Annotated in this window: 43 protein-coding genes (2 of these 43 cut by a window edge); 30 read left to right on the forward strand and 13 right to left on the reverse strand. The window is 69.0% G+C overall.

Features of this window, described 5'->3' with window-relative positions:
• On the reverse strand, positions 1-314 hold the 5' portion of the coding sequence (locus tag HDA44_RS29855) for an aldose epimerase family protein (RefSeq protein ID WP_184840077.1). Its footprint begins 916 nt before the window's first position; only the first 314 of its 1,230 coding nucleotides appear in the window; the start codon lies at positions 312-314; the stop codon falls past the left edge of the window.
• A gap of 259 nt (positions 315-573) precedes the next feature.
• Here HDA44_RS29855 and HDA44_RS29860 point away from each other — a divergent pair, with 259 nt between their 5' ends.
• The 5 genes from HDA44_RS29860 (at position 574) to HDA44_RS29880 (ending at position 8,959) form a co-directional block, all read left to right on the forward strand.
• Positions 574-1,173, forward strand: a complete 600-nt coding sequence (locus HDA44_RS29860) for an isochorismatase family protein (RefSeq protein WP_184840079.1) — start codon at positions 574-576, stop codon at positions 1,171-1,173.
• Between the two features lie 4 nt (positions 1,174-1,177).
• Positions 1,178-2,101 carry a GlxA family transcriptional regulator gene (locus tag HDA44_RS29865; protein ID WP_184840081.1) on the forward strand — a complete coding sequence of 308 codons (924 nt, stop codon included), beginning with the start codon at positions 1,178-1,180 and terminating at the stop codon, positions 2,099-2,101.
• A gap of 105 nt (positions 2,102-2,206) precedes the next feature.
• Positions 2,207-4,033: a S8 family serine peptidase gene (locus HDA44_RS29870; RefSeq protein WP_184840084.1), complete on the forward strand. Its 1,827-nt coding sequence runs from the start codon at positions 2,207-2,209 to the stop codon at positions 4,031-4,033.
• A gap of 106 nt (positions 4,034-4,139) precedes the next feature.
• A complete protein-coding gene (locus HDA44_RS29875; protein ID WP_184840086.1) occupies positions 4,140-5,102 on the forward strand; it encodes an LLM class F420-dependent oxidoreductase in 963 nt (320 codons plus the stop codon).
• A gap of 188 nt (positions 5,103-5,290) precedes the next feature.
• Positions 5,291-8,959: a S8 family serine peptidase gene (locus HDA44_RS29880; RefSeq protein ID WP_184840088.1), complete on the forward strand. Its 3,669-nt coding sequence runs from the start codon at positions 5,291-5,293 to the stop codon at positions 8,957-8,959.
• A gap of 131 nt (positions 8,960-9,090) precedes the next feature.
• Here the strand turns inward: HDA44_RS29880 and HDA44_RS29885 are convergent, their stop codons facing one another.
• Positions 9,091-10,458 (reverse strand): lytic murein transglycosylase, encoded by a 1,368-nt coding sequence (locus tag HDA44_RS29885; RefSeq protein WP_184840090.1) that lies wholly within the window; start codon positions 10,456-10,458, stop codon positions 9,091-9,093.
• Between the two features lie 266 nt (positions 10,459-10,724).
• Between HDA44_RS29885 and hemL the strand changes: the two genes are divergently transcribed.
• From hemL to HDA44_RS29975, 18 genes are all read left to right on the forward strand, one after another.
• Positions 10,725-12,038 (forward strand): glutamate-1-semialdehyde 2,1-aminomutase, encoded by a 1,314-nt coding sequence (hemL, locus tag HDA44_RS29890; RefSeq protein WP_184840093.1) that lies wholly within the window; start codon positions 10,725-10,727, stop codon positions 12,036-12,038.
• A gap of 37 nt (positions 12,039-12,075) precedes the next feature.
• Positions 12,076-12,699 (forward strand): histidine phosphatase family protein, encoded by a 624-nt coding sequence (locus tag HDA44_RS29895; RefSeq protein WP_202888617.1) that lies wholly within the window; start codon positions 12,076-12,078, stop codon positions 12,697-12,699.
• Complete coding sequence (locus HDA44_RS29900; protein WP_184840097.1) at positions 12,699-13,262, forward strand: TlpA family protein disulfide reductase; 564 nt, start codon at positions 12,699-12,701, stop codon at positions 13,260-13,262. The genes HDA44_RS29895 and HDA44_RS29900 overlap by 1 nt, the downstream gene beginning before the upstream one ends.
• Before the next feature lie 4 nt (positions 13,263-13,266).
• Positions 13,267-14,010, forward strand: a complete 744-nt coding sequence (locus HDA44_RS29905; RefSeq protein WP_184840099.1) for a cytochrome c biogenesis CcdA family protein — start codon at positions 13,267-13,269, stop codon at positions 14,008-14,010.
• Positions 14,011-14,020: 10 nt separating this feature from the next.
• Complete coding sequence (resB, locus tag HDA44_RS29910; protein WP_337906572.1) at positions 14,021-15,598, forward strand: cytochrome c biogenesis protein ResB; 1,578 nt, start codon at positions 14,021-14,023, stop codon at positions 15,596-15,598.
• On the forward strand, positions 15,595-16,617 hold the full coding sequence (gene ccsB / locus HDA44_RS29915) for a c-type cytochrome biogenesis protein CcsB (protein WP_184840103.1): 1,023 nt from the start codon (positions 15,595-15,597) through the stop codon (positions 16,615-16,617). Before resB ends, ccsB begins: the two co-directional genes overlap by 4 nt.
• A 1-nt stretch (position 16,618) precedes the next feature.
• Complete coding sequence (locus tag HDA44_RS29920; protein ID WP_184840106.1) at positions 16,619-16,870, forward strand: DUF4229 domain-containing protein; 252 nt, start codon at positions 16,619-16,621, stop codon at positions 16,868-16,870.
• A gap of 170 nt (positions 16,871-17,040) precedes the next feature.
• Positions 17,041-17,652 carry a TetR/AcrR family transcriptional regulator gene (locus HDA44_RS29925; RefSeq protein ID WP_184840108.1) on the forward strand — a complete coding sequence of 204 codons (612 nt, stop codon included), beginning with the start codon at positions 17,041-17,043 and terminating at the stop codon, positions 17,650-17,652.
• Positions 17,653-17,707: 55 nt separating this feature from the next.
• Positions 17,708-19,267 (forward strand): MFS transporter, encoded by a 1,560-nt coding sequence (locus HDA44_RS29930; RefSeq protein WP_184840110.1) that lies wholly within the window; start codon positions 17,708-17,710, stop codon positions 19,265-19,267.
• Between the two features lie 126 nt (positions 19,268-19,393).
• A complete protein-coding gene (locus tag HDA44_RS29935; protein WP_184840112.1) occupies positions 19,394-21,844 on the forward strand; it encodes a hypothetical protein in 2,451 nt (816 codons plus the stop codon).
• Positions 21,845-21,929: 85 nt separating this feature from the next.
• On the forward strand, positions 21,930-24,392 hold the full coding sequence (locus HDA44_RS29940; protein WP_184840114.1) for a hypothetical protein: 2,463 nt from the start codon (positions 21,930-21,932) through the stop codon (positions 24,390-24,392).
• A gap of 179 nt (positions 24,393-24,571) precedes the next feature.
• Positions 24,572-24,817: a hypothetical protein gene (locus tag HDA44_RS29945; protein ID WP_184840116.1), complete on the forward strand. Its 246-nt coding sequence runs from the start codon at positions 24,572-24,574 to the stop codon at positions 24,815-24,817.
• Positions 24,818-24,856: 39 nt separating this feature from the next.
• Positions 24,857-27,469, forward strand: coding sequence for a hypothetical protein (locus HDA44_RS29950; protein WP_184840118.1), 2,613 nt, complete (start codon positions 24,857-24,859; stop codon positions 27,467-27,469).
• Between the two features lie 92 nt (positions 27,470-27,561).
• A complete protein-coding gene (locus tag HDA44_RS29955; protein ID WP_184840120.1) occupies positions 27,562-30,141 on the forward strand; it encodes a hypothetical protein in 2,580 nt (859 codons plus the stop codon).
• 76 nt (positions 30,142-30,217) lie between these two features.
• The gene (locus HDA44_RS29960; protein ID WP_184840122.1) at positions 30,218-32,818 is read left to right on the forward strand and encodes a hypothetical protein; all 2,601 of its coding nucleotides are present in this window, start codon (positions 30,218-30,220) and stop codon (positions 32,816-32,818) included.
• A 58-nt stretch (positions 32,819-32,876) separates the two neighbouring features.
• Entirely contained in the window at positions 32,877-35,423 is a 2,547-nt protein-coding gene (locus HDA44_RS29965) for a hypothetical protein (RefSeq protein ID WP_184840123.1), read from the forward strand.
• Between the two features lie 152 nt (positions 35,424-35,575).
• The gene (locus HDA44_RS29970; protein ID WP_184840125.1) at positions 35,576-38,002 is read left to right on the forward strand and encodes a hypothetical protein; all 2,427 of its coding nucleotides are present in this window, start codon (positions 35,576-35,578) and stop codon (positions 38,000-38,002) included.
• A gap of 207 nt (positions 38,003-38,209) precedes the next feature.
• Positions 38,210-40,843 (forward strand): hypothetical protein, encoded by a 2,634-nt coding sequence (locus HDA44_RS29975; protein WP_184840127.1) that lies wholly within the window; start codon positions 38,210-38,212, stop codon positions 40,841-40,843.
• Between the two features lie 2 nt (positions 40,844-40,845).
• Here HDA44_RS29975 and HDA44_RS29980 read toward each other — a convergent pair whose 3' ends face one another.
• From HDA44_RS29980 to HDA44_RS29990, 3 genes are read right to left on the reverse strand one after another with little or no spacing between them, the layout of a single operon-like run.
• Positions 40,846-41,325, reverse strand: a complete 480-nt coding sequence (locus tag HDA44_RS29980) for a GNAT family N-acetyltransferase (RefSeq protein ID WP_184840129.1) — start codon at positions 41,323-41,325, stop codon at positions 40,846-40,848.
• Positions 41,326-41,361: 36 nt separating this feature from the next.
• Positions 41,362-42,381 carry a M48 family metallopeptidase gene (locus HDA44_RS29985; RefSeq protein WP_184840131.1) on the reverse strand — a complete coding sequence of 340 codons (1,020 nt, stop codon included), beginning with the start codon at positions 42,379-42,381 and terminating at the stop codon, positions 41,362-41,364.
• On the reverse strand, positions 42,378-42,728 hold the full coding sequence (locus HDA44_RS29990; RefSeq protein WP_184840133.1) for a hypothetical protein: 351 nt from the start codon (positions 42,726-42,728) through the stop codon (positions 42,378-42,380). The genes HDA44_RS29985 and HDA44_RS29990 overlap by 4 nt, the downstream gene beginning before the upstream one ends.
• An 81-nt stretch (positions 42,729-42,809) precedes the next feature.
• Between HDA44_RS29990 and cds1 the strand changes: the two genes are divergently transcribed.
• Positions 42,810-43,922, forward strand: coding sequence for an L-cysteine desulfhydrase Cds1 (gene cds1 / locus HDA44_RS29995; RefSeq protein ID WP_184840135.1), 1,113 nt, complete (start codon positions 42,810-42,812; stop codon positions 43,920-43,922).
• A gap of 7 nt (positions 43,923-43,929) precedes the next feature.
• Here cds1 and HDA44_RS30000 read toward each other — a convergent pair whose 3' ends face one another.
• Entirely contained in the window at positions 43,930-44,127 is a 198-nt protein-coding gene (locus HDA44_RS30000; protein WP_184840137.1) for a hypothetical protein, read from the reverse strand.
• A 101-nt stretch (positions 44,128-44,228) separates the two neighbouring features.
• Here HDA44_RS30000 and HDA44_RS30005 point away from each other — a divergent pair, with 101 nt between their 5' ends.
• Positions 44,229-44,759 (forward strand): AAA family ATPase, encoded by a 531-nt coding sequence (locus HDA44_RS30005; RefSeq protein ID WP_184840139.1) that lies wholly within the window; start codon positions 44,229-44,231, stop codon positions 44,757-44,759.
• Here the strand turns inward: HDA44_RS30005 and HDA44_RS30010 are convergent.
• From HDA44_RS30010 to HDA44_RS30020, 3 genes are read right to left on the reverse strand one after another with little or no spacing between them, the layout of a single operon-like run.
• Entirely contained in the window at positions 44,650-46,230 is a 1,581-nt protein-coding gene (locus tag HDA44_RS30010) for an amidase family protein (protein ID WP_184840141.1), read from the reverse strand. The genes HDA44_RS30005 and HDA44_RS30010 overlap by 110 nt on opposite strands.
• 7 nt (positions 46,231-46,237) lie before the next feature.
• Positions 46,238-47,794, reverse strand: a complete 1,557-nt coding sequence (locus HDA44_RS30015; RefSeq protein ID WP_184840143.1) for an amidase family protein — start codon at positions 47,792-47,794, stop codon at positions 46,238-46,240.
• Between the two features lie 7 nt (positions 47,795-47,801).
• Positions 47,802-48,674 carry a 1,4-dihydroxy-2-naphthoate polyprenyltransferase gene (locus HDA44_RS30020; protein ID WP_184840145.1) on the reverse strand — a complete coding sequence of 291 codons (873 nt, stop codon included), beginning with the start codon at positions 48,672-48,674 and terminating at the stop codon, positions 47,802-47,804.
• A 63-nt stretch (positions 48,675-48,737) separates the two neighbouring features.
• Here HDA44_RS30020 and HDA44_RS30025 point away from each other — a divergent pair, with 63 nt between their 5' ends.
• From HDA44_RS30025 to menD, 3 genes are read left to right on the forward strand one after another with little or no spacing between them, the layout of a single operon-like run.
• Positions 48,738-49,829, forward strand: a complete 1,092-nt coding sequence (locus HDA44_RS30025; RefSeq protein WP_184840147.1) for an AMP-binding protein — start codon at positions 48,738-48,740, stop codon at positions 49,827-49,829.
• Positions 49,826-50,752 carry an o-succinylbenzoate synthase gene (locus HDA44_RS30030; RefSeq protein WP_184840149.1) on the forward strand — a complete coding sequence of 309 codons (927 nt, stop codon included), beginning with the start codon at positions 49,826-49,828 and terminating at the stop codon, positions 50,750-50,752. Before HDA44_RS30025 ends, HDA44_RS30030 begins: the two co-directional genes overlap by 4 nt.
• Positions 50,749-52,389 carry a 2-succinyl-5-enolpyruvyl-6-hydroxy-3-cyclohexene-1-carboxylic-acid synthase gene (gene menD, locus HDA44_RS30035; protein ID WP_184840151.1) on the forward strand — a complete coding sequence of 547 codons (1,641 nt, stop codon included), beginning with the start codon at positions 50,749-50,751 and terminating at the stop codon, positions 52,387-52,389. Before HDA44_RS30030 ends, menD begins: the two co-directional genes overlap by 4 nt.
• Before the next feature lies 1 nt (position 52,390).
• Here menD and mptB read toward each other — a convergent pair whose 3' ends face one another.
• From mptB to HDA44_RS30055, 4 genes are all read right to left on the reverse strand, one after another.
• Positions 52,391-53,815, reverse strand: a complete 1,425-nt coding sequence (gene mptB / locus HDA44_RS30040) for a polyprenol phosphomannose-dependent alpha 1,6 mannosyltransferase MptB (RefSeq protein WP_184840153.1) — start codon at positions 53,813-53,815, stop codon at positions 52,391-52,393.
• A gap of 49 nt (positions 53,816-53,864) precedes the next feature.
• On the reverse strand, positions 53,865-54,629 hold the full coding sequence (locus HDA44_RS30045; protein ID WP_184840155.1) for an ABC transporter permease: 765 nt from the start codon (positions 54,627-54,629) through the stop codon (positions 53,865-53,867).
• Between the two features lie 76 nt (positions 54,630-54,705).
• Positions 54,706-55,695, reverse strand: coding sequence for an ABC transporter ATP-binding protein (locus HDA44_RS30050; protein ID WP_202887633.1), 990 nt, complete (start codon positions 55,693-55,695; stop codon positions 54,706-54,708).
• A gap of 185 nt (positions 55,696-55,880) precedes the next feature.
• Positions 55,881-56,510: a PadR family transcriptional regulator gene (locus tag HDA44_RS30055; RefSeq protein ID WP_184840157.1), complete on the reverse strand. Its 630-nt coding sequence runs from the start codon at positions 56,508-56,510 to the stop codon at positions 55,881-55,883.
• Positions 56,511-56,580: 70 nt separating this feature from the next.
• Between HDA44_RS30055 and HDA44_RS30060 the strand changes: the two genes are divergently transcribed.
• Together HDA44_RS30060 and HDA44_RS30065 are read left to right on the forward strand one after the other, a co-directional pair.
• Positions 56,581-57,372 carry an ABC transporter ATP-binding protein gene (locus HDA44_RS30060; RefSeq protein WP_184840159.1) on the forward strand — a complete coding sequence of 264 codons (792 nt, stop codon included), beginning with the start codon at positions 56,581-56,583 and terminating at the stop codon, positions 57,370-57,372.
• A protein-coding gene (locus tag HDA44_RS30065) for an ABC transporter permease (RefSeq protein WP_184840161.1) crosses the window boundary here: on the forward strand, positions 57,369-57,671 show its start. It continues 459 nt past the right edge of the window; 303 of the gene's 762 nt are visible here — the first part of the coding sequence; its start codon is at positions 57,369-57,371; the stop codon falls past the right edge of the window. Before HDA44_RS30060 ends, HDA44_RS30065 begins: the two co-directional genes overlap by 4 nt.

Genomic DNA, 57,671 nt, shown 5'->3' on the forward strand with positions numbered 1-57,671 from the left:
GTGTGGCCGCGGCGGTCCGGCGTCTCGATCCGCTGCAGGGTCGCGCCCCAGGTCAGCATCGAGACCGTCACCCGGCCGTTGGTGAACGTGTACACGTCCACCGCCTGGCCGTCCGGGGTGGTACCGAACGGGTCCTTGCGGATCTCGAGCTTGCCGTGGTGTTCGCCCATGCCGGTCAACCTAGCTGTCGGGTCAGTGGCCGAATCGGCCTCGATGGCTTCCGCTGTACTGCTGAGAGCGCCCGCGGCGGCGGCACCGAGGCCCAGTGCGCCGGCGGTCCGGAGGACCTGGCGGCGGGGCAGGTGGTCGGGCATCGCAATCCCCTCAATCGTTGTAGAAGCTGGACGAAGGCACGATAAGCGCGCCAGACCGGTGTTTGGAACAGTTCGGACCTGTGTCAATTTGAGAGGTGAACCCCCGGGGTTGCCCCTTCACCACCTGCAGGCGGGTGGTGAAGGGGCGAGCTGAGGGGTTCACCTCTCGAATGGGGTTGGAGCGGTGGTGACCGGATCGGTCCGGTACGGGCCGGGATCGGGCCTGTTGGCGGGCCGGCGGCGGGGTGACGATGGGGGTATGAGCCGAACCGCATTGATCGTGATCGACGTCCAGGAGTCCTTCCGGACCCGCCCGAACTGGCAGTTGGTGAACCACCCCGACATCGCCGAGCGGGTCGACCGGCTGGTCCAGGCCGCTCGCGTCAAGGACGACCTGGTGGTGTGGGTGCTGCACTCCGAGCCGGGCACCGGTGGCGCGTTCGATCCGGCGCTTGGCAACGTCCGGCTGCTCGACGGTCTCGAACCGTTGCCTACTGAACCGATCATCACCAAGACGTCGCACAACGCCTTCACCACAACGAATCTGCAGCAGTTGCTGACCCAGCACGGCGTCGGCGAGATAGTTGTCTGCGGCATCCGTACCGAACAGTGCTGCGAGACGACCGCGCGGGTCGGTTCCGATCTCGGGTACGAGGTCGTGTTCGTGACCGAGGCGACCGCGACGATGGCGCTGGCGCACTGGTCGATCCGCGAGCAGGCGAGTGTCGAGGAGATCCTGGCGGACCCACGGACGCTGACGGCCGAGCAGGTCACCGAGCGGACCGAGTACGCGCTGGCCGGCCGGTTCGCCACCATCCGGACCCTCGACGAGCTCACCGGCGTACCCGTGTCATCCTGACCGGATGCGTCCCGCTCGCGTGCTCTTCGTACTGGTGCCCAAGCTGCACCTGCTGGATCTGGCCGGGCCGGCGCAGGTGTTCTCGACCGCGAACGACCTCGGATACGGGTACGAGGTGAGCTACGTGGCCGAGTCCGACGAGGTGATGACCGCGCAGGGCGTGCCGCTGCGTACGCAGGTCGCCTGGCCGGAGCTGGAGCCCGGCGATCTGGTCCTGGTACCCGGCTGGCGGTCGCCGCGACTGTCGCCGGAGCCGCCGATCGGCCCGGCCATCCGGCAGCGGTTGCGCGATCATCACGCGAGCGGTGGGACCGTGGCGAGCGTGTGCTCGGGCGCCGACGCGCTCGGCTGGGCCGGGCTGCTCGACGGGCGGCGGTTCACCACCCACCACGACCTGACCGACGAGCTGGCCGACCGGTACCCGCGGGCGACCATCGTCCGGGACGTCCTGTACGTCGAGGACGACCGCGTCATCACCTCGGCCGGGATCGCGAGCGGTATCGACCTCGCGCTGCACCTGGTCGCGATCGACCATGGCGCACTCGCGGCGGCGCGGGTCGCCCGCGAGATGGTCGTGTACGCGCGCCGGAACGGGGACGAACTCCAGGAGTCCGCGATGCTTCGGCACCGTGGGCACCTCAACGACCTGGCGCACCGCGTCCAGGACGTGATCGACACCCAGTACGCCGACCGCCTGCCGCTCGCCGAGCTGGCCGGCCGGATCGGCGTCAGCGAACGTACCCTGACCCGCATCTTCACGACCGCGACCGGCCTCACCCCACTCCGGTACCAGCAACTCCTCCGGCTCGAACGCGCCGAACACCTGATCGGCCACGGCGCCACGATCGAGTCGGCCGCCCGCACCGTCGGCTTCGAGGACGCCCGCATGCTCCGCCGCCTCCGCTCCAGAACGCCGGTTCAGACCTGACCGCAGTGAGGTCTGGACAGCCGGCCGCCGGGTGGGTGAGGGTGATCGAGATCGCGCCGCGCAGTGGGGTCAACGCGTGGGGGACAAGTCGTGGGGGAGAACTCGATGAAGCTCCGGTACGTGCTGAGCAGTGTCCTGTTGGTCGTGCCAATGGCGGTGGTCGCGGTGGTAACACCCGCGGCGGCGGCCGGTCCGAGCGATGCGGCCGCGGAACCGTCGTCGTCGAAGGTGCCGTCGATGCTGCGGTCCGCGGCCGAGGCGGCCGCGACCAAGGGAAAGCAGGCGCGGGCGCTGACGACTGGGCAGGGCGGCCGGTTGGGCGTACAGGTGTACGCCGCCGCGCCGATCGACGCGCGGCAACAGGCCGGCCTGACGAACCTCGGCGTGACCGTGCTCAGCAACTCCGCCGACTTCAAGAGCGTGCCCGGTGCCGACCTTCCGAACACCGGCCTGGTTTCCGCGCAGGTCCCGTACGACAAGCTCGACGCGGTCGCCGCGCTCGACTGGGTGACTGCGCTCCGGCCGTCGCTGCGCCCGGCGGTCGACGCCGGACCGGTGACCGCGGAAGGTGTCCAGCTGCACCAGGCCGACAAAGCCCAGGCGCGCGGTCTGACCGGCCGTGGTCAGACGATCGGCGTGATCTCCGGCGACGCCGATCACGTCGCCCAAGCGATCGCCGCCGGTGAGCTGCCGGCGGACACCCGGGTACTGCAGTCGGCGGCGTACGACAATGACGAAGGCACCGCGATGATGGAGATCATCCACGACCTCGCGCCGGACGCGAAGCTTGCCTTCGCGAGCACGCTGAACTCGAACGCCGACTACTTCCAGGCCTTCCATGTGCTCGCGAACGCGGGCGTGACGATGATCGCCGAGGACATCGCCCTCGACGACGAACCCGCCTTCCAGCAGGGCCTCGGCGCCGCAACGGCCGAGGCACTCGCGAAGCACGGCATCTGGGTCAGCTCGTCGGCCGGCAACCTCGGCAACCGGCACGCGCCCCGCGTCCAGGCGATCGGTACGGGTGCCGGACCGGATGGGGTCACCGGCCCGTACACCGGGTGCCCGAAGAACCCCGACAACGTGGTGAAGCTGCGCGGCAACGACACCTCGTACGACCTGAACCTGCTCCCGGGCGCCTCGGTCCTGCCGACGTTGCAGTGGAGTGAACCGCGCGCGATCTACCCGACCGCCGGCCAAGGTGGTTTCACCGACCTGAACCTGTACCTGATGGACGCCACCGGTACGAAGTGCCTCGCGTCCAGCACCGCGGTCCAGGGGAACGGCGTCGGCGACACGATCGAGCAGTTCGAGTACGACAACACGACCGGCGCGCCGCAGGCGGTGAAACTCGTCGTCGATGTCGAGAGCACCAGTACGGCGCGCAAGGCTCCCGTACTGGATCTACGGTGGCGGGCACTGTCCGCCGGGGTGCAGACGATCGACCCGCCGGAGCGTGCCGGTTCGATGAACCCGGACTCGAACTACACCGTCTTCGCCACCAGCGCCGGTGCCGTGAACGCGAGCTTGTCCACCGACCCGGTGACTGCCCCGCTCGAGGCGTACAGCGCGGCCGGTCCGACCCAGCTGCTCACCACGACCCGCTGCCTAGCCGGCAAGCCCGGCCCGTGCCGCGGCATCCCGGGTCCGGGCGAGCGGAGCTTCCCGGCGCCGAACTGGCTGGCCGCCGACGGTGAATCGGTCAGCGGCGCCGGCGGCTTCGGCTCCGGCACCTGCCCGACCGAGACGCAGGGCGCCTGCCGCTTCTTCGGTACGTCGGCCTCCGCGCCGACCGCCGCGGGCGTGGCCGCGCTGACCCGGCAGGAGTTCGGCGGCCGGCTGGCCCCGGTCGCGCTGAACGCGCTGCTGGCCGGACGGGCCGTACACCGGAGCGGCCCCGGGGTGGGCGCGGGCGTACTCAGCGCCGATTGAGAAGCCGATCAAGAAGCCGATTAAGAAGCCGTAGTGCTCTGATTGAGAACGAATTCAGTACTCGTAGTCATGGACCGGGACACCCGTCGCCGGAAAGGATGACACCATGACTACACGTTTCGGGGTATTCGTTCCGCAGGGCTGGAAGATGGACCTGACCGCGATCGCCGACCCGATCGAGCAGTGGGAGGCGATGACGGCCGTCGCCAAGCGGGCCGACGAGCAGTCCTGGGACTCGATCTGGCTGTTCGACCACTTCCACACCACGCCGGAGCCGACCGACAACACCACCTTCGAGTGCTGGAGCGCGACCGCCGCGCTGGCCCGCGACACCAAGCGGGTGAACATCGGCCAGATGGTCGGCTGCAACGGGTACCGCAACCCGGCGCTGTACGCGAAGATCGCGTCCACCGTCGACGTCGCCAGCCACGGCCGCCTGTACGCGGGCATCGGTGCCGGCTGGTACGAGCACGAGTGGAAGGCGTACGGGTACGAGTGGACCGACATCCCGGAGCGGATGGCCGGGTTCCGGGAAGCGACCGAGATCATCTACAAGATGTGGACCGAGGACAAGCCGGTCTACAAGGGCAAGTACTACTCGATCGATGCCCCGATCAACGAGCCGAAGGGTGTCCGCAAGCCGCACCCGAGCTTCTGGATCGGTGGTGGCGGCCCGAAGGTGACGCTGAAGCTGGTCGCCCAGTACGCCGACGCCGCGAACATCGGCGCCGGGAGGCCGGAGCTGTTCAAGGAGAAGGCGGACATCCTCCGCGGTCACTGCGAGAAGCTCGGCCGGAACTACGACGACATCATCAAGTCGACGAACTTCAACATCTTCCCGATCGACAAGGGCGATGACCCGCAGCGGGCGACCGCGAAGGCGCTCGGCCCGATGAACCGGGAGAAGTTCGACAACGACAACCTGATCGCCACCGAGGACGAGATCGCCGCCAAGGTCGAGGCGGTGCTGGAAGCCGGCGCCAACTACGTCAACTTCTACATCCCCGGCGTCGCCTACGACCTGGACCTGCTCGAGCGCGCCGAACGCATCGCCAAGCGCTTCGCCTGACTTTGAGAACCCACCGCGCGTCTCCAGCGCCGGGAAATGCGCGGTGGGTTCTCAAAGTGACCAAATCCGGTCATGGCGGGGGTCGGTCAGGGGGAGTGGTGGATCTCGGGTGAGGGGCGGTGCGAGGGTTTCGGCGATGGCCTCGCGTGGGTCGGGGCATCGGAAGGTGTCCGCCTATGTTGCCCCGATTGTCCAAATCAGCGACGGCCCTGATCGCCGCGGTGGCCGCCGGTTCCCTGCTGCTGCCGGCCACCGCGGCCGCCGGTCCACCACCACCGCCGGCCGATCCCGGATCGACTGGTCAGCCGACGCCCGGTACGAGCAGTAAGCGGATCACCCTCCTGACAGGTGATGTGGCCGAGCTGACCACCAGCTCCAACGGTCAGCCATCGGCCCGCCTGCTCAACGACGAGCCGTACTACTTCGGCGCGTTCGACGGTGAACTCAGCCTGATCCCGGCGAAGGCGTACCCGCTGGTCACCTCCGGCCGGCTCGACAAGCGGCTGTTCAACCTGACCGAGCTCGCGGCGCAGGGGTACGACGACGCGAGTACCGATCAGTTGCCGCTCCTGCTCACCGCACCGGCGACGTTGCGCAGCGCGCCGAGTACGCCCGCGGCCGCCACCTTCCGCCGTACGCTCGCCAGCGTCGGGAGCACCGCGGTCAGCGTGAAGAAGTCCGACGCGAAGACGTTCTGGGACGGCGTGAGTGGCCCGGCCACGTTCAAGAGCAGCCAGGTCAACAAGATCTGGCTGGACGGTCGTACGCACGCCACCCTCGACCGTTCGACCAAGCAGATCGGCGCGCCGACGGCGTGGAAGCAGGGGTACGACGGGCGCGGCGTGAAGGTCGCCGTCCTCGACACCGGGTACGACGCCGGGCACCCGGATCTTTCCAAGCAGGTCGTCGCCGCGGAGAGCTTCGTCCAGGGTGAGGCGGTGCAGGACCTGCACGGTCACGGTACGCACACCGCGTCGATCGTCGCGGGCCTCGGTACGGCGTCGGCCGGCCGGCGGAAGGGTGTCGCGCCCGGCGCCGAGCTGTTGATCGGCAAAGTGCTCGACAACGGCGGCGGCGGGTACGACTCCGAGGCGATCGCCGGGATGGAGTGGGCCGTCAAGCAAGGCGCCAAGGTCGTCAGCATGAGCCTCGGCGGCCTGCCGTCGGACGGTACCGACCCGATGGCGCAGGCCGTCGACCGGCTGTCCGAATCAAGCGGCGCCCTGTTCGTGATCGCGGCCGGTAACGCCGGCGGCGAAGAGAGCGTCGGCTCGCCCGGTTCGGCGACCGACGCGCTGACCGTCGGCGCGGTCGACCGGGACGACAGCCTGGCGGGTTTCTCCAGCCGCGGCCCGCGCCTCGGCGACGGCGCGATGAAGCCCGAGATCACCGCGCCTGGCGTGGAGATCGCCGCCGCCCGCGCTGCCGGTACCGCCGAGGGTCTCATTCTCGGCCAGTACTACACCGCGATGAGCGGCACCTCGATGGCGACACCGCATGTCGCCGGCGCGGCCGCGATCCTGGCGCAGCGGCACCCTGACTGGACCGGCCCGCAGCTGAAGGCCGCCCTGGCCGCGACCGCGGTCCCGTCGGCCGGCGCCCGCGTCGACCAGCAGGGCCTGGGCCGGGTCGACCTCCCGAACGCGCTGAACCCGGCGGTTCTCCCGGACACCGCCAGCCTGCTGTTCGGCGACCTGTCCTGGACCGGCGCGACCGCTCCGGCGCCGGTCACCCGGACCGTTGCCTACCGCAACACTTCGCGCCGTCCGGTGACGCTGACCCTGGCCGTCGACGCGCAGTCCCCGGCGAAGGTGAAGGCAGCCGTCACGGTCAGCCCGTCCCGGCTGACGATCCCGGCCGGCGGTACGGCATCCACGAACGTGACGCTCAACCTGGCGAAGACGCAGCCGGCCAACTACGCCGGCGTACTGACCGCCAAGGCCGGCAACCAGTCGGTCCGCACCGGTCTCGGCTTCACTGCCGGCGGACGACTGAACCAGGTCACCGTGAAGGCAACCGGCCGCGACGGCAAGCCGGCGACCGCCAATACCGGCGCGAGCGGGGTTCAGCTGTGGAACCAGGACACCGGTGACGTCAAGGCGATCGCCTTCGACGACAACGGCAGCCGGACGCTCGACGTACCGACCGGGCGCTACAGCGTGATGGCGTTCGCGATGGGCGGCGACGAAGCGAACTGGACGAACTCGATCAGCTTGCTCGGCGAACCGGACGTGTGGATCGACGGTGACCGCACGTTCGCCTTCGACGCCCGCACCGCACACAAGGTCACGGTCAAGACCCCGCGGCGGGCCGACCCGAACGGCGTCAAGATCGCCTGGCACCGCAAGGTCGGCAGCCGGGACGCGGTGTCCGGCTGGTCACTCGACGGCCGGGTCGCCGACGGCGTGTACGCGCAGGGCTTCGGAAAGGTTGCCAACGGCACCTTCCAGGTCGTGCAGCGCTGGGACCTCGCCGAACCGAAACTGACCGTCGACGTGAGCGGTGCCGGCAGCAGCTTCCGGCTGCCGACTCCGCGCGAGGGCGACCAGCGGACCGTGTACGTAGGGACCGGGCAGCTGGAACTGGTCAACGGCGGCGACGGCACCGCGTCCGAGCTGACCGGAGCCAAGGGCAAGGTGGCACTGATCCGGTTCCGGGACCAGGACCTGACCGCCGAGCAGGTTCGGGCCGCGAAGGACGCCGGCGCCAAGGCGGTCCTGATGTACAACGACAAGCCCGGCTTCTGGTCGACCCTCGCCGAAGAGGGTCTGCCCTTCAACCTGCTGGAAGCGCCGCAGGGCAGGCAACTGCTCGACCTGCTCGCGAAGGGCCCGGTGACACTGAAGCTGAACGGTCTGCTGGACAGCAGGTACCGGTACGACCTGGTGATGGCGCCGTCCACGGTCCGTGGGCCGTTGACGTACGACGTCGCGAAGCTGCATCCGGCCGAAGTGACGACGACCTTCAACCGCAACGACGCGTGGTTCCTGCACCGTGAACAGCGGATCGCCCATGTGCCCGGAATCGCGAGCGGGCTGGGCGCCGGGCGTCAGGTGACCGGGCCGTTGACCCGGACCGACTACCTGGCCACCGATGTGAAGGGCGTGACCTGGGACGAGAGCCTGGTCGCCGGCGAATGGAACGAGAGCGGTTACGACGCGACGCTCGCCCGTTCGTACCGGCCGGGGGAGAAGGTCACTCGCGGCTGGTGGGAGTCGTTGACGCGACCGGCCGTGCCCGGTCTGTCGGCGGCGCCGGGTGATGTGGCGCAGGGCTGGCCGCCGGCGCGCTTCGAGAACGCGCTGCGGATCGCGATCCCGCAGTACGTGAACGGCGACCGGAGCGTGTACGGGTGGGCCGACCGTGGTGACGTGACCAGCATGAAGTTGAGCAGCAACGGCGTGGAGCTGGGGAGCAAGGACTGGTCGGTGGCGCAGTTCGCCGTACCGGCGAAGGCTGCCTGGTACGACCTGACGCTTGACCAGCAGCGTGGGCCGAAGAGCTGGGCGACGACGTCGACCGCGACGCACACCAAGTGGCACTTCGTGTCGGCGCCGAGCAAGGACCGGGCCGTACTGCCGCTCGTGCAGGTGGACTACAAGCACACCAACGGGCTGCTGGAGCTCACGCCGGGATATCAGCCGGGCGTCCGTGGGTTGGCGATCTTCCGCACTACTGCCGAGATCTCGTACGACGGGAAGACCTGGCAGAAGCTCGCACTGCGCGGGATCGGGAAGACGGTTCGGGCCCAGCTTCCGGCGGCTCCGAGTGGTTCGGCCGCCAGTGTCCGGGTGACCGCGACGGATCTGATCGGCAACAGCATCAGCCAGACCATCGAGAAGGCCTGGATCAACTGAGCTGATCGTTCAAAAAAGGGCGACGCCACGAAGCCGGGGGGAGGTGCTCCGTGGCGTCGCCGGGGCGCGCCAAAGGGAGGGGTGGGGGCTGGCGCGCCGGTCGGTGTAAATCAGGTGGCAGCTGTGGGGGATCAGCTCCCGAGGATGCCTCCGCCCAGGACGCCGAGCAGTCCGAGCAGGGACAGCAGGTTGCGGATCACCTGGTCGACCGCCTTCGCGCCACCGGTCTGGTAGGCGGTCACGCACTTCTGCAGCTGGTCCTGGGTCGGCTTGGTGATCGTCACCTTCGACATCTCGGACTGGCAGTACGTGGTCGCGGTCTGCAGTTCGTGCAGGGTGCTGCCGACCGTACCCACGATCAGCCCGGCGGCCGTCTTCAGCGTGACCAGACCCGGTGGGGTCGTCGTGGTCGGCGTCGTCGGCTTGGTGGTGGGCTTGCCGGGCGTGGTCGGCCTGCTCGGCGTCGGCTTGCCCGGGGTGGGCTTGTCGGACGGCTTGGCCGGCGTGGTCGGACGCTGGGTCGGAACCGTCGGCCGGCTGCCGTCGCGCTCGTCGGTCGCCGTCGGGATCGGCTTGCCCGGTGGGGTGGTGGGCAGGTCGATCGCCTTCGGCAGGTTCTTGTCCGCCGGCGCGTCGATCTTCGGGTCGCCGATCTGCTCGCCGGCCGTGTCCACGTCGTCCCCGGACGTACCGTTCCCGACCGCGATCCAGCTGCCACCCGCGTACGCCTTGGCGATGCTGATGACCAGATCCGCGTACGACTGCGAGTGGTTGTAGCGCAGCAGGGCAGCGTTCAGGTCGCTCGCCTTGGACAGGTCGGTGCTGCCGGAGCACAGGTACACGCCGGTCGACATCGCCGCGTCGTTGATGTCCTGCGGGTTCCGCACGCCGTCGCCGTCGCCGTCCACTCCCACGGCTCGCCAGGTGCCGGGGATGAACTGCATCGGGCCGACCGCGCGGTCGAACGCGCCGTCACCGTCGAAGGCGCCGGCATCGGTGTCGGCGATCTTGGCCGTACCACCGGAGCCGTCCAGGCGCGGCCCGAAGATGCCCGGCACCGCGACGCCCTTGGAGTTCAGCGAGTTGCCGCCGAACCGCCCGTGGTTGGACTCGACCCGGCCGATCGCGGCCACCAGTGTCCACGGCAGGTGACAGGACGGATCGGCCTGGGCCAGCACCTGCTGGGCCCGCGAGTACGCCTTCAGCGCGGCGTTCGGAATGCCGTTGCGGGACAGGCCCGAGACCACCTGGTTCGGCGGTTCGCCGGCGCCGACTCCCGGCCCGACCTGACCTGGGACCGGCACGTTCGCCGGCACCGCGATCGGCTGCTTCGGCACCACCACCGGGTTGCCGCCGCCGCCCTGTTCCAGCGACGCGGTGGCGATCGCCGGGTCGTCCGTGGCACTGACGGTGAACGCGCTCGCGAACAGCGCGACCGGAATCAGCGGCGCCACCTGACGCCACCCGCCACCGGTGGCGCGGCGCTTGCCCTTCGCCATCGAAGAAATCCCCTCCGTGACTCATCGACCGGCCCGGCCCCACGCTGCGGACAGTCTTTGCGTCGTTGTGGTTCTCGCTCGCTCTAGGTCTAACGTCCGCCCCGTTGCGTGGGTTACGCGTCGGACGCAGACCGTGTACGACCGGTCACCGGGTACCCATACTGGCGCGTAACAAAGCCTGTGTATACCCCTTGGTGACGATCCGCGCCGGGTTTTCCGGCTGCCCTGCCCATCGGCCCGCGCGGGCGGCAGGGGAGAATGGCTCGGTGCCCGATCACACAGTTCAATCCGCCGAGCTTTTCGCCAGGGCCACCGCCGTCACACCGGGCGGGGTCAATTCTCCGGTCCGCGCGTTCCGCGCCGTCGGCGGCGTGCCGCGCTTCATGGCATCCGGTGACGGATGTCACATGACCGACGTGGACGGCAACCGGTATGTCGACCTGGTCTCGTCCTGGGGTCCGCTGCTGCTCGGCCACGCCCACCCGGAGGTGATCGCCGCCGTCCAGGCCGCGGTCGGCCGTGGGACCTCGTTCGGTACGCCGGCCGAGACCGAGGTGCTGCTGGGTGAGGAGATCGTGGCCCGGACGCCGGTGGACAAGGTCCGGCTGGTGTCGTCCGGCACCGAGGCGACGATGTCCGCGCTCCGGCTGGCCCGCGGGTTCACCGGTCGCGCCAAGATCGTCAAGTTCGCGGGTTGCTACCACGGGCACGTGGACGCGCTCCTCGCCCAGGCCGGTTCCGGCGTACTCACGCTCGGCATTCCGGGTACGCCCGGAGTGACCGAGGCGACCACCGCCGACACGATCGTCCTTCCGTACAACGACCAGGCCGCCGTCACCGCCGCGTTCGCCGAGTACGGCGACCAGATCGCGGCCGTGATCACCGAGGCGTCGCCCGGCAACATGGGCGTGGTGCCGCCGCGGGACAACTTCAACGCGTTCCTGGCCCGGACGTGTACTGACAACGGCGCGCTGTTCATTTCCGACGAGGTGATGACCGGCTTCCGGATCACGCGCTCGGGCTGGTACGGCGTGGACGGCGTACGCCCGGACCTGATGACCTTCGGCAAGGTGATGGGCGGCGGCTTCCCGGCAGCCGCGTTCGGTGGCCGCGCCGACGTGATGGCACACCTGGCGCCGGAGGGCTCGGTCTACCAGGCCGGCACCCTGTCCGGGAACCCGATCGCCACCACCGCCGGCCTGACCACGCTCCGGCTCGCCACCGACGACGTGTACGCGAAGATCGACGAGACCTCGCTGACCATCCAGCGGCTGGTCTCGACCGCGCTGGACAAGGAAGGTGTGCCGCACGTCATCAGCGCGGCCGGGAACCTCTTCAGCGTGTTCTTCGTGAAATCTTCGGAGGAACCTGCCGAGATCCGGGACTTCGCCGGTGCGAACGCACAGGTGCTGCCCAGGTTCACGGCGTTCTTCCATGCCATGCTGGACGCCGGCGTCTACCTGCCGCCGAGCGCGTTCGAGGCCTGGTTCGTCAGCGCCGTTGTCGACGACGACGCGCTGGCCGAGCTGGAGTCCGCGCTGACACCGGCGGCCCGCGCGGCCGCCGCGGTAAAGGACTGAAGGGACAGTGGTGACCGAAACGACGGTCGTGCACCTGATGCGTCACGGCGAGGTGCACAACCCGACCGGAGTCCTGTACGGCCGGATCCCCGATTTCCACCTGTCCGAGCTCGGCCGGCAGATGGCCGACCGGGTCGCCGAGCACGTCAAGGGCCGCGACATCGTGCACCTGGTCAGCTCGCCGCTGGAGCGGGCCCAGGAGACGATGCGGCCGATCGCCGAGGTGTTCGGGATCACCCCGGACATCGACGAGCGGGTGATCGAGGCGGCGAACCTGTTCGAGGGCAAGAAGTTCGGCGTCGGCGACGGCGCGCTGCGGAACCCGAGTGCCTGGTGGCTGCTGCGGAACCCGCTGAAACCGTCCTGGGGTGAGCCGTACCAGCAACTCGTCCGCCGGATGCGGGACGCGATCGAGACCGCCCGCGAGAAGGCCGCCGGGCACGAGGCGCTGATCGTGTCGCACCAGCTGCCGATCTGGATTGTCCGGTCCGCGATCGAGGGCCGCCGGCTGCCGCACGACCCGCGCAAACGGCAGTGCAGCCTGGCCAGCCTCACCTCGTTCACCTTCCACGGCGACCAGATCGTGTCCGTCGGGTACTCGGAGCCGGCGAAGGACCTGTTGCCGGTCAAGAACCCGAAGAAGTTCGTCGGAGGAGCCTGATGCGTCGCGTCGTACTGCTGGTGGCGGGCCTGATGCTTGCCGTGACCGCCTGTTCGTCTGGTCAGCAGGCGGCGCAGAACCGCCAGGGCCAGGCCGGTTTCGTCAGCGGCAACGGGAACGTGTCGGTGTTCGCGGCGGCCGACCGCAAGCCGGCGCCGGAGCTGACCGGCACCACCTTCGACGGCAAGCCGTGGACACTGTCCGACCACCGCGGCAAGGTCGTCGTCCTGAACGTGTGGGGCTCGTGGTGCCCGCCGTGCCGCAAGGAAGCACCCGATCTCGTTGGTGCGGCCAAGGAACTCGGGTCCTCGGTGCAGTTCATCGGGCTGAACACCCGGGACCAGGACCAGGCGCAGGCGAAGAAGTTCGTCCAGGAGTTCGGCGTCCCGTACCCGAATCTCTACGACCCGAGCGGCAAGGCGCTGCTGCGGTTCCGCGGCCAGATCGCGCCGGCCGCGATCCCGACCACGCTGGTGATCGACAAGTCCGGCAAGGTCGCCGCGCGGGTGGTCGGCGAAGTGACGAAGCAGACGCTGGTCGGCATGGCCAAGGACGCCGGTTGAGCTGATGGGTGAGTGGTTCGCCCAGTCGATGACGGGCTCGATGCTGGTGGCATTGCCGATCGCGGTGCTGGCCGGTGCGATCTCGTTCTTCTCGCCGTGCGTCGTCCCGTTGCTGCCCGGCTACCTTTCGTACGTCACCGGCCTGTCCGCGGCCGAGCTCGGCTCGGAGAAGCGCGGCCGGATGCTGGCCGGGACCGCCTTGTTCGTGGCCGGTTTCTCGGCCGTGTTCATCCTCACCGGCGTGCTCTTCGGTACGGCCGGGAACCTGCTGCTCGATCATCAGACCGCGATCACCCGGGTACTCGGCGGGCTGACCGTCGTACTCGGCGTGGTCTTCCTCGGCGGCTTCGGGTTCATGCAGCGCGACCTGCGCGTACACCGCGTCCCGGCGGTCGGGATCGCGGCCGCGCCGTTGCTCGGCGTACTGTTCGGATTCGGCTGGACGCCGTGTATCGGCCCGACGCTCGGGACCGTGATGACGCTCGCCGCCACCCAGGGCAGTGTCGGGCGCGGCGCGGTGCTGGCGCTGGTGTTCAGCCTCGGGCTGGGGATCCCGTTCATCGTGGCGGCGCTGGCGTTCCGGCGGATGCTGGCCGCGGTGGCCTGGGTACGCAAGCACCAGCTGCTGGTGATCCGGATCGGCGGCGTACTGATGATCGTGGTGGGACTGCTGTTGCTGACGGGAGTGTGGGATGCGATGACCGCGGACCTGCGGCAGTGGGTCGCCAACTTCGGATCGGCGGTCTGAGGTGACGGAAGTGAGGGACCGGATCGCGGCCGCCTCGGGACCGGAGGAACCGTCCGGCCCGCCGGCGCTCGGCCTCGTCGGCTGGCTGCGCTGGACCTGGCGGCAGCTCACCTCGATGAAGACCGCGCTGGTGCTGCTGTTCCTGCTCGCGCTCGGCGCGGTGCCCGGATCGCTGGTACCGCAGACGCCGATCGACCCGATCAAGGTGTCCGACTTCCTCGCCGCGCACAAGACGCTCGGCCCGATCTACGACAAGCTCGGGCTGTTCGACGTCTACAAGTCCGCCTGGTTCTCGGCGATCTACCTGCTGCTGTTCATCTCGCTGATCGGCTGTGTCGTACCGCGGCTCTCGGTGTACTTCCGCGCGTTGCGGGCCCGCCCGCCGAAACCCCCGCGGAACCTGAACCGCCTGCCCGGCTACCAGCGCTTCGAAGTTGACGACGCCGGTGACGTACTCGCCGTCGCCACCCGTGAGCTCAAGCGGCGCCGGTTCCGGATCGAGGCGTACGAGGGCGCGGTCGCGGCCGAGCGTGGGTACCTGCGCGAGGCCGGCAACCTGCTCTTCCACTTCTCGCTGATCCTGGCTCTGGTCGGCGTCGCCTGGGGATCGCTGTTCGGCTACCGCGGCACCGTACTCGTTGTCGTAGGCAACGGATTCTCCAACTCGGTGGCGCAGTACGACGACTTCACCCCCGGCCGCGCGTTCAGCGGTGACGACGATCTGCCGCCGTTCTCGCTGACGGTGAAGGACTTCGAGGCGAAGTTCCAGCAGGACGGTCCGCAGAAGGGCGCGGCCCGTGAGTTCAAGGCCCAGCTGGCGTACCAGGAAACGCCGGACGCGCCGGAGAAGTCGTACGACCTGCTGGTGAACCATCCGCTGAAGCTGGACGGCAGCAGCGTGTACCTGCTCGGCCACGGGTACGCGCCGCGGGTCACGGTGAAGGACGGACAGGGCAACGTCGCGTTCTCCGGCCCGGCGCCGTTCCTGCCGCAGGACACGAACTTCTCCTCGTTCGGCGTGATCAAGGCCCCGGACGCGCGGCCGATGACGCTCGGGTTCGAGGGCTTCTTCCTGCCGACCGCGGTGATCGGCCAGAACGGTCCGGTGTCGGTGTTCCCCGACTCGCTGAACCCGGAGCTGGTGCTGACCGGGTACTACGGCCGGCCGCAGCCGGAGACCGGGAAGCCGGAGTCGGTGTACCAGCTGGACAAGTCGAAGCTGACTCAGTTCGAGCAGAACAAGGACAAGTGGCGCGTCCAGCTCGCGCCCGGGCAGAGCGTGCAGCTGCCGGACAAGGCCGGGTCGCTCACCTTCAACGGCTACAGCCGCTGGGTGAAGCTGCAGATCAGCCACACTCCGGGTACGGACCTCGCGCTGGCGGGCATCCTGCTGGCGATCCTCGGCCTGATGGGTTCGCTGTTCGTGCATCCACGGCGTACCTGGGTGCGGGTCCGCGAGCAGGACGGGCGTACCGTGGTCGAGGTCGCCGGCCTGGACCGCGGGCCCGAACGCGGGCTCGGTGACGAGATCCGGGCCATTACCGACCGATTGAAGCCTGCCGGCTCGAGCAACGAGGAGCAGTCATGAGCCCGGAGACCTACGCGCAAGTCTCCAACTTGCTGATCCCGACCGCCACGGTGATCTATGCCATCGCGATGGTTTCGCACGCGATGGAGTGGGCGCTCGGCCGGGCGGCAGTCGCGCAGAAGGCCGAAGCCAAGGTGGAGACACTGGTCGCCTCCGACGGGGCAGCTGTCTCCGGCGGGACCTCCGGCGGAGCGGACTCGGCCGGCGGACGCGCTGAAACCGGCGCGGCCGCAACCGCCGAGCCGGCGTCGACCGAGCGGATGGCGGCGGCCAGCCGGATCGGCCTGATGCTCACCTGGCTGGGCTTCGTGCTGCACCTCGGCGGCGTGCTCACCCGCGGCCTCGCGGCCGGCCGGGTGCCGTGGGGCAACATGTACGAGTTCTCGATCACGGCGTCGCTGGCGGTCGCGATCGTGTACCTGATCTTCGTGCAGCGCTACAAGCTGCAGTACCTCGGGCTCGGCGTCACCTTCGTGGTCGCCGCGGTGCTCGGGCTGGCATCCCTCGCGCTGTACACCCCGGCCGGACCGCTGGTCCCGGCCCTGGACTCGTACTGGCTGGTCATCCACGTGTCCGCGGCCGCCATCTCCGGCGGCGCGTTCACGGTCGGCGGCCTGATCTCGGTGCTGTACCTGATCAAGGCCCGGGCCGAGCGCCGGGTGCTCGCGGGCGGCACGATGGCTGCCTCGCTGCGCCGGCTGCCGAGCGCCGAGGCGATGGACGGCACCGCGTACAAGGTGCTGGCGTTCGCGTTCCCGCTCTGGACCTTCGGCGTCCTGGTGGCCGGCCCGATCTGGGCCGAGCACGCCTGGGGCCGGTACTGGGGCTGGGACCCCAAGGAGGTCTGGTCGCTGGTCACCTGGGTGGTGTACGCCGCCTACCTGCACGCGCGGGCGACGGCCGGCTGGCGTGGCCGCAAGGCCGCGAACATCGCGATCGCCGGCTGGTTCGTCTTCATCTTCAACTTCGTCGGCGTGAACCTGCTGGTGTCCGGCCTGCACTCCTACGCCGGGGTGTGAGATGAAGGAATTCGCCATCTACACCGGCCTGCGGGCCGCGCTGTTCGCGATCTGCTTCGGCGTGCTCTGGCTGGTACTGCACTCCTGGCTGTCGATCTTCCCGCTGCTCCTGATCGGCCTGATCATCTCGTCGATCCTGTCCATCTTCGTGCTCCGCGCCGCCCGGGACCGGCTGGCCGGCAAGATCGACACCCGGGCCGAGAAGATCGCCACCCGGCTCGAGCAGGCCCGCAGCGCCGAGGACGACGACTAGAGCACCCCGCTCCCTCCAGCCGTACCAGTGCTCCACTGGTACGGAGAGTGACCTATGCCACTCGTGAATTCTCCGCAAAACCCTTTGTGCATTCCTTCACATGAGTCGTACCGTGGTTGATGAAACGAAACCGTTTCGTTCCATCGGTGTTCTGACGGCTACCCAGGGTGATGAAGGTGGATGCAGCAGGCGTGCGGCAGCAGCGGCCGCGGGTCGAGGGCGGGCGCGAGGAGGAGATTCTCGACGCGACCGTCGCGGTGGTGGCCGAGCTTGGCTACGACCGGCTGACCATGGACGCGGTCGCGACCGCGGCGAAGGCCAGCAAGGCGACCCTGTACCGGCGCTGGACCAGCAAGGCCGAGCTGGTCGTGGACGCGATCAGCCGGGCCAAGGGCTGCCCGATGCCGGAGGACGTCGACACCGGCAGCCTGCGTGGTGACCTGATCTCGATCTCCTGCGGCGACGGCGGTTTCACCGACGAGCTGCCGATGTCGGTGGTGGCCGGTCTGCTGACCGCGCTGCACCGCGACCACGAGTTGCAGAAGGCGTTCCGGGAGCTGTTCCTGGCGCCCCGGCTCGAGATCACCGGCAAGGCGTACGAGCGGGCCGTCGTCCGTGGCGAGATCGCCCCGGACGTCGACGTCGACCTGCTGTCGGTGACGTTGCCGGCGGTGATCATCCAGCACGCGTACGTCCTCGGCATCCCGCCGACCGACGACCTGATCCTGCGCGTGATCGACAACGTGATTCTGCCTGCGGCGCGGGGGTCGCAGGCGAGCTGACCGGTTGAGGGGCCGGTCCGCGACCAAGACAGTTCTGCCAAGAGGGGAAATATTCATGTCCGAAGAAGTGATCAACGCCGATCCGCCCGAGCGGCGGCCGGCCGACGCGCCCGGGGGCGAGCACGGCCACCGGAATCTCGGCATCGCGCTCGCGCTGATCTGCATGGCGCAGCTGATGGTGGTGCTGGACGGCACCATCGTGAACATCGCGCTGCCGCACATCAAGGACGCGCTCGGCTTCACCGACGCGTCGCTGCCGTGGGTGGTGAACGCGTACGCGCTGGCGTTCGGCGGCCTGCTGCTGCTCGGCGGCCGGATCGGGGACATCCTCGGCCGCCGCAAGGTCTTCATCGTCGGCGTCGTGCTGTTCGGCCTGGCGTCGTTCGTCGGTGGTATTGCCCAGAGCGAGGGCGTGCTGCTGGCCAGCCGGATCCTGCAGGGTGTCGCGGCCGCGATGGCCTCGCCGAACGCGCTGGCCCTGATCACCACCACCTTCCCGGCCGGCAAGGAGCGGAACCGGGCGATGGGCGTGTACGCGGCGATGTCCGGCGCGGGCGCGGCCGTCGGCCTGATCCTGGGTGGCGCGCTGACCGAGGCGTCCTGGCGCTGGACGTTCTTCATCAACACGCCGATCGGCCTGATCGTGGCCGTGCTGGCCTTCCGGTTCCTGGGTGAGTCGGCCCGCCAGAAGGGCAAGTTCGACCTGCCCGGCGCGATCACCGGAACCGTCGGTCTGACCTCGCTGGTGTACGGCCTGACGCACGCCGCCACCGAAGGCTGGGGCGACAAGTGGACGCTGATCTTCATCTTCGGCGGCCTGGTGCTGATCGCGGCGTTCCTCGCCATCGAGGCCCGTTCGCGGCACGCGCTGATGCCGTTCCGGATCCTCGCGAACCGGACCCGGGGCGTCAGCTTCTTCGTGATGCTGGTGGTCGGCGCGGCGATGTTCTCGATGTTCTACTTCCTGGGCATCTTCGTGCAGAGCATCATGGGGTACAGCGCGCTGAAGACCGGTCTGTCGTTCCTGCCGTTCAGCGTCGGCATCGTGGTCGCGGCGCAGGTCGCCTCGGCGCTGGTGGCGCGGATGGACCCGCGCTGGATCTCCGGTGCCGGTGGGATTCTGGTCGGCGCCGGGATGTTCGGCTTCAGCCGGCTCCAGGTCGACTCGACGTACCTCACGCACCTGCTGCCGTACATCCTGGTGCTGTCGTTCGGGATGGGCCTGATCTTCGTACCGCTGACGCTGACCGCGGTCAGTGGGGTCGCGAAGGAGGACTCCGGTGTCGGGTCGGCGGTCCTGAACACGGTCCAGCAGATCGGTGGCGCGGTCGGCCTGGCGCTGCTGGGCACGATCTCCACCAGCGCGATCAAGGACAAGTTCGCCGAGCTGGCCCCCGGGCTGCAGAAGGCGGCCGAGTCCGGGCAGTCACCGGAGCAGCTCAAGCAGCTGCAGGGCCAGTTCACCGCGCTCGCCACCACGCACGGCTTCACCCGCGCGTTCCTGTGGTCGGCGTTCCTCGCGGTCGGCGCCGGCCTGGTCACGATCATCGGCCTGTCGATCAAGCACAAGGACCTCGCCAACGACAGCGAAAGCGGCCCGGTCCACATCGGCTGACCCCCGCCACACCGCAAAGCCGAAGGACCCGCTTCCCGGGAGGAGAGAAGCGGGTCCTTCGTTGTGTTCGGGACGTGACTTAAAGTATGCGCGAGAGCGGGCGGCAATTCGGAGCTGAGGTGGTGCATGGCCGGCGAGGATCCGGAGCTGGACGCGGTGGCCCGGCGGACGCTGGTGGACACGATCGCGGCCGGCGTCCGCGCGTTCGCGAGTACTCCGGGTACGTCGGTGCTGGTGATCGAGAAGTCGGCCGGGGACGAGTGGCGGCGCTGTGTCCAGCGGGTCGGGACGGCGTTCTCGAAGACCGAGACCATGCGCCGGGCGATGCCGGGATTGAATCCCGGTCCGGGCTGGTCGTCCCAGCGCGCGGCAGTGGACGCGCTCGCGCATCCACGCGCTGAGTACGCCGTGGTAGCCGAGACCGGCGAGGGCCCACTGACGGTCGTGAGCTTCGAATATCCGACGGCCAAACTCGTCGTGGTCGGTGGTGGAACGACCTTCCCGGTGCCCGGCGCGCTCGCGGACTCCTCGCTGCCCAGTGGCGAGCAGGCTGCGTGTGCCGTGCAGTATGTGCTGGCGACGGTCGCGGCGGAGCACAGCCTGGCGCTGGAGCATGAGGTTTCGCCAGACAACTGGTACGGGCGGCCGCTCGACGCCCGGCGTGAGATCGGTCCGGATGGGCAGTTCCTCAGTACCAGCCCGGCTGTGGCGTCCTGGTCGGCGGCCGATGCGCGGTACATCGCGCAGCGGGTTACCGTGCGCCAGCCCGGGGGACAGCATCCTTATCCGGAGGTCAGTGCTCGGCCGCTCGGTCCGGACGAGTACCGGCGCTGGGCCACTCAGCTCCGCGGCTGGGTTCAGCGCGGCGGGACCATCACGGTGTACCACCACGAAGATCCGGCGCAACGGGTCGAGGCCGAGCTCGTCACGATGCAGCTGGACCCTTGGATCGACCCTGGCGCGCCTGACCCGGATCCGATCCCGGCCCAGGCCGGTGTCCGCACGATCGTCGTCGGCACGGCCGACGGCCCACCGCTCGCCTCGGTCACCGTCGGCCGGGACGCCGCTGGTGACCTGCGGGTGCTGCGGTTCCTCCGGACCGACGAGGGCTCGCTGCGGGCGGCCGAGCTGATGATGTGCGAGGCTGCCGTCCGTGCTGGTGGTGGGGTGTCCTTCTCCGCGGCCGGTGCGATCGACTACGGCGGGCTGGGGGAGAACCCGGAGACCTTCGCGAATGCCTCGGTCCATGCCGAAGTTCTAAGGTTCCAACTGCAGTTGCTGGACCCTCAGTCGGCCACCCAGCTGTCCGGGGTGATCAAGTCCCTGGACGAGGTGCCCGGCGAGCCGGTTGTGGACCCGTCCGCGGTGGCCGCTGCTGTTCAGCGTTCCCGCGAGGCTGGTGGGGATGTGCTGGTGCTCGGCCGGTCGGATCCAGCTTTCGTGACGCTGCAGGAGCAGGCGGCTGATCAGATGGCGGCCGCGATGGGTCCGGACGGGACCGTTCCGCCGGACGTCGACGGTCTGTGGCAGGTGTTCAGTCCGCCGGTCGCCGAGCCGGGCCGGGCGGTTTCCGGCGAGCAGCAGGTGGCGGTTGCGGTCGTCGACGGTCGGCCGGTCGCTGCGGCAGCGGTCACGAACACCGGCTCCCGGTACGAGCTGGGAGCCGTCGGCGCGGTCAGCGGCGCCGACGACGCGCTGCTCGCGGCGATTGTCGACGGCGTGTACCCACGGGACGGTGACATCAAGCCGCTGACCATGTTCCGTGCCGAGGAGGAGACCAGGGGGCTCGCGGCGTTCGGTCTGGAGGTGACCGGAGTACGTCCGGTCGACGGCGACGGGGTCGAGGTTCGGCTGCCGGAATTCACCCGGCAAGCGGTTCTCGCCGCCGACAGGTGGTCGGGATGGATGAACGGCCGTGATCTGGACCGCAGCGCGAGAAAGCTCGGCGAATTCCAGCAGGACAACGGATCTGTAGTGCGGTTGGACCATGCGGTCGCATCCCAGCGGCAGCCGGCCGAGGAGGCGGTTCGGGCGCTGGCCGACCGCGCGCGACCTGCGTCCGAACCTCCTCCTCGGCCCGTACCGTCCTTGCCGCCAGTGAATGGGAACCGGTTCACGTTGCTCGCTCGGTCCGACCAGGACTTGGCGTATATCACCTTCGATGAGAGTGCCGATGGCGAGATCGAGGTCGTGGACGTGGCCGCCGCCTCGCGGCGTGACGGCGGAAGTCAGACGGCCGCGCGGTACGGGTTGTGTACGTACCTCGCCGAGCGCGGTAAGGATGCGATGCCGCACCATCGGATCAGCGCCGGAGTCGTCAGCGAGGGTGTCTGGGATGCGGCCGAGAGCCGCTACTTCGTCACCGGCATGCACAACCGCCGCGGCGACCAGACGGCGGAATTGTTGCGCCCGGCCCCCGAATCCGCCCCCGAAGCCGCCCAGTCCAGGGAAGCCGGACAGCCCGCCGAGACCGGGCAATCGACCGAACCCGGGCAGACCCGGGATGCCGGGAAGGGTGAGGCGCCGCGGCGGCAGGGTGAGTCGGACCACCGGCGAGGTGGCTCGATGGAGCGGTGAATGGGTCGAGTCGAGGCGGACATGCAACCTTTTGCCGGATTGGATCCGTCCGCGGACCCGGGCAACGATTTCGAATGGAGGGTCGGTGGCTGCAGCTGAGCAGGGTTCCGGCGGGCAGTACAACCGGATGGATGCCGCGAACTCGATCGCGGCCGGGCTGAAGGAGTTTGCCGCCCGGCCGGGCACGACGGTGCGGGTGGTTGCGAAGACGGCGCCGGAGTGGCGGGAGTATGTCCATCGAGTCTGGAACACGGTCCTCGATACCCAGCACCTGGTCGAGACGTTCCGCCAGGCCATGCCGGAGCACCAGCCTGCTGCTGAGGTGCTGTCGCAGCAGCGGGCGGCGGTGGATGCGTTGGCGCATGAGGAGGCCGAGTATGCGGTGGTGGCTGAGGATGGCGGTAACGGTCCACTGACTGTTGTCACGTTGACAGTTGCCGGCGACCGCCTTGTGGTGGTTGGTGGTGGTACGACCTTCCTGCCACAAGTTCCCGAAGGCGCCACGCTGCCGATTGGTGAGCAGGCCGGCTGTGCTGTGCGGTACGCACTGGCGACGCTCGCGGTGCAGCAGTCCCAGGCAGTGGAGAACAGGGTTCCGGCAGGCAGTTGGTACGGGCAGCAGGCCGGACCGTCTTGGTCGGTGGATGATGTGCAGTTCGTCGCGGAGATGGTCGTGTCGCTTCAGCCCGACGGTGCGGATCCCTATCCGGAGGTCAGTGCGCATCTGCTTGGTACGGATGAGTACCGGCGTTGGGCCACTCAGCTTGACTCTTGGGTGGAAAGCGGCGGCGGTGTCGAGGTGTACGACCATGCGGATGAAGAGCAGCATGAGGTCGTCGAGCAGCTGTTGCTGAGTCTCGATCCTTCGCCCGCGCGGATGGTGGAGCACCCGATCCCGCAGCGGCCCGGTGTCCGGACGATAGTGGTGACGATGAACAGCGAGCCGCAAGGTGCCGTGACCGTCGGGCACGATGCGGCCGGTGACCTGCACGTGCTGCAGCTTGTCCCGTCGGCGGATGCGGGCGCGAACCGGGCGGCCGAACTGATGATGTATGAGGCTGCGATCCGCGCTGGTGGTGGGGTGTCCTTCGCCCCGCAGAGTTCGGCGAGCCCCGGGCAGGAACTGCACACCGTCAGCGCTTTGGACAGCGCCGAGCACGCCGGCAAGCTGCGCGGCCACCTTGATCGAGTGAACCCAGCCGGGGGAATCCGGATGTGGAAGTTGATCAAGACTCTCGACGACGTCTCCGGCCGGCCGGCTGCCGCCCAGGCTGTGGATCCGGCTGTGCTGGCGGCGAGGGTGCAGGCATTTCGTGTGGCTGGTGGGGACGTGTTGGTTCTCGGTCGGTCGGATCCGGCGTTTGCGGAGTGGCAGGGGAAGGCGGCTGATCGGATGGCGGCTGCGATGGGTCCGGATGGGACTGTTCCGCCGGATGTCGACGGTTTGTGGCGGGTGTTCAATCCGCCGGCCGTCGAGTCCGGTGGAGTTGCCTTTGGCGAGCCGCGGGTGGCGATCGCGGTTGTGGATGGTGTGCCGGTCGCTGCGGCGGCGGTCAACGGCATCGGCTCGCGGCTCGAATTGGGAGCGCTTGGTGCGGTTTCCGGTGCTGATGACGGTCTGGTCGCGGCTGTTGTCGATGGGGTGTACCCGATGGCGCTCAAGAGCAGAGAGCCGTTGACCATGCTCCGTGGCGACGAGGAGGCGGCGCGGCTGGCGTCGTTCGGTCTGGAGGTGACCGGAGTACATCCGGTCGATGACCAGAGGCTCGTCCAGGTTCAGCTCTCGAAGGATGCTCAGCGGGCGATCAGCGTGGCCGTCGGTGAGACTGGGTGGGCGCGTGCCTCGCAGCTGAACTTCGAGGCACGGGCACTCGGTGCTTTCCAGGAACAGAAGCACGGTTCCGTGCGCCGGCTGGATCATGGAGTCGCAGCTGAACGGGCGGCTGCCGAGGAAGCCATCCGGACCGTGCAGGACAGACCCGATATGCCGCAGCCGGATTCGCCGGTACCGCCGGTGAACGGTGAGCGGTTCACGGTACTGGCCCAGTGCGACGAAAGCTCCGCGTACATCAGCTTCGACGAGACTCCCGACGGCCGGATCGAGGTCGTCGACGTCGCCGCCTCCAGTTTCGACGATGCGGCTCTGAGCGCCGCGCGGCACGCGTTCTGCAACCAGCTTGCCGAGCGAGGGCAGGACGCGGCGCTGCACTCCCGGATCACCGGCGGTGAACGGGACCGGAACATCTGGGACAAGCGGCAGGGCCAGTACTACGTGACTGGAGTGCGCAACCGCCTGGGCGCCGAACTCGCCGAATCGTTGCTCCCGGCCCCTGAACCGACCGCCACCCCGGAAGCCAGCCAGACCACCGAAACCGCCCAGACCACCGAAACCGCCCAGACCACCGAAACCGCCCAGACCACCGAAGCTGGGCAGGGCACCGAGGCCGGGCCGGCCGCCGAGGGCGGGCAGACGCTCGGCAGCGGACAGGGTGAGGTGCCGCGGCGGCGACCGGGCGGGCCGCACCACGGGCGCGGTCCGGAGCGGTGAACCGTGGCAGCAGCTGGGCAGGGTTTCGGTGAGCAGGATGACCGGCTGGGTGGGATGGCGAACTCGATCGCGGCCGGTGCGAAGGAGTTTGCGCGCCGGCCGGGTGCGAGAGTGCGGGTGGTTGCGAGGTCGTCTGCGGACGAGTGGCGGGTTGTGCGCAGCGGGCAGCGGTCGATGCGTTGGCGGATCGGGATGCCGAGTATGCGGTGGTGGCCGAGGCTGGTGATCACGGTCCGCTGACCGTCGTAACACTGAATGTGGCCGGTGCCCGTCTGGTGGTTGGTGGCGGTACGACCTTCCTGCCACGGGTACGCGAGGACGCCTTGTCGCCGACTGGTGGCGAGGCGCGGCGCCGTCCGGACGGTCCGGATGGTCGGGGTGGCCGGCGGGCCGGCCCGGCCCGGAGCGCTGAACTGCTGAAGTGAGATCCATTTGATCGCTGTGTAACCGATTGCTGACTTAGAGTGTCCGCAGCATCGGGCGACGAGTGGATCTGGGGTGAGGAAATGGCCGACGGTGATCCGTACCTGGACCGCGGGACTCGGACGGCGATCGCGGCGTCGATGGCGGCGGGTGTGAGCAACTTCGACCGCGGGCCGGGTACGAGGGTGCTGGTGATCGCGAGGTCGTCCGGAGACGAGTGGCAGCGGTACGTACGGCGGGTCGGGGCCGCGTTCGCCGATTTGGACCGGATGACCAGGGTTTTGGACCAGGGGTTGCCGGGGTCCGATCGCAGTCCTGGCTGGCGGTCCCAGCGTGCGGCGGTGGATGCGTTGGCGGATGCGAATGGTCAGTACGCGGTGGTGGCCGAGGTCGGCGACGACGGACCACTGACGGTCGTCAGCTTCGTGCCGGCCGACGGTGAGCTCAGGGTCGTCGGCGGCGGTACGACCTTCGCGCCGACACCACCGCCACCGCCAGCGCCGAAGGTGGTGGTGCGCGGTGTTCTCGAGGATGTCCCGCGGTTGGGCGCTGAGCTGGCCACGCACGCCGCACGGTTGAGGGGTGAGCGAACCGGTGACGTCTTCCTGCCAAGCGGTGAGCAAGCCGGGCATGCGGTCCAGTACGCGCTGGCGACGCTCGCCGGACGGCACAGCCTGCGGCTCGTCCACCAGGTTTCGCCGGACGGCTGGCACGGACCGCGGACACTCCAAGGCCGGCGAATGGTTCTGCCCGACGGACTGACCCTCAGCCCGATGTCCGCCGCGCAGGCATGGTCGGAGCTCGACGCGCAGGACATCGTCGCGCAGGTCACGCTCAGTCAGGCCGGCCGGCATCCGTATCCGCAGGTCAACAGGTATCACCTCGGCCCGGTTGTCTTCCGGCGCTTGGCCACCGAGCTGAGGGACTGGCTCGAGCTGCGCGGGACCGTCGAGGTGTACGACCATGGTGACCCGGATCAGCGGTTCGCGGCCCACCTTGCCGTACTTGAGCTGGAAGCGGGTGGCAGCCCGGACGAAAGGGAACCGATTCCGGACCGGGCCGGGGTGCGGACGATCGTGGCGAAGCGGAAGAACCAGCCACAGGCGGCGGTGACGCTCGGGCGGCAGTCCGACGGCGACCTCCGGGTGCTCAGGTTTCTCAGATCAGGCCACCTGGGCGCCGATCGGGCGACCGAGCTGATGATGTTCGAAGCCGCGGCACGCGATGGTGGCGGATTGTCGTTCTCCAGGGCAGCTGCGATCCGATATACGAAGAGGTTCGCGTCGTACTCGATGAGTTCTGAACAGGTTGCCCGCAGCATCTACCAGCTGCGGGAGCAACTGGGGCAAGTGGACGCGGTGCAGGCACGCAAGATGCACAAGAGGATCGCGACCCTCGACGCGACCGGAGTGCCGTCGGTGGACCCGGATGCGCTGGCGGACCGGGTGCAGCGGTTCCGCGAGGCCGGCGGGGATGTGCTGTTTCTCAACCGGTCCGACCCAGCCTTCGAAGCGCTGCAAGACAAGGTGGCCGACCGGATGGCGGCCGCGATGGATCCGGCCGGGGCCGTTCCGGCGGATGTCGACAACCTCTGGCGGGTGTTCACTCCGCCCGGTGCCGAACCCGGCCGCCCGAACTCCGGCGATCAGTACGTTGCCGTTGCCCTCGTCGATAGCCTGCCGGTCGCTGCCGCCGCGGCCAGGATGACCAACTACCGGTGCGAGCTGGGGGCGCTCGGTGCTGTCTCCGGTGCCGACGATGCTCTGGTCGCCGCCGTCGTCGACGGGGTGTATGAGCCACTCACCAAGACCAGGCCGTTGACGATGTTCGTCCACGACGCGGAGGTGCCTGAGCAGCTTGAGGCGCTGGGGCTGCAGGTGACCGGAGTCCGTCCGCTCGATGACGAGAGCCGCGTCGAATTCCGGCTCCCGGAGACCACCCGGGCGGCGATCGAGATCGCCGGTAGGTCCGGCTGGCCCCCCGCTTCCGTGCTGGACGACCGGGCGGAGCAACTCCTCGTGTTCCAGCGGATGAACGGGTCGATGCAGTGGTTGGACCATGGAGTCGCGGCCCAGCGGCAGGTGGCCGAAAAGGCCGGCCGAGACGCGCAGGACGATCCCGGCCTGGGGCCCCGGCCGGAGTCGCCGGTGCCACCGGTGCACGGTAACCGGTTCACTGTGCTGGCCCAGTCCGGCAACGGCTCCGCGTACGTCACCTTCGACGAGACTCCCGGGGGCGAGATCGAGGTCGTGGACGTCGCCATCCCGTCGCTCGAAGACGCGGGTGGGACGGCCGCACGGTACGCGTTCTGCGACTATCTCGCCAAGCGTGAGCAGGACGCCGTGCTGCATGCGCGTATCCCCGCCGCCGCACGCGCAGCGGGCACCTGGGACGAGGCCCGGAGCCGATATTTCGTCATCGGTATGGCGAACCGCCTCGGCGACCGGGCAACGGAAATGGTGCGCCCGCTCTCAACGCCTGCCCCCGACGCCGCCAGGGTCAGTGAGGTGGGGGGAGCGAGGGCCGGCCAAGCTGACGAGGCTGGGCAGGGTAACGGGGGTGGGAAGGTTGCTGGCTCTGGGAAGGGCGAGGCACAGCGCCGTCCGGACGGTCCGGATGGTCGAGGTGGCCGGCGAGCCGGCCCGGAGCGCTGAGTTGCCGGAGGCGACAGGTTTCATCGCTTTGTAGCTCTTTGGTGACTTAGAGTGTCCGCTACATCGGGCGACGAGTGGATCTGGGGTGAGGAATGACCGGCGGCGATCCGTATCTCGACGGAGTGGCCCGGAAGGCGATCGCGGAGTCGATCGCGGCGGGCGTGATCGACTTCGGCCGGCTGCCGGATTCGAAGGTGCTGGTGATCGAGCAGTCGTCCGCGGGCAAGTGGCCGGAGTACGTGGAGCGGGTCGGGGACGCATTCGGCAAGACCGACGAGTTGGTCGAGACGCTGCGCCGGAGTCTGCCGGGTTTCGACCGCGATCCCGTTCAGCGTTCGCACGTCGCGGCGCTGGACGCGCTGACGCATCCGGACGCTCAGTACGCGGTGGTGGCCGAGGTCGGCGACGACGGGCCGCTGACGGTCGTGAGCTTCGAGCAGGTCGGGATGGACCTCGTTGTGGTCGGTGGCGGTACGACCTTCCAGCCACCGCCACCGCTACCGCGAACGCCGAAGGCGGCGGCGCGCGGGGTTCCCGGAGACATCTTCCAGCTGAGCAATGAGCTGGCCGGACACGTCGCGCGGCTGCGGGGCGAGCAAGCCGGTGGCGTCTCGCCGGCAGGTGGTGAGGAGGCCGGGTGTGCCGTGCAGTACGCGCTGGCGACGATTGCCGGACGGAACGACCTGCGGATCGTCCACCGGGTTTCGCCGGATGGCTGGTACGGGCCGCGGACGCTCCGGGGCCGGCGGATGATCGGGACTGACGGGCTGACTCGCAGCACGAGGTTCACCGCGCAGGAGTGGGAGGATGTCGACGCGGAGGAAATCGCGCATCAGGTCACGCTCCGGCAGGACGGCGCCCGGCACCCCTACCCCGAGATCGACAACTTCTATCTTGCTCCGGCCGACGCCCAGCGCTGGGCCACTCAGCTCAGTGCCTGGCTCGGGCAGGGCGGGACCGTCGAGGTGTACGACCACGGCGACCCGGACCAGAGCTCTGCGTCCGGCCTTGCCGTGCTCGAGCTGGAAGCGGGTGGCAGCCCGGACGAAAGGGAACCGATTCCGGACCAGGCCGGGGTGCGGACGATCGTCGCGAGGACGAACGGCCGGCCACAGGCCGCGGTGACCTTCGGGCGGCGGGCCGACGGTGACCTGCAGGTGCTCAGGTTTCTCAGATCAGGACACCCGGGTGCTGATCAGGCGACCGAGTTGATGCTGTTCGAAGCCGCGATGCGCGATGGTGGCGGGTTGTCCTTGTCCAGGGGAGTCGAGATCCAGTACGTCCAGGACCAGCAGGAATACTCCATCAGCGCCGCGGAGGTCGACGAAAATGCCGAAGCGCTGCGCGGTGAGCTGGGAAGATTGGATGATACGCGGGCAGACCGGATGGCCAGGCAGATCGCGGCTCTCGACGTGGCCGGAGTGCCGGCGGTGGATCCGGATGCGTTGGCGGCTCGAGTGCAGCGGTTCCGCGAAGCTGGTGGGGATGTGCTGTTTCTGGATCGGTTCGATCCGGCATTCGAGGACTGGCGGCAGAAGGCGACTGACCGGTTGGCGGCCGCGATGGATCCCGAGGGGAGTGTTCCGCCGGATGTCGAGAGCCTGTGGCGGGTCTTCAATCCGCCGATCGCCGAGCCTGGCCGGCCGAGCGTCGATACCCAGTGGGTGACGGTTGCCGTCGTCGATGGCGTACCGGTTGCCGCGGCCGGGGTGTGGGCAGATGGCCACCGGTACGAGCTTCGGGACCTTGGCGTGGTCGACGGCGCGGACGACGCTCTGGTCGCGGCGGTCGTCGACGGGGTGTACGCGCAGGGCTCCACGACCGAGCCGCTGACGATGTTCGTGACCGACGCGGAGGCGAACTCGGAGCAGCTTGCCGAGCTGGGTCTGAAGGCGACGGCGGTCCGTCCACTCGACGATGCCGACCGAGTCGAGATTCGGCTCTCGGAGCCTACCCGGTCGGCGATTCGCGCCGCCGTCGACGCGGCCGGATGGTGGTCTGCCGTCGAGCTGGACTTCAAGGCGGAGGATCTCAGCGACTTCGAGCGGAAAAACGGAACGGTGTGGTGGCTGGACCATGGAATCACGGCTGAGCGGCACGCTGCCGAGGAAGTCATCCGGGCGGTGCAGGAGCACCCCGATCGGACCCAGCCGGAGTCGCCGGTGCCGCCGGTGAACGGCGATCGGTTCACGGTGCTGGCCCGGTCCGGCAACGACTCCGCGTACGTCACCTTCGACGAGACTCCCGGGGGCGAGATCGAGGTCGTGGACATTGCCGCCGGGCCGTTCGGCCAGTCGGCTCTGGACGCCGTGCAGTTCGGGTTGTCCGGCGAGCTTGCCGCGCGTGGGCAGGATGCCGTCCTGCATGAGCGGATCACCAGCGACGACCGCGAGCGGGGCATTTGGGACGCGGCGCGGAGCCGTTATCTCGTCACCGGTATGGAGAACCGCCTCGGCGACCTGGCAACCGGAATGCTGCGCCCGCCCCCAGCGCCTGCCCCCGATGCCGCCATGACCACGGAGGCGGGGCAGGGCGCGGCGGCCGGCCAAGGGCCTGAAGCCGAGCAGGGCGGGCAGGGTGAGGTGGGCGGGAAGGCTGCCGACCCTGGGAATGACAAGCCACCGCATCGGCCGGATGGACGGGGTGGCCGGCAGGGCGGCCCGGAGCGCTGAGTCTCCAAACGATCGCCGGGTAGCCGGTAGATAACTTAGAGTGACTCCCGCCCGACGATTGCAAGCGAGGTGACGCGTGACTGCGGACAATCAGGAGTTCGAGGACCAGGATCGCCGGCTGCGTGGGTTGGTGAGGGCGATGGCGGCCGATGTATCCGCGTTCGCCGACCGGCAGGACGTGCGGGTGCGGGTGATCGAGAAGCGCTCCGCGAAAGAGTGGCGGGAGTGCGAGCAGCGGATCGGCGAGACGTTCGCCGAGACGAGCCGGATGGCCAAGGTGGCGCGCCTGGCGTTGCCGGGGTTCGACCCTGGTCCTGGCTGGCGTTCACAGCAGGCGGCCGTGGAGGCGCTGGCGAATCCGGATGCCGAGTACGCGGTGGTCGTCGAGGCCGGCGACAAAGGACCAATGACCGTCGTGACATTCAAAGAAGCCATGGTGTTCCGGCAGTCTGCAGCCGAGCCGTTCCAGGACACTGGAGCCTGCATCGTGGTCGGCGGCGGCACGACATTTCCGTCGGCGTCGCCGGCACCACCGCTGCGAATCCCCGGGGCGAGCCATGATTTCGGGGATGCCCCGCGGCTCAGCGATGCGCTCGCCGCGCACGTTGCACGGTTGAGAGATGAGCGGGCTGGGGATGCCGCGCCGTTGGGCGGTGTGGAAGCCGGGTATGTCGCGCAGTACGCGCTGGCCACCTTTGCGGCGCAGCAGCGGCTGGACGTGGCTCACAACGTCTCTCCGGGTAGTTGGCACGGACCGTGGGCGATCGGCGAGTTGCAGGAGATCGACGAGGACGGGCGGGCGAGTGATGTCCCCGTACTGGGCTGGTCGGCGGACGACGCGCGATACATTGCCGAACAGGTCACACGGCTCCAGCCGGACGGCGAACATCCCTTTCCGGAGGTCGACGCCCGCCCGATCGCCCACGACGAGCACCGGCGCCGGGCCGTCCAGCTCAGCGAATGGATCGAACGAGGCGGAAGCGTCGAGCTGTACAACCACGAAGATCCCGATCATCATCTCGCGGCCGAGTTCATGCTGCTGGAACTGGACCCCGCGATCGAGACGGCCGTGCGGAATCCGATCCCGCAGGTAGCCGGCGTCCGGACCCTGGCCACGACGATGAACGGCGATCCGCAAGCCGCGGTGACCTTCGGCCTCGATGCCGCCGGTGATCTGCACGTACTGCGGTTCGTCGGCTCGGCGGATCCGGGTGCGCATCGGGCGATCGTGCTGATGATGCACATGTCCGCGATCCGGGCCGGTGGCGGGGTGTCCGCCTCCCGGCAGGGTGCGATGGACCTGGTCGGGGAGGAACAGTTTGCCGTCAGCGCCTCGGAATGCGTCGACCTCGCTGACAGACTGCGGACCCACCTCAAGACGGTGAATCCGGCGGCCGCGGACCGGATGTCGGCGTTGATCCAGACTCTGGACGATGTGCCGGTGGAGCCGGCTGTGGACCCGGAGGTGGTCGCTGCTCGGGTACAGGGCTTTCGTGAGGCTGGTGGGGATGTGCTGGTTCTCCGCCGTTCGGATCCGGTCTTCGCGGCCCTGCAGGAGAAGGCAGCTGATCGGATGGCTGCCGCGATGGGTGCGGACGGGGCCGTTCCGCCGGAGGTGGACGGACTTTGGCGGGTTTTCAACGCGCCGGCCGCCGATCCCGGCCGGGGCACGGACCCGGGTAATCAGCAGGTGGCGGTTGCTGTCGTCGACGGCATGCCGGTCGCTGCCGCCGCGACCGCGCGGCTGAGTTCCCGGTGCGAACTCGGGGCCTTCGGCGCGCTGCCGGGTGCTGACGATGCTCTGGCCGCGGCTCTCGTCGACGGCGTTTATCCGATGGCCCACCGCGGCAAACCGTTGACCATGTTCCGTGGTGACGAGGAGGCGAACTCGGAGCGGCTCGCGGCGGTTGGCCTGGAGGCAACCAAGGTACGTCCGTTGGACGGCGACGGGAGCCTGGTCCAGATCCGGCTCTCGGAGGTCACCCGGAAGGCGATCGAGGCCGCTGCCACGTCCGGATGGCTTTCGGCCCGTCAGCTGCACGGCAGGGCGAGGGACCTGGAAGATTTCCAGCTCAGGAACGGATCGGTGCGGTTACTGGACCATGGAGTCGCGGCTGAGCGACAGACGGCTGAGGAAGCGATCCGGGCTGTCCAGGGCCGGGCCGACGTGCCGCAGCCCGATTCGCCCGTACCGCCGGTGGCCGGTGATCGGTTCACTGTGCTGGCGCGGTGCAACTCCGATACCGCGTACATCAGCTTCGACCAGAGTCCCGAAGGCGCGATCGAGGTCGTGGATGTTGCCGCCTCGAAGTTCGACTACATGGCTCTGAACGCCGCGCAGTACGGGTTTGCTGCCCACGTCGCCGAGCGTGGCCAGGACGCGATGCCACACGAGCGAATCACTCAGGACGAACAGGGCCGGGGCGTCTGGAGCGTGGGGGAGAGCCGCTACTTCGTCGCCGGTGTCGAATCCCGCCTCGGAACCGAAGTCGCCAAATCGTTGCTCCCGGCCCCCGAACCGACCGTCGGCCCCGAATCCGCCCAGGCCACCGAGTCCGCCCAGGCCACCGAGTCCGCCCAGTCCACTGAAAACGGGCAGTCGACCGAATCCGGGCAGGGTGCGGCGCCGCGGCGGCCGGATCGGCCGGACAACCAGCGGGGCGGCCCGGAGCGCTGAGCGTCGGCAAGGGTGCCCTCCAGGGGCGCGAGGCAAACGATTTCGAGCGAGGTGGCGGATGGCTGGGGACGGTCAGGAGTTCGAGGAGTGGAACCGTCGGCTGGATGTGACGGCGATCGAGGCCGGCGTGTCGGCGTTCGACGGCTCTGTCCGGGTGATCGAGAAGTCCACGAAAGAGTGGTCGGAGTACACGCGGCGGGTGCTGGATGAATTCGATCGGACGGACCAGCTGACCGAGGTCCTGCGCCGGGGGTTGCCGGGGTTCGATCATGGTCCTGGCTGGCGGTCCCGGAAGGCGGTCGTGGACGCGCTGCGGCATCCGGAGGTCGAGTATGCGGTGGTGGTCGAGGCAGTCGGCGACGGAGGGATGACCGTCGTGACCTTCAAGGAAGCCGTGTCCCAGGGTGCCGCGGCCTGCTTGGAGGTGGTCGGCGGCGGTACGACATTCCCGCCGACGGCCGACGTTCTCCGCGACGTACCGCGGCTGAGCGACCAGCTGGCCCGGCACGTCGCACGGTTGAAGGGTGACGGGGCTGGGCACGCCGCGCAGTTGAGTGCCAAGCAGGCCGGGTATGTCGCGCAGTACGCGTTGGCAACCATCGCGGCAGATCAAGGTTTCGGCGTGATTCACCGGGCTTCGCCGGACAGTTGGCACGGGCCGCGGGGGATCGAGGGGCGGTGGGAGATCGACGTGGATGGGCAGACGGGCGATATCCAAGCGCTGAGCTGGTCGGCGGCCGATGCACAGCACATTGCCGAGCAGGTCACGCTCAGACAGCCGAGCGGTCTTTATCCCTACCAGCGGATCGCCGTCCCTCCGGCCCGCGATGACACCTTCCGCCGGTTGGCGACCCAGCTGAGTGGCTGGCTCGAACGGGGCGGAACGATCGATGTCTGCGACCATGGTGACGAGGGCCAAAAGGAGGCGGCCGACGTCGCTGTGCTGGCACTGGAACCACCCGACAGGCAGGACGCACGGGAGCCGATTCCCGATCAGGCCGGGGTACGGACGATCGTCGCGAGATTGAACGGCCGGCCGCAGGCCGCGGTGACCTTCGGGCGGCGGGCCGACGGCGGCCTACAGGTGCTCAGGCTTCTCGGATCGGAACATCCGGGCGCTGATCAGGCGGCCGAGTTGATGCTGTTCCAAGCCGCGGTCCGCGTTGGTGGTGGTGTGTCCTACGCCCCGGCCGGCGCGATCGACTTCCTCGGGCACGAGGCGCACCTCGTCAGCCCTGACGACGTCTCGTCCCACGTCACGAGACTGCAGAATCATCTGCGGCAGGTGGATCGAGCCTCGTCGGATCGGATGACGGAGCTGGTCAACGCCCACTTCTACCTGCCGGAGGAGTCGGCCGTGGACCCGGATGCACTGGCGGCGCAACTGCAGCGGTTCCACGAAGCTGGTGGAGACGTCCTGTACCTCAGTCGATCCGATCCGAATTTCATGGCTTTGCGGGACAAGGTGGCCGACCGGATGGTGGCGGCGATTGGTTCGGACGGGAGCATTCCACCGGACCTCGAGAGCCTCTGGCGGGTCTTCAATTCGCCGGTCGCCGAGTCCGGGCAGCCGGTCTCCGGCCTGCCGGACTCGGTGCGCGAGCGAGTGGCCGTCGCGGTCAAGGATGGTATTCCGGTGGCGGCGGCTGCGGTCAGGGCTACCGGTTTCCGGTGCGAGATCAAGGCGTTCGGGGCGGTCGCCGGAGCCGATGACGGTCTGGTCGCGGCTGTCGTCGACGGGGTGTATCCGAGGTTCGGCGCCGTGCCGCTGGTCATGTTCTGGCCTGATGACGAGGCACGTCCGGAGCAGCTTGCGGCGCTCGGTCTGGAGAAGACCGGGATCCATGCCCTCGATGACGACGGCCGTGTCGAGATCCGGCTGTCGGATGCCACCCGAGCATCGATTGACACCATCCGGTCGGGGGGATGGATGAGCTCCCGTCAGCTGGAAGTCACCGCGATCAATCTTGAGATGTTCCAGGAGCAAGCCGGCGCGGTCCGTCGACTGAACCACGCGGACGCGGGGCAACGGCAGGCGGCCGAGGACATCATCCGGGCGACGCGGGACATGCCCGACTGGGACCTGCCGGAGTCGCCCCTGCCGCCGGTGAACGGGAACAGAGTGACCTTGGTGGCCCAGGGCGCGATGGGCGCGGCGTACCTTACTTTCGACGAGACTCCCGACGGACAAGTGGAGGTCGTCGACATCGCTGCCCACGCGTATGCCTCCCATGCCCGGCACGTCCTGCGGCACGGGTTCTGCGCGTATCTCGCCGAGCAGGGAACGGACGCGGTGCTGCACGAGCGGATTTCCGGTAAGGAGCGCGACGGGGGTATCTGGAGCGCGGCGGAGAGTCGATACGTCGTCACCGGCATGCGCAACCGCCTCGGCGCCGAAGCAGTCGAATCGTTGCTCCCAGCGCCCGAACCGGCCGCCACCCCGGAGTCTGCCCAGCCGACCGAAACCGCCCAATCCAAGGAGTCCGCCCAGTCCACCGAGTCCGAGCAGTCCGCCGGCGGTGGGAAATCTACCGACGGTGGGAAGGGTGAGGCGCCGCGGCGGCCGGACAGGCCGGACGGCCGGGGTGGTCCGATGGAGCGCTGAAGGTCCGAAGAACGGGTGGTGGTGTGGTTTGCCGGCCCGAGTGCACCTTCGCGGAGAGCGACCGGTACCCCTGTTTGTCCCGGCGCTCCACATGCACCTGGAACCACTTAGAGTGACTCGACAACTACGGAACGATTCGAGCGAGGTGGCGGGTGGCTGGGGACGATCGGGAGTTCGAGGAGCGGGACCGCCGGCTGGGTGGGACGGTAACGGAGCTGGCGGCCGGCGTGGCCGCGTGCGCTGCCCGGCCGGACGTGAAAGTACACGTGATCGGCAGGGCGTCCGCGAAATGGGCGGACTATGCAGCGCGTCTCAACCGCGATTTCGCGGTGACGGATCGCGTGGCCCGGACGTTGGAGCAGGGTCTGCCGGGGATCGGTCGCGGCCCGGGCTGGTACCTGCAGCGGGCGGCGGCGGAGGCCATGACGGCCGCGGGTGCCGAGCATGCCCTGCTGGTCGAGGCGGGTGAGTACGGGCCGCTGGCAGTCGTGACGTTCCAGCGGAAAGACGGCGGGTTGGTGGTGGTCGGTGGCGGGACCACGTTCCCGCCGGGCGCATCTCCGGAGGCGGCGCTGCCGAGTGCCGAGGAAGCCGGCCGCACCGCCCAGTACGCGCTGGCGTCGATGGCCGCGCAGGAGATCCTGTCGGTGTCCCACGAAGCTCCGCCGGAGTTCTGGCACGGACCGCGGGCGCTCGAGTCCCAGGGGTTGAGCGGCGGCGTCGACGGACAGCGCCGCGACAACACGGCGCCGGCCTGGACCGTGGCCGACGCTCTCCACCTCGCCGAGCAGGTCACGCGCCGCCAAGCCGGCGGGAAACATCCCTTCCCGGACGTCGAGTCCTACCACATCGCCGAGCCCGGGTTCCGGCGGTGGGCGACTCAGCTCCGGAGCTGGATCGAGCGGGGCGGCAGCATCGAGGTGTACGACCATGGTGACCCGGAGCAGCGGGAGGCGGCCGCCCAGGCGATCCTGGAACTGGCCTCCGATCCGAACGATGCCGTGATGCCCCCGATCCCGGACCGATCCGGGGTGCGGACCATGGTGGCGATGGTGGACGGCAGGGCCAGTGGTCTCGTCACCACCGGACGGGGTGCCGACGGCAACCTGCATCTGATGCGGTTCTACGGCTCCGATGATCTCGGCGCGGCCCGCGCCACGGAGCTGATGCTGACGGAGGCCGCGGCCCGGTCCGGCTGCCCGGTCATCGCGTCCAGGACCGGACTGATCGCGAACACGAAAGTGAACCAGGAGATCAACTGGTCGCAGCCGAGGGCCTGGGCGGCACAGCTGCGCAGCAGGCTGCGCCAACTGGACCCCAAGGCGGACAGCGGGATGACCGAGATCCTCGGCGCGCTGGACAGGCCCGGAACGTCGACGGCCGACCCGGCCGACCCGGCGACGTTGGCCGCGTCGGTGCAACGGTTCCGTCAAGCCGGGGGCCACGTCCTGTACCTCGAAGCATCCGATCCGAGGTTGGCGGAGCTGCGGAAGAAGGTGGCCAAGCCGCCGGCCGTGTACGGAACGGCGCTGTCCGATGCCGGCAGCCTGTCGCGGGTCCTTCACCCGACGGTTCACGACGACGGCGTCTGGATGCCCGCCAACGACACCCGCCGGGTCGCCGTAGCCGTGGTCGACGGTGTGCCGGTCGCCGCCGCCGCGGTCAGGGAGACCGACCACCGGATCGAGCTCGGGATGCTCGCCCCGGCCCCCGAAACCGCCGACGCGCTGAACGCGGCCATCGTCGAGGGCGTATACGCCCGGGTGGAAGACCAAAAGCCGTTGGTCATGTTCCGGCCCGACGTCGAGGCGAGATCAGGGCAGTTGGAGGCGTACGGGCTGAACGTGACCGGAATGCGTGCCTACGACGACCATCGTCGCGTCGAGGTTCGCCTGCCGCTCGGCGTACGCGACGCCCTCCGTAGGGCGGACCGCGCGGCGGGCTGGGTGGATGCGCAGTCGCTCGACCACACGGCGGAGCAGCTGACGCGGTTCCAGGATGCCGGCGGATCGGTGCGCCGGCTGGATCACTCGGTCGAGGCCGAGCGGGTCGAGGCCGAGCGGGTCGTGGCTGAAGACGTGGTCCGCGGCGTGCCGGGCAACCTTGACCCGGTTCCGCCGGTGAACGGGAGGCGGGTGACGGTGGTGGCTCAATCCGAGCGGCACGGACCGGCGTACGTCACCTTCGACCAGACGCCCGGCAATGGGATCGAGGTCGTCCAGATGAACGCGAGGCAGGACGACGGCGCCGGGCAGGCCGCTCGGTACTGGTTCGCCGGACACCTCGCCGAGACCGGTCAAGCAGCGGTGCCGCAGAAACAGATCTCCATGTTCGACCGCATGGAAGGGATCTGGGGCCCGGACGAGAGCCGCTACTTCCTCACCGGAGTGGAGTACCGCCTCGGCAACCGACCAGCCGACCTGCTGCCGTCGGCCCCAGCACCTACCTCCGAACCCGCCCAAGCCCACGAAGCCGACCACCGCGCCGACTCCGGCCGAGCTGCTGAAGGTGGGAAGGGTGAGGCGCCGCGGCGGGCGGGTGGGGCGGACGGGCGGCGGCGGGGGCCGATGGAGCGCTGAGGTCGGCGTAGGTATGGACGGGTGGCGGACGTGCGGCACTCACCAACGTGGGGATCGCCTGGGCGGCGCGCTCGGCAGGTGGGTGATTGTGCCGGGTCGGTGCGGTTGGGGAGTGGTGCAGGTTCGCGCCCGGAACGTGGGGGTGCACCTGCGGCTGACTTAGGGTGATGGGGGGGGGGCTAGGCAACGATTGAGTGAGGTGGCGGGGTGGGCGCGGGCGAGGTGGGGTTCGAGGAGCGGGACGGTCGGCTGCGTGGGACCGTGGGCTCGATCGCTGCCGGGGTTGCCGGGTTTCTGAGTCGGCCGGGTGGGACCGTGCGGGTGATCTGGAGGGGCAACCCGGAGTGGCGGAGCTACACGGAGCGGCTTGAGCACACGTTTGCCGCGACCGACCAGCTGACCGACACGTTGCGCCGGGGGTTGCCGGGGATCGATCGCGGCCCCGGATGGCGTTCGCAGCGGGCCGCGGTGGATGCGTTGACGCACGTAGACGCGGAGCACGCCCTGCTGGTCGAGGACGGGGAGAACGGGCCGCTGACCGTCGTCACGTTCCGGCGCAAGGACGGCGAGCTGGTGGTGGTCGGCGGCGGCAGCACCTTCCCGCCGACACCGCCCGTCGGGCGGCCGGGCGGGCAGGGGGTTGGGCTCCCGGGCGGGCTGCTGGGCGACGGTGCTGGTGCTGGTGCTGGGGCTGGGGCTGGTGCGTTCCCGGCGTGGTCGGCCGGTGGGCCGGCGGTGGCGGGTGGGAGCGCCTTTCCGCCGGCGCTGATTGCCGAGGACGGGAGTACGTTTCTCCCGCCGCCCGGTGGTGTACGAGGGGATGCGCCGCCGCTGAGTGGTGAGCAAGCCAGTTGTGTCGTGCAGTACGCGCTGGTGTCGATGGCCGCGCAGGAGATGCTGGCTGTGTCGCATGAGGTTTCGCCGGAGACCTGGTACGGGCCGCGGGCGCTGGAGTCGCGGCGGTTGATCGGTATGGACGGGCAGACCCGCGGTATCAAGGCACCGACCTGGGCGGCGGCCGACGTACGCCACATCGCCGACCAGGTCACGCAGCGCCAGGCAGGTGGGCAACATCCCTTCCCGGACGTCCAGTTCCACCAGGTCAGCCCGTCCGCGTACCGCCGGTGGGCGACCGAGCTGAAAGGCTGGCTCGACCAGGGCGGCACCGTCGAGGTGTACGACCACGGTGACAAGAAGCAGCGGGACGCCGCCGACCTGGCGATGCTGGAACTGTCCACCTACACGGAGGTTCTCGCGGACCTGCCGATTCCGGCCCAGCACGGGGTACGGACGATGGTCGTAATGGTGGACGACCGGCCCCAGGGCCTGGTCATCGCAGGGCGCAACGCCAACGGTGACCTGCATGTCCTGCGGTTCGCGGGCGCCGTGGAGATCGGCGCGTTCCGGGCGACCGAGCTGATGATGATGGAGAGCGCGGTACGTACGGGTGCGGGGGTGTCGTTCTCCGCGGCCGGAGCGCAGGAGTACGCCGGGCAGAATGAGTATGAGCTCTCCGCGGGGGACGCGGCGAACTGGGCGTCGAAGATCAGGAGCAACCTGAGGCAGATCGATGAGCCTTCGGCAGCGCGGATGACAGAACTGCTCGCAGCGCTGGATACCCCCGGCGTAGTGGCCGTCGACCCGGCCGAGTTGGCTGCCGCGGTGCAACGGTTCCGTGAGTCCGGTGGCGACGTTCTGTACCTCAGTGCGTCCGATCCAAGGTTCGTGGCGCTGCAGGAGAAGGTGTCCGACCAACTGGCGGCCGCGATGGACTCGGACGGCCGTGTTCCGCCGGATGTCGAAAGCCTCTGGCAGGCAATCGTCCCCTCGGCTGTCGAGGCGGGTGATTCGAGTGCTGCCAACGATCAACGACGGGTCGCCTTCGCCGTACGCGACGGGGTGCCGGTGGCGGCCGTCGGGATCACGCAAACGATCGCCCGGTTCGAGCTCGGGAAGCTCGGTGCGGTCAGCGGCGCTGACGACGCGCTGATCGCGGCCGTCGTGGAAGGCGCGCACCGACGGATGCAGCCCGGCCAGCCACTGGTCATGTTCCGGACCGTGGCCGAGGTGGAATCGGCGCGGCTGGCGGCGTTCGGCCTGGAGACGACCGGAGTACGTGCGCTCGACGACGACAACTACGTCGAGGTTCGGCTGCCGCGCGCCGTACGTGACGCCGTTGTGGATGCGGACCTCGCGTCGGGCTGGGTGAGTTCGACCTGGATCGACGCCGTCGCGACGGGGCTCGATGAGTTCCAGCATGACAACGGAGAGGTGCTGCGGCTGGACCATTCGGTCGAGGCGGACCGGGTGCTGGCCGAGGAAGCGGTACGCGAGGTGCTCGCCAAGCCCGTGACGGCGCCGTCCGAGCTGCCTGTCCCACCGGCGAACGGGAACCGGGTGACACTGCTGGCCCGATCCGAGCCGCAGGGGCCGAGGGCATACCTCACCTTCGACGAGACGCCGGCTGGTGGGATCGAGGTGGTCGACGTGAACACGAAACGGCCCGACTTTGCCGGGCAGAATGCCATTCGTTACTGCTTTGCCGATCACCTTGCCAACAGCGGTCAGCGGCCGGTGCTGCACGAGCGAATCCCCGAGGTGGAACGGTTGGGCCACCGCGGTACCTGGGGGCCGGAAGAGGGCCGCTATCTGGTCGCCGCGATACACAACCGCCTCGGCGATGCGCCGGCCCAGTTGTTGCGCCCGGCCCCTGAATCGACGCCGGCTGCCGAGGCTGCGGTTGGCACCGAGTCCGAGTCCGCGTCGGGGCGAGAGCAGGGTGAGGCGCCGCGGCGTGCGGGTGGGGCGGAGGGGCGCCGCAAGGGGCCGATGGAGCGGTGAGGTCAGAGGGGTTTGTGCATGACGAGTTCGTGGTGGATGCCGTCGGGCATCGGGTCGCCGGGGAGGTCGGTGTCGGTGTAGCCGTGGCGCAGGTACAGGGCGTGCGCGGGATCGTTGCCGGGGACAACGGATAGCTTGAGCGTGGTGGCGCCGATGCCGCGGGCCCAGGTTTCGATCGCGGTCATCAGGGCGTTGCCGACGCCGCGGCCGCGACCCGTTGGGGCGACCCACATCGAGACCAGCTCGGCCGTCCCCGGCTCGTCCGGGAACCCGCCGGCCATCCCGGCCGGTACGCCGTCGATCGAGGCGATCACCTGGTACGCGCCGGGTGAGCCGAGCCGCTCCCGCCAGCGCTCCTCGGTCGCGTCCACCCAGTCCGCGTACCGCGAACCGAAGGCGAACGGTGCTTCCTCCAGCGCGGCCAGCCGCAGCTCACGCCACGCCTTCCAGTCCTCCGGGCCAACTGCCTGTACGTCGATCACCCGCACAGGATGACAGTCGGCCCAGACAACAACCAGTCAGTTTCGGGGCGGGAACTTCGAGGACACCCAGTCGCGTACGCCGCCCAGTCCCTCGCCGACGTCGCGGAGGAACTTGGCCAGCGGGTCCTGCGACCGGTTGAAGGCGTCCGAGTACGACTTGGCCGCGTTCTTCGCCTCCTGGGAGATCGACGCGTTGTCGTCGTCCTGGCGCTTCGGGTAGTCGCCGGACACGATCGTCGTGTACTCGCCCTCGTCCACCCAGCGGCGCAGCTCGTGCGCGCGGATGACGGCCAGCGGGTGCGACTGCGCCTCGAGCAGCAGCAGCTTCAGTACGCTGTCGCGCAGGTCGCCGGCACTCTCGTACTCGGTGCCCTGCGCCAGGAACGCGGTCGTGTCGAGCTCACCGAGCTGTCCACCGCTGGCCAGCTTCATCTGGACGCGCAGCGCGACCGCCGGGTCCTGGACCGCGAGCAGACCGGCCCGGTCGCCGGACAGCTCGGCCTTCCGCGACCACTCGTGCAGGGCGGCGATGATCGCCCGAATCCCGAGCGCGCCGATCGGCATCCAGTTGACCGCGCCGGTGAGCCGCATCAGCCACATCAGCAGCGACTGGTACAGCGCGTGCCCGCTCTGCGCGTGGCCGAGCTCGTGACCGAGGACGAACCGCAGCTCCTCCTCGTCCAGGCCCTGCAGCAGCGCGCTGTTGACCACGATGAACGGCCGGTCCATGCCGATCGTGACCGCGTTCCAGATCGGGCTGTTGGTGACGTACAGCTCGGGGAGCTGGCGTACGTCGAGGGTGGAGGCGGCCTCGGTGTACAGCCGGTGCACGGTCGGGAACTGCCGTTCGTCGACGCGGATCGCCGACCCGAGGTACTGCAGCCGGAACGCCCGCTCGTTGATCAGGCTGGACATCTTCCGCAGGACGAAGTCGAAACCCTTCAGCTGCCGCAGTGCGACCAGGGCGCCACGGTCGGCGGGATGCTCCCAGGCCCGCGAACTGATATCGGTCAACGTGACCCGCTGCCGCGTCGGCCGATCACTGCTCTCGCTCATCGCTCCCCCTGCCACCGGTTGTCATGAACCCCCAACCTAGCTCGCTTCCGGGGCCAGTGGGGTTCGAGCGCCGCCGCCAGCAGCAGCGTGGGGACCCACCCGGCCGGCACTGCCCACCACCCGAGCCCGTTCCCCGCGGCCAGCGCGGTGGTGGTGAGGCAGAGCGCCGTACCCGCGAACCAGTACCAGAGCGCGGTCCAGCCCGGATGGTTCCGGCCGCGGCGGGCGCCCACCCAGGCCAGCGTGAGCGTGGCCGGCAGCGCGAGCGCGGTGGCGCCGAGGGTGAGGACGGCGAGGATCAGCGCGATGTCAGCGGGGGAGAACTCGACCGCACCGAGAGGAATCATGGCCACGATCCTGGTCGCCGCACCGGTGGTTGCGGAGCGTAGGAATACTCAAATCCTCAAGTTCGTCCTAGCCTGGCCCGCATGAGTGAGGTTGTGTGCCATGAGGTCGATCGGCGTGACGAGAAGGCGCGGGCCTGGGTGTCCGAGGCGATCCGGATCGTGGACGCCGACGCGAACCGGAGCGCGGACACGCATCTGCACGTGTTCCCGATGCCGGAGGGTACCGGCGTGGACCTGTACCTGAAGGACGAGTCGGTGCACCCGACCGGGTCGCTCAAGCACCGCCTGGCCCGGTCGCTGTTCCTGTACGCCCTGTGCAACGGCTGGATCCACGAAGGCACCACCGTGATCGAGGCGTCCAGCGGCTCGACCGCGGTCAGCGAGGCGTACTTCGCGCGGCTGCTCGGGCTCTCGTTCGTAGCGGTGATGCCGCGGTCGACCAGCCCGGAGAAGGTCGAGCTGATCGAGTTCTACGGCGGCCGCTGCCATTTCGTGGAGCGCTCCGGCCAGATCTACGGCGAGGCGAAGCGGCTGGCCGAGGAGACCGGCGGGCACTACATGGACCAGTTCACGTACGCCGAGCGCGCGACCGACTGGCGCGGCAACAACAACATCGCCGAGTCGATCTTCGGTCAGCTGTCGCTGGAGCAGCACCCGGTCCCGACCTGGATCGTGGTCGGCGCCGGCACCGGCGGGACCTCGGCCACCATCGGCCGGTACGTCCGCTACCAGCGCTTCGAGACGTCCGTCGCGGTCGTCGACCCCGAGAACTCGGCGTTCTTCCCGGCGTTCGAGGCCGGTGACCACGAGTTCTCCACCGGCCGACCGTCCCGGATCGAGGGCATCGGCCGGCCGCGGGTCGAGCCGTCCTTCGTACTCGGTGTCGTCGACCGGATGATCTCCGTACCGGACGCCGCGTCGATCGCCGCGATGCGCTTCTGTTCGCGCGTCACCGGCCGGCTGGTCGGCGGCTCCACCGGTACCAACCTGTGGGGTTCGCTCCGGCTGGCGGCCGAGATGCGGCGTACGGGCGTCCGCGGCAGCATCGTCACGCTCTTGTGCGACAGCGGCGAGCGGTACGGCAACACGTACTACGACGACGCCTGGCTGCGGACCAGTGGAATCGACATCAGCCCGTACACGGCGACCCTCGAAACCTTCGCCACCACCGGCCGCTGGACCGAACCGGAGTGACGCCGGGTCAGCGGCGGTACTCCTTGGTTTCGCTGCCGCAGGTGAGTTTGCCGTTGGTGGTCTTGCGGCAGACCCGGAACTTCACCCCGGACACCGGAATCAGTGACGTGATCGTGATGGTGGTCGGCCCGCGGCTGACCTTGAGGTAGCTCGGCCCGACGAAGAACGACCAGCTGACGTCCGGGCGAGCGGGCCATGCGTGCAACTCTCTTTCGAATCGATCAGGTAGCTTTGAAAGAATTTAACATCGCGCCGCCGCGGTGGGCAACCGTTTGATCGGCACGGTGGATCGGTAGCCTCCCGAAGATGTCGCAGCTGGTGGTCATCAGGGGGAATTCGGGTTCGGGGAAGTCGACGCTGGCGGCTGAGGTGCAGCGCGGGATGGGGCGTGGTACGGCCAATGTGGGGCAGGACCATCTTCGCCGGGTGATCCTGCGCGAGCATGACGTGGCCGGCGGGGACAACATCGCCTTCATCCGGGAGACCGTGCGGTACTGCGTCGGGATCGGGTACCACGTGATCCTCGAAGGCATCCTGTACGAGCCGCACTACGGCGAGATGGTGCGACAGCTGGTGGCTGAGCATCCGGGGCCGACGCACGTGTTCTACCTGGACGTCCCGCTCGAGGAGACGCTCCGGCGGCACGAGGGCCGGAACATGTCGGTCAGCCCGGACAAGCTCCGCGAGTGGTACAAACCGCTCGATCTGCTCGGCGTACCGGGCGAGATCACGATCGAGGCCGGTCCCGATCTGGCGGACCTGACGGCGTACGTGCTTGAGCGGATCGGTCCGGTGCAGCCGCTGGGCCGTCACTTTGGTACTGCGCAGTTCCTGTAGCCGGCTGTGCGACGGCGCCGGTGGCCAGGCTCTGCCCTTCGAACGCGATTCTGGCCACGTCAGGACTCGCGGCGGTCCGACCGAGCTCTGGCTCCGGGAACCTGCCGTGCTCCTCGGCACGCAGCGTCTCGTACGCGTGTGCCACTCGCACCAACGTCGACTCGGTCCAGGCAGTGCCCGTGAAGGAAACCCCGACCGGCCGCCCGTCGATCATGCCGCAAGGCACGGACACGATCGGGTACCCGGCCCAGGCAGCGTGCGTCGACCATCCGTTGAAGGATTTGTCACCATTCTCCAGATCGATCGGCTGCGCCGCGGAGCACCCAGGGAGCAGCAGCGCACTCAGATCGTTCTGTTGCACGAGATCGTCGATCCCGCCCCGCCCCAGTCGCAGACAGGTTTCGAGGGACGCGGCGTAGGCCGGTGCGTCCAGTCCTTCGGTCAGCGCCGCGCGCTCGAGGCCGTCCTGCCCGAAATATCGAAGCTCGGTGTCCGCGTGCGTGCGGTTGAAGGCGATCACCGCCTCCAGCGTCTGCGGCGCGTCCGGACGCGTTCGCAGGTACGCCTCCAGGCCCACCTTGAATTCGTGGTCGACTCTGGGTTGTCCGTGCAAGTAGTCGGCGACCGGCAGCGCGAGATCGTCGATGATCGTCGCGCCGGCCGCGGACAAGCGACTCAGCACCAGCTCGGTCTCCCGGTCCCGCCGTGGGTCCGCCCCCCAGGGAGCACTGCGTGGTACGCCGATCCGGACACCGGAGAGGTCAGTCGGGTTCGCTGCCGCGCAGATGGCCGCGTAGTCGGTCGGGCGCCCACTCAGCACGGAAAGCGCGGCGGCGGCCTGCCGTACCGACGGTGCCATTGGTCCGGCGGTGTCCTGGGAGAGCGACAGCGGCACGATCCCGTCCGTCGGAATCAGCCCGACGGTCGGTCTGATGCCGACCACACCGTTGACCGAGGCCGGGCAGACGATCGAGCCGTTCGTGTCGGTGCCGATCCCGAGCTCGGTCAGACCGGCCGCGACGGCGGCGGCCGAACCGGCCGACGAGCCGCCGGCGGAGTGCCCGAGCGCGTACGGGTTCCGGGTCAGGCCGCCGTACGCGCTCCATCCGCTGGTCGACCCTTCGCCCCGGTAGTTGGCCCACTCGCACATGTTGGCCTTGCCGATGATGACGCAGCCGGCGTCGTACAACCGGCGGACGAGCTCGGCGTCCGCGGCCGGCGGTGCGATCCCGGCGAGCGCCAAGGACCCGGCGGTGGTGGCCAGGCCCGCGGTGTCGATGTTGTCCTTCAGCACGACGAGTCTGCCGTGCAACGGTCCGCGGACGCGGCCGGCCGCGCGTTCGGCGTCCAGTACGGCGGCCTGCGCGCGGGCCTCAGGGTTCAGGGTGCAGATCGCATTGACCGACGGGCCGATTTCGGCGATGCGGGCCAAGGCCCGGTCGACCCGTTCAGTACAGCTCAGCGGTGACATAGGAGAACTATCCTCCGAGAGCCGGCCCGGATCGGTCCGGTCCAGCCGTTTTGCCGGGACTTTGGGGTGGCACAGTTCCGGTAGGCGGTACGGCGGCTCCGATGGCCTGGCTCTGTCCTTCGAACGCGAGCCTGACGACATCGGGTCCCGCGGCGGCGAGCGGAGCTGTCCGGCCGAGCTCCGGCTCCGGAAAACGGCCGTGCTCCTCGGCCCGCAGTGTCTCGTACGCGTGTGCCACTCGCACCAACGTCGACTCGGTCCAGGCAGTGCCCGTGAACGCGACCCCGACCGGCAGCCCGTCGACCATGCCGCACGGGACGGAGACGATCGGGTACCCGGCCCAGGCAGCGGGTGCCGACCAGCCGCCGCGGGATTTGTCACCATTCTCCAGATCGATAGGCTGAGCCGGTAAATACCCTGGCACCAGCAACGTGTTCAGTTCGTGGTGCTGGACGAGGTTGTCGATCCCGTCCCGGCCCATCCGGAGGCATTCGGCGCGGGCCGCAAGATACGCCGGCGCAGCCAGTCCCTCGGTCCGGGCCGCGCGCTCGAAGAACTCCTGCCCGAAGTACCGGAGCTCGGTGTCGGCATGTTCGCGGTTGAAGGCGATCAACGCCTCCAACGTCTGCGGCGCATCGGGCCGCGTCCGCAGGTACGCCTCCAGCCCTGCCTTCAGCTCATGGTCGAGCACGACGGGTCCGGGTGAGTCATCGTCGATCGGTATCGACAGGTTGTCGACGATCGTCGCGCCGGTCGCGGACAGCCGGCTCAGAACCAGCTCGGTCTCCCGGTCCCGCCGCGAGTCCATTCCCCACGGCGTATCTCGGGGGACGCCGATCCGTACGCCGGACAGATCGGTCGGGTTGTCTGTGGCGCAAATGGCCGCGTAGTCGGTCGGGCGCCCACTCAGCACGGAAAGCGCGGCGGCGGCCTGCCGTACCGACGGTGCTATCGGTCCGGCCGTGTCCTGGGAGTGTGCCAGCGGCACGATCCCCCGCTGCGAGATCATCCCGACCGTCGGTTTGATACCGACCACGCCGTTCACTGACGCGGGCCAGATGATCGAGCCGTTCGTCTCGGTGCCGATCCCGAGTTCCACCAGCCGGGCTGCGACCGCGGCGGCCGAGCCGGACGACGAGCCGCCGGCGGAGTGCTCGAGCGCGTACGGGTTCCTGGTCAGCCCGCCGTACGCGCTCCATCCGCCCTGCGCGTCCTTGCCGCGGTAGTTTGCCCATTCGCTCAGGTTGGTCTTGCCGATGAGGACGCAGCCGGCGTCGTACAAGCGGCGGACGAGCTCGGCGTCCGCGGCCGGCGGTGCGATCCCGGCGAGCGCCAGTGATCCCGCTGTGGTGGCCAGATCAGCGGTGTCGATGTTGTCCTTCAGCACGATCGGCAGGCCGTGCAGTGGCCCGCGGACGCGACCGGCCGCACGCTCGGCGTCCAGCACCGCGGCTTGCTCGCGTGCCGCCGGGTTCAGCGTGCAGATCGCGTTGACCGAAGGGTCGATTTCGGCGATGCGGGCCAAGGACCGTTCGACGCGTTCGGCGCTGCTGAGCGGTGGCATGGGAGAACTATCCCCCGAGGGCGAGTCCGATGCCGAGGCCGACGGCGTACAGGAGTTCGGTGAGGCCGGTGTTCTTCAGGACCGGGATGAGGGCCGGGCCGACGGCGTCACTGAGGATGATGCGGATCGACTTGATCGCCAGTGGGACGGCGATGAAGGCGAGCAGCGCCCACGGCGTCGCGATAGCCGAGACGGCGGCCAGGACGAAGGCGAGTGCGACCAGGGCGGCGTACATGCGGCGGGACCGTGCAGCGCCCAGTACGACGGCGAGTGTGCGTTTGCCGGTGACCGAGTCGGTGGGGATGTCGCGGAGGTTGTTGGCGACCAGGAGCGCGCATGCGATCGAGCCGACGGACACGGCGCCGGCGATCGCGGTCCAGTGCAGCGACTCGGCTTGGGCGTACGTGGTCCCGAGTACGGCGACCAGGCCGAAGAAGAGGAACACGCTGACTTCGCCAAGCGCGCGGTAGCCGTACGGCTTCTTGCCGCCGGTGTAGAACCAGGCACCGAGCAGTGACGCGGCACCGGCGACGAGCAGCCACCAGGTGGTCGTCGCACAGAGCACGATGCCGAGCACCGCGCCGGCACCGAAGCAGGTGAAGGCGGCGGTCTTGACCGACCCGGGAGTGGCTACCTTGGAGCCGACGAGCCGCAGCGGCCCGACCCGGTTCTCGTCGGTGCCGCGGATACCGTCGCTGTAGTCGTTGGCGTAGTTCACGCCGATCTGCAGCGCCAGCGCGACGCCCAGAGCGAGCAGCGCCTTCCACCAGACGAAGCCATCCAGGTACGCGGCAGCGCCGGTTCCGACCAGGACTGGGGAGATCGCGGCGGGCAGCGTACGGGGGCGGGCGCCTTCGATCCACTGGGCAGGGGTAGCCATGGCGGTCGATTCTGTCAGCCGGGGGCCGAGCGGCCGGAGGCGGGCCGTAGGCTCGTCAGTGTCATGACTACGTTGCGACTGGTTCCGGGGACGCCGGACGGGGTGCTGGCGGCGCTGGCCGGGCTGCTGGACGGCAGCGGCACACCGTTCGCGCCGGTGCCCGAGGACGCGGTCGGGGCCGCGCGGGTACGCCAGGCGGCCGCACCGGACGAGCCGATCGAGGACGCCGCCGGTGTGGTGCTGACCACATCAGGCTCCTCGGGTGAGCCGAAGGGAGTGCTGCTGTCACGGGAGGCGCTGATCGCCTCGGCCGAGGCCACGCACGACCGGCTCGGCGGCCCAGGGCAGTGGCTGCTCCCGATGAAGCCGTACTTCGTCGGCGGTCTGCAGATCCTCACTCGTTCGCTGGTCGCCGGCACCACCCCGGTCGTCGTTGCGGACAGCTTCACCGCCGCCGCCCGGAAGCTGACCGGCGTACGGCGCTACACGGCGATGGTCCCGACCCAGCTGGCGCGCTACCTGGACACCGACCTGGACGGCCTGCGGTTGTTCGACGCGATCATCATCGGTGGGGCGTCGACGCCGGAGCCGCTCAAGGCCCGGGCCGCGGCAGCCGGTGTCACCGCGATCCCGGCGTACGGGATGACCGAAACCGGCAGCGGCTGCGTGTACGCCGGTGTACCGCTGGACGGTACGTCGATCGAGCTGGACGCCGGCCGGATCTTGATCAAGGGCAGCACCTTGTTTTCCGGCTACCGCTTGCGCCCTGAGCTCACTGCGGACGTGCTGCGGAACGGCTGGTTCCGTACGCAGGACCGCGGCGAGCTGGTGGACGGACGGCTGCGGGTGGTCGGCCGCGTGGACGACGTGGTGATCTCCGGTGGCGTGAATGTCACGCTGACTACTGTGCAAGCGCGGCTGCTCGAGCATCCTCAGGTGAAGGACGCTGCCGTACTGGGCGTACCGGATGCGGACTGGGGGACCAGAGTGGTCGCGTTCGTGGTGGGGGAGCCGTCCCGGGATGAGCTGCGGGACTGGATCAGCGAGTTGTTGCCGCGGACCTGGGCGCCGCAGGACGTGGTCGCACTGGACGCGTTGCCGATGCTTGCCTCCGGCAAGGTTGACCGGCAGCGGTTGCTGGAGGGCGTGCGGTGATCACGTACTCCATCGGCTTGAAGAACAAGTTCCGTGGCATCAACGTCCGCGAGGGCATGCTGTTCGAAGGCCCAGCGGGCTGGGCGGAGTGGAGTCCGTTTCTGGACTACGACGACGCGACCTGTGTGTCCTGGTTGCAGGCGGCGTGGGAGGCGGCCGAGTACGGGTGGCCGGCGCCGGTGCGCGACCGCATCCCAGTCAACTGCACTGTGCCTGCTGTCGGTCCCGAAAAGGCAGCAGAGCTGGTCAGAGCATCAGGATGCGGTACGGCCAAGGTGAAGGTGGCTGAGCCGGGTCAGACCCTTGCGGATGATCTGGAACGAGTTGAAGCGGTACGGGACGCGATCGGCACCGGACGCGTACGCATCGACGCGAACGGCGCCTGGTCGGTGGATCAGGCCGTGTACAACCTCAAACAACTGCAGCGGTTCGACCTGGAGTACGTGGAGCAGCCGTCCGCGACTGTGGAGGAACTGGCGGAAGTACGGCGGCGTACAGACGTACTGGTTGCCGCTGATGAGTCGATCCGACGTGCAGAAGACCCACTGCGCGTACGGGAACTGGAAGCCGCGGACATAGCTGTACTGAAGGTGCAGCCGATAGGCGGCGTCCGTGCCTGCCTGGACATCGCAGAGCGCATCGGACTGCCAGTAGTGGTTTCGTCAGCACTGGAAACGTCAGTAGGTATCGCAGCAGGCGTCGCACTCGCCGCTGCGCTTCCAGAACTCCCGTACGCCTGCGGTCTGGCCACCGTGTCGATGTTCACTCGCGAAGTGGTCGCCGACCCGTTGCTGGCGGTCGACGGGTACTTGCCGGTCAAGCGCATCACACCAGACCCCCAACTGCTTGAAGCGGCCCGTGCGGATGCGGACCGGACCAAGGTGTGGGAAGAACGGATGTCCCGAGTAAGGAGTGCCGGATGAACCCGTCCACGGCGTTCGCGACGGTTGTCGTCGACGAGCTGATCCGGTGTGGCGTACGCGAGGCTGTGGTTTCCCCGGGGTCGCGGAGCGCGCCGCTGGCACTGGCCCTCGCGGCCGCCGACCGTGACGGCCGGCTGCGGCTGCACGTCCGGATCGATGAGCGTACGGCCGGGTTCCTCGCCATTGGGCTGATGCGAGGCAGCGGTCTGCCGGTGCCTGTTGTCACCACCTCTGGTACGGCTGTGGCGAACCTACATCCCGCCGTACTCGAAGCGTCGCACAGTGGCCTGCCCCTGATCGTGCTGAGTGCCGACCGCCCACCGACGTTGCGTGGCAGTGGTGCGAACCAGACAACCGATCAGCTGAAGGTGTTCGGCTCCGCGATCCGTCTGTTCCACGAGATGGGCGCTCCGGTGCGAGAGATCGGCCAGGTCGCGTACTGGCGTTCGCAGGTCGCTAGGGCCGTTGCCAGTGCGACTGGAGCACGCAGCGCCGACCCCGGGCCTGTACAGCTCAACTGCCCGCTGTCCGAGCCGCTGGTGCCGACGGAAGGACCGGAGTGGCCTGAGCCGTTGGAGGGGCGCAGCGCCGGGCCGTGGACCGCAGTGCACGCGGCAGCCAGCCGGCCGGCGGCGGTGTCGCCCGGACCGAAGACGGTAGTGGTTGCGGGCGATGGTGCGTCCCAGGCCGCGCGGCTGGTGGCGGAGGCGGGTCAGTGGCCCTTGTTCGCCGAGCCGTCGAGCCGCGCACGCACTGGTCCGGCGGTCATCTCCGCGTACCGGTTATTGCTGCAGGCAAATGAACTGGCGACCGAGATCGAGCGCGTACTGGTGTTCGGCCACCCGACGCTGTCCCGGCCGGTGTCGGCGTTGCTGGCCCGTCCGGACGTCGAGGTGATCGTGGTGTCACCGACCGGTTCGTGGCCGGACCCGGCCCGGCGCGCGGCTTCGGTGGTAACCGGGCTGGAGGTCACCGGCGCCGACCCGACCGACTGGTTGGCGCGCTGGCAGCACGCCGACCAGCTGGCGCGCCCGGCCCTCGACAAGGAGCTCGGCGACGGCCTGAACGGGCCGCGGATCGCCGCGCTGGTCGGCGAGGCCGTCGGCGCCGACGGCATGCTGGTGGTCGCTTCGTCCAACCCGATCCGCGACCTCGACCTCGCCCCGGTCGTACCGATCCGCACGGTCGCCAACCGCGGCCTGGCCGGCATCGACGGCACGATCTCGACCGCCGTCGGCGCCGCGCTGGCGAACGCCGGGCCGACGTACGCGCTGGTCGGTGATCTGGCCTTCCTGCACGACGGCAACGGTCTGGTGATCGGGCCGGACGAGGCGCGGCCCGACCTGCGGATCGTCGTCGTCAACGACAACGGCGGCGGGATCTTCTCCACGTTGGAACAAGGCGATCCGTCGCACGCGACCCACTTCGAGCGCGTCTTCGGTACGCCGCACAACGTGGACCTGTCCGCACTGTGCGCGGCGACCGGAACGCCGTACACGCTGGTCAGGACCGTGGACGAGCTGCGAGCAGCGCTCGTACCGGCGGTTGCCGGGCTGGACGTGATCGAGGTACGGATCGCCCGCGACGGGCACCGGCCGCTGGGCCAGTCACTGGTCGCCGCGCTCAAACAGCTGTAACTCAAGCAGCTGTAACAGGGACCTTCGCAGCCTTCCGTGAAGGGTGCAGCGTACGGACGTGGTTGAGCAGCGGTAGTACTACCGCGATGACCAGTGCGGTCGTGGTGAGGATGGGGATGGTCGCGCCGCGCAGCGACGAGTTGAGCGGTGCGGCGATGGTGAAGATCAGACTGACCGCGGTCATGATCGTGGTCAGTCTGCGACCGGGGCGTGCCACTGCCAGGAAGGGCATGCACCACAGGAAGTACCAGTCGTGTGCGCTCGGACCCAGTACGACCACTGCAAGCAGTGCGATACCCACGGCGCGCGCCGCGTAGTGGATGGACGACCGGAGGCTCAGGAGTGCGATCAGGCCCAGTGCGGCGACCATGCCGACCAGTCTGACGATCTGGAGTGCTTGAGCAGCCGCAGTGTCTTCACCCAGCCAGCCGAGTACGCCGGACGCTGCCATGCCGACCAGGTTGGCTATGGAGAAGGGCGAACGGACCAGTCCGGGTACGTCGAGCGCGCCGAGCCAGCCGGAGCCGACACCTGTCAGTGCGCCGATGGTGACGAGTGTTAGCACGGACACGGCACCGGCAATGACCAGACTGGCGAACCGGTGCAGCCGTCCGGCCAGTGGGCTCATCACTGCGGCAATGGCAATGGCCACAAGACCACCGGGCAGCTTTACTGCGGCTGCTACGCCGGCGATCACAGCTGCCGTACCCCACCGGCCGGTCAGCGCCAGGGCGAAGGCACTGCAGGCCAGCCCGATCATCAGTACGTCGTTGTGGGCCGCGCCGATGCCGTGCGTGAGCAGCATCGGGTTCAGTACGACCAGCCAGGTAGCGAAAGCCGGGTCGACTCGACAGGCGGTCGCCAGTCGCGGTACGGACCAGGCGATGAGCACTATGCCCAGTACGGCGAGGAGGCGGTGCGCCAGCATCAGTAGGTACGGGTCCATGGTGAGGTGCGCGGCCAGACCGCCGTACGCCAGCGGTAGCGGTCCGTACGGCGCTGGTGTCTGCATCCACATCGGATCGACTGCTTCGACGATGTGGCCGGACAGTACGCCCGGGCCGACGTCGTACGGGTTGAAACCCTTGGCCACCAAGGCGCCCTGCGCCGCGTAGCTCCAGGCATCGCGGCTGAACAGTGGCGGTGCAAGGAGCAGCGGCGCACTCCAGTACGCGACGTAGCGCAGTAGTGGGAGACGTTCGCCCGCCATCACGCGGCGGCCGACGGTCAGCCAGGCCCAGGCCATCAGCCCGAGCCCGGCGACCATGAACGTCAGTCCGAGCATCCGTCCGGCCAGCGAGTGCCGCAGGTCGCCGGTGACCGGCAGCGCGGCCACCCAGGACGACGGGGGCACCACCGAGGTCACCAGGCTGGCCACGGCGACTACGACGGCGCCGACCACCCCACGGACGACCGGCGAGCGCATGAGCGGACGGTAGCGCCGCCGGGCGACCCGTGGATGAACAGCAGGTTGATCAGGCGGATTCCTTGCGGAAGGTACGCGCACCGACCGCCAGGCCGACGATCGTCAGCAGTACCACCCAGAACAGACCCCACAGCGACGACGAACTGGTGATGTCACCACGGAACAGGGCGCGTACGCCGTTGACCACGTGCTTCAGCGGGCTGATGTCGGACAGCCGCTGCAACCACGTCGGACCGATCTGCATCGGCAGCAGGATGCCGGACAGCAGCAGCAACGGCATGGCGATGCCGTTCAGCAGCGGAGCCAGCGCGTCCTCGCTCTTGGTGATCAGCGCGACCGAGTACGACAGTGAGGCGAACGTCGCGCCCAGCAGCGCCACGATGACCAGGGAGAGCAGCACGCCACCCCACGGTGCGCGCAGACCCAGCGGAACCGCGGCGAGCAGCAGCAGTACGGACTGCGCTACCAGGACGACCACGTCACGCAGAACCCGTCCGGCCATCAAGGCGATCCGGGACGCCGGTGTCACCCGGTCGGCCTCGATCACGCCGGCCCGGTACTCGGCGATCAGGCCGAAGCCGACGAACATCGCGCCGAACATACCCAGCTGGACGATCAGACCCGGGATGAACACCTGGTACGCGTTCGTGGCGGCGCCCTGGCTGATCTGGGCGGTGATCGGCTTCAGCAGCGGGCCGAACAGGAACAGGTACATCAACGGCTGGCTGAGCATCAGGATCGACCACATCGGGTTCCGCAGCGACAGCCGCATCGCCCGGTTGAACACGATCCAGGTCTCGCGGAGAGTACTCATCCACGTCCTCGCTTCGCTCCGGGCGCGGACGAGGCTCCGAGCGGGCTGTGTTTGATGATGAACTCGCTTCGTTCCTTCATGCCTTCGTTTCCTTCTCTTCCTCGGCGGGCGCCGGGTCCTCGTCGCGCAGTGATCGGCCGGTCATGGTCAGGAACACGTCGTCCAGCGTCGGGCGGTGCACCTCGACGCCGGCCAGTTCGATGCCCTGGGCATCGATCGAGCGGAGCAGCCCGGGCAGCACCGAACCGCCACGCGGGATCCGGAACCCGACCACGTCGGCCTCGGTCTCGACCTCGATCGCGCCGTCCAGCTCGCGGGCGATCTTCATCACCGCCGGCGCGTCCGCGACGTTCGCCAGGCCGAGCCGGACCGCGTCGCCGGAGACCTGCTGCTTCAGCGCGTCCGGCGTACCGGAGGCGACGATCTTGCCGTGGTCGATGACCAGAATCCGGTCGCAGAGCGCGTCCGCCTCGTCCAGGTAGTGCGTGGTGAGGAAGATCGTCGCGCCGCGCTGCCGCAGCTGCCGGATGTGCTCCCAGAGGTTGGCCCGGGCCTGCGGGTCGAGCCCGGTGGTCGGCTCGTCCAGGAAGATCAGCTTCGGATCGTGGATCAGGCCCATCACGATGTCCAGCCGCCGGCGCTGACCGCCGGACAGCGTCTTGCTCTGCCGGCGCCACAGGCCCGGCAGGTCCAGCTCCTCGAACAGCCGCTGCCCGTCGGCCGCCGCCTTCGCCTTGGGTACGCCGTACAGCCGCGCGTGGTCGACCACTTCGTCACCGGCGATCGCCTCCGGCAAGGTGGAGCCGCTCTGCGGTACGTACCCGATGCCGCGCCGGACGCCGACCGGATCCTTCGCGAGGTCGCAGCCGGCCACCGTCGCGGTCCCGCTGGTCGGCTTGATCAGGGTCGCCAGCATCCGCATGGTGGTGGTCTTGCCGGCCCCGTTCGGGCCGAGGAAGCCGACGATCTCCCCGTCGGCGACGTCCAGATCGACCCCCTGCACGGCCTGGACCGGCCCACGTTTCGTTTTGAAGGTGCGGACCAGTCCGCGAGCTTCGATCATCATCCGGTCAGTCTGAATGATCAACTTTGACTAGTCAATCTTGATTACTGCGCCAGCTTGCCCCCGCGAAGAGGGGGTTGCCCCCTGGAAATTCGAGGGGGCAACCCTGCGGTCGCGGGGATACCCCGTCAAGTGAAGGGTTCGGCGCGCGCGGAGGGTGCGGAGGGTTCTGCGGGGCTTGGGTGGGGTCAGGGGCTGGGTGGGTTGGGGATCTCGCCCCAGTGGGTGATCATGCTCGGGTGCGGGGCCCAGTCGGCCGGTTCGCCCGCGAACGCGTACGCGCCGTCGCGGATCCGGGCGGCGAACTCCCTGGTCCAGCGCAGTTCGCCGGCGTCGCGGGCGCTGGTGATCCGGAACATCTCGAGGACGTGATCCGGGGTGGCCGGGTCCTCGATGATCTGCCGCTCGGAGAACGGCTCCGCCTTGAGCAGCGCTTCGAGCTGACTGATCCGCGCGTCGAGCGCCGCGATCACCTCGTCGCGGCGCAGCGACCACAGGAAGCTCAGCGTGGCCTGCATCTTGTCCGGGTGAAACCCGTCGACGGTCCAGAGCATCGCCCGGAGCAGCGAGAAGTACTCCGTCTCACCGTCCGCGGTCAGCTTGTACGTCGTACGCCCCGGTCGCCGCGCGCCGTCCTCGGCCACCTCCAGCAGGTACCCGTGCTTGGCGAGCGTCCGCAGACCGGTGTAGATCGATCCCGGGTTGATGTTCGCCCACGCCTGCACGTTCCAGGTCATCAGCTCCCGCCGCAGCTGGTACCCGTACGCCGGCTGGAAGATCCGCACAATGCCGAGCAACAACAACCGCGTGGTGGACATGGTCGCAGTGTAAATCCGCCGTACGGCCGGCTTGACCTTGACGCAGGGGCAACCTTCGATGCTGATCGTCATGAGCGCCGATACAGCCGGGGGACCGGCGATTCAGGTCCGGAGTCTACGGAAGTCCTATGGAAACCACGAGGTGTTGCGTGGCGTCGACTTCGAGGTCGCGCCGGGCAGCATCTTCGCCCTGCTCGGCTCCAACGGCGCCGGCAAGACCACGACCATCAAGATCCTCGCCACCCTCCTGCGGGCCGATGCGGGGACGGCCGCCGTCAACGGGTTCGACGTCGCGACGCGGGCCGCCCAGGTCCGGGCGTCCATCAGCCTGACCGGACAGTTCGCGGCCGTCGACGACATCCTCACCGGCCGCGAGAACCTCGTGCTCGTCGCCAAGCTGCGGCACCTCGCTGATCCGGCCGCGGCGGCCGACGACCTGCTGGCCCGTTTCGCGCTGACCGAGGCGGGCGGGCGCAAGTTGTCGACGTACTCCGGGGGAATGCGCCGGCGGCTCGACATCGCCATGAGCCTGATCGGGGACTCCGCGTTGATCTTCCTGGACGAGCCGACCGCCGGGCTCGACCCCGAGGCGCGGATCGAGGTGTGGCAGCTGATCAAGGAGCTCGCCGGCTCGGGGACGACGGTGCTGCTCACCACGCAGTACCTGGAAGAGGCCGAACAGCTCGCCGACCGGATCGCGATCCTGCACCAGGGCCGGCTCATCGCCGACGGCACCCTCGACGAGCTCAAGCGGCTCCTCCCGCCAACCCAGATCGAGTACGTCGAGAAGCAGCCGAGCCTGGAGGAGATCTTCCTCGCCGTCACCGGCGGCAAGACTGGTACATCGGAGGGGGCACGATGACCGCGAACTTCCTCGGCGACACCGCCGCGCTCACCGGCCGGACGCTGCGGCACGTCACCCGCAGCCCGGACACCATCATCACCACCGTCATCACTCCCGTCGCGATGATGCTGATGTTCGTCTACGTCTTCGGCGGCGCGATCGACACCGGCTCCACCCAGTACGTGAACTACCTGCTGCCCGGCATCCTGCTGATCACGGTCGCCTCCGGTGTCGCGTACACGGCGTTCCGGCTGTTCATGGATCTGCAGAGCGGTATCTTCGAGCGGTTCCAGTCCATGCCGATCGCCCGGTCGAGC

This window comes from Kribbella solani, from assembly GCF_014205295.1.
GTDB lineage: Bacteria > Actinomycetota > Actinomycetes > Propionibacteriales > Kribbellaceae > Kribbella > Kribbella solani.

Excerpts from the sequence above, each read along its gene's own strand:
- HDA44_RS29860 (WP_184840079.1), top strand. The coding sequence starts at position 574 with ATGAGCCGAACCGCATTGATCGTGATCGACGTCCAGGAGTCCTTCCGG.
- HDA44_RS29865 (WP_184840081.1), top strand. The coding sequence starts at position 1,178 with ATGCGTCCCGCTCGCGTGCTCTTCGTACTGGTGCCCAAGCTGCACCTG.
- HDA44_RS29870 (WP_184840084.1), top strand. The coding sequence starts at position 2,207 with ATGAAGCTCCGGTACGTGCTGAGCAGTGTCCTGTTGGTCGTGCCAATG.
- HDA44_RS29875 (WP_184840086.1), top strand. The coding sequence starts at position 4,140 with ATGACTACACGTTTCGGGGTATTCGTTCCGCAGGGCTGGAAGATGGAC.
- HDA44_RS29885 (WP_184840090.1), bottom strand. The coding sequence starts at position 10,458 with ATGGCGAAGGGCAAGCGCCGCGCCACCGGTGGCGGGTGGCGTCAGGTG.
- HDA44_RS29895 (WP_202888617.1), top strand. The coding sequence starts at position 12,076 with ATGCGTCACGGCGAGGTGCACAACCCGACCGGAGTCCTGTACGGCCGG.
- HDA44_RS29900 (WP_184840097.1), top strand. The coding sequence starts at position 12,699 with ATGCGTCGCGTCGTACTGCTGGTGGCGGGCCTGATGCTTGCCGTGACC.
- HDA44_RS29905 (WP_184840099.1), top strand. The coding sequence starts at position 13,267 with ATGGGTGAGTGGTTCGCCCAGTCGATGACGGGCTCGATGCTGGTGGCA.
- ccsB (WP_184840103.1), top strand. The coding sequence starts at position 15,595 with ATGAGCCCGGAGACCTACGCGCAAGTCTCCAACTTGCTGATCCCGACC.
- HDA44_RS29920 (WP_184840106.1), top strand. The coding sequence starts at position 16,619 with ATGAAGGAATTCGCCATCTACACCGGCCTGCGGGCCGCGCTGTTCGCG.
- HDA44_RS29925 (WP_184840108.1), top strand. The coding sequence starts at position 17,041 with ATGAAGGTGGATGCAGCAGGCGTGCGGCAGCAGCGGCCGCGGGTCGAG.
- HDA44_RS29930 (WP_184840110.1), top strand. The coding sequence starts at position 17,708 with ATGTCCGAAGAAGTGATCAACGCCGATCCGCCCGAGCGGCGGCCGGCC.
- HDA44_RS29935 (WP_184840112.1), top strand. The coding sequence starts at position 19,394 with ATGGCCGGCGAGGATCCGGAGCTGGACGCGGTGGCCCGGCGGACGCTG.
- HDA44_RS29955 (WP_184840120.1), top strand. The coding sequence starts at position 27,562 with ATGACCGGCGGCGATCCGTATCTCGACGGAGTGGCCCGGAAGGCGATC.
- HDA44_RS29965 (WP_184840123.1), top strand. The coding sequence starts at position 32,877 with ATGGCTGGGGACGGTCAGGAGTTCGAGGAGTGGAACCGTCGGCTGGAT.
- HDA44_RS29985 (WP_184840131.1), bottom strand. The coding sequence starts at position 42,381 with ATGAGCGAGAGCAGTGATCGGCCGACGCGGCAGCGGGTCACGTTGACC.
- HDA44_RS29990 (WP_184840133.1), bottom strand. The coding sequence starts at position 42,728 with ATGATTCCTCTCGGTGCGGTCGAGTTCTCCCCCGCTGACATCGCGCTG.
- cds1 (WP_184840135.1), top strand. The coding sequence starts at position 42,810 with ATGAGTGAGGTTGTGTGCCATGAGGTCGATCGGCGTGACGAGAAGGCG.
- HDA44_RS30005 (WP_184840139.1), top strand. The coding sequence starts at position 44,229 with ATGTCGCAGCTGGTGGTCATCAGGGGGAATTCGGGTTCGGGGAAGTCG.
- HDA44_RS30010 (WP_184840141.1), bottom strand. The coding sequence starts at position 46,230 with ATGTCACCGCTGAGCTGTACTGAACGGGTCGACCGGGCCTTGGCCCGC.
- HDA44_RS30015 (WP_184840143.1), bottom strand. The coding sequence starts at position 47,794 with ATGCCACCGCTCAGCAGCGCCGAACGCGTCGAACGGTCCTTGGCCCGC.
- HDA44_RS30020 (WP_184840145.1), bottom strand. The coding sequence starts at position 48,674 with ATGGCTACCCCTGCCCAGTGGATCGAAGGCGCCCGCCCCCGTACGCTG.
- HDA44_RS30025 (WP_184840147.1), top strand. The coding sequence starts at position 48,738 with ATGACTACGTTGCGACTGGTTCCGGGGACGCCGGACGGGGTGCTGGCG.
- menD (WP_184840151.1), top strand. The coding sequence starts at position 50,749 with ATGAACCCGTCCACGGCGTTCGCGACGGTTGTCGTCGACGAGCTGATC.
- mptB (WP_184840153.1), bottom strand. The coding sequence starts at position 53,815 with ATGCGCTCGCCGGTCGTCCGTGGGGTGGTCGGCGCCGTCGTAGTCGCC.
- HDA44_RS30045 (WP_184840155.1), bottom strand. The coding sequence starts at position 54,629 with ATGAGTACTCTCCGCGAGACCTGGATCGTGTTCAACCGGGCGATGCGG.
- HDA44_RS30050 (WP_202887633.1), bottom strand. The coding sequence starts at position 55,695 with ATGATGATCGAAGCTCGCGGACTGGTCCGCACCTTCAAAACGAAACGT.
- HDA44_RS30055 (WP_184840157.1), bottom strand. The coding sequence starts at position 56,510 with ATGTCCACCACGCGGTTGTTGTTGCTCGGCATTGTGCGGATCTTCCAG.
- HDA44_RS30060 (WP_184840159.1), top strand. The coding sequence starts at position 56,581 with ATGAGCGCCGATACAGCCGGGGGACCGGCGATTCAGGTCCGGAGTCTA.